Origin of the sequence: Marinomonas algae, from assembly GCF_047525555.1 — a bacterium.
Classification (GTDB): Bacteria; Pseudomonadota; Gammaproteobacteria; order Pseudomonadales; family Marinomonadaceae; genus Marinomonas.
The window spans coordinates 57,672-113,172 of the sequence record NZ_JBLIXK010000006.1 but is presented as its reverse complement, the minus strand read 5'-3'; the positions used below and the strand labels follow the sequence as shown (position 1 = coordinate 113,172).

Below are 55,501 nucleotides of genomic sequence, written 5' to 3'. Positions count from 1 at the left end.
AAATTCTTTCCTAGGAATACTTAAAAACAATCTCCATATAAAGCACCTTAAAAAGATGTTTTGTTATACAATCCGTTGCGAATTTTATTGTCCTTTTCTTAAATATTATAAGTGTAGTAAGTGACCCCTATGGCGACGAAAGCAACTGTCTATAAAGCATCCGTACAAGTTTCTGATATGGACCGACATCATTACCAAGGATACGACCTGACTCTGGCATTACATCCGTCAGAAACAGAAGAGCGCATGATGGTTCGTTTAGCGGCATTTGCCTTGTTGGCTGATGAAAAAGAAGGGGACGAGCAACTGAGTTTCACCAAAGGCATTAGCACAGAAGACGAGCCAGATTTATGGCAAAAGAATTTCTCTGATGAAGTGCTATTGTGGGTAGAGCTTGGCCAACCTGATGAGAAGCGCCTAAGAAAAGCTTGTGGTCGTGGTCAGCAAGTTGTGGTGGTGAACTACAACGATAAATCCGATATTTGGTGGGATCAAAATAAAGGTAAAACCAGCCGTTTTAACAACCTACGTATTTTGCAATTCCCTGAATCTCAAGTGATTGAACTTTCCAAATTATGCGCGCGTTCTATGCAGCTTAATGTCACAATTCAAGACAATGAAATGTGGATTTCTAGTGAGTTGGGCGAATGCCGATTAACACCAATATGGCGAGGAGAGCAGTAAGCTCCCTCGCTTATGTCTTAAATCCTGTATAGGGCTTATGCTCTATGCAGGTTTTTCTGGAACAAGGCCACGGCTTTTGAGTAACACTCAAGGGCCAATGCTGGGTCGTAACGGTCACCTTCATCACGCATAAAAGCATGTTGTCCATTAAACTCATGCCAGCTAAATAAACGCTCTGTATTCAAGAGTTGCTGGTAAATTTTTTGTCGACCTTCTGTTGGCACATGAGGATCTTGTTTCCCCCACACCATGACTAATTCTCCCTGAATCTCATTTGTGCGAGTGAAAGAGTCATTACCTTCCTGACAAGGAATGGTATTCGAGTGAATGTCTGTAGCATACAAACAGAAAGCCGCTTGTATACGAGGATTTAGTGCCGCACGATAAGCCAAATGACCACCTAAACATACCCCCATAGAACCAAATTGCCCTGTACAATAATCGGCTTTTTCAAAATGCTCGATCATAGCAACAGTGTCACTGTCATGAGACTCTAAAGGTTTGGTGAATTTGTCATCATTGCCTTTGTCTTTACCTTCATCATCGTACGCCAATACAGTGCCAATTGGGTTTAGTTCATGGAATACTTCAGGAACAATCACCACAAAACCATGTCCAGCCATCATCATGGCAGAGCGCGCGATAGGTGCCGTTTGTTGGAAAATTTCAGAATAAAAGAAGATACATGGAAAGCGGCCTTCGGCTTGAGGGCGATAAACCGTGCAACGCATTGTGCCTGTTGGCGTGTTAATATCTTCATCGTGATGTTGAATGATCATGGAATTCCTTAAAGAGAAGGTTATTTTTTATCATGATATTCGACCCTTCAAGTTGTGACAAATATTGAATTGAAAAGAAGAGATCCGCAATATGCGCATTTTACTGCTCAGTGCCTATGAAGCCAGCAGTCATAAAGCTTGGGCTGAAACCTTAATGTCGGGTTTGGCTCATCATGATTGGCACTATTTAGCCTTGCCAGCGCGGCACTTTGCTTGGCGCATACGAGGTAATGCAATGAGCTTTGCCTTTGATCCTGCCTTTAAAGAAACCTTAGAAATACCCTTTGATTTAGTTATCGCCACCTCTATGACCGATTGCGCAGGGTTGAAAGCCTTTTGCCCAGATTTACAAAACATTCCTTGGTTGTTGTACTTCCATGAAAATCAGTTCTCTTACCCAAAAAACAGCCAGCAGCAGGGCATCATTGAAATGCAAATGGTGACGCTTTACAGTGCCTTATCTGCTGACCTATGTGTGTTTAATAGTCAATTTAATCGAACGTCTTTTTTTCAAGGGGCGCGAGCCTTACTGAAAAAGCTTCCTGATTATGTGTCTCCAGATTGGCTGGATAAAACAGAAGAAACCTCTCAGGTGTTAGCAGTTCCTCTGTCGAACGATATTTTTAAAATGGGTGATAAACCCATTGAAAATCATGAAAATCATGACGAAAAGCAGGATAAAAAGCTTAAACTGGTTTGGTCTGCTCGCTGGGAATACGACAAAGGGCCAGAGCGATTATTAGCCATTTTAGAAGAAATGGAAGCACGCCAGATAGATTATGAAATAGCGGTTTTGGGTGAACAATTTCGTTCAGTTCCGAAAGAATTTGAACAGATTAAACAAGGTTTCTCTCATCGCATAAGTCAATTTGGTTTTGCTGAATCGAGGCAAGACTACTTAGACATTTTAGCCTCCTCTGACATGGTGTTATCTACTGCCTTGCATGAATTTCAAGGATTGTCTGTGTTGGAGAGCGTTGCTTTAGGTTGTATCCCCATTTTGCCAAATAGACAGGTTTACCCTGAGTTATTTGGTGACGCTTTCCTCTATGAAAGTGACTTAGACAATGTAAAGAAAGAAGCGAGATCTGCTGTTAAATTGATTGAAAAACATCAAAAAATGATGGCATCAGTTATAGATGTTAGTGGTTTTCAAGAAAGCAGTTTGCTGAAAAAGTACAATGTTTTTTTTGGCGAATTAACAAAAAGCACCATCCGCTGAACTTTTGCTCATAAGCTTAATCAAATACCTTTGATAGTGTTCTAATCGGAGGTGTTATGGCGTTTTTATTGGGTGGAATACGCCACCATGAAATAAAGAAAAATAAGACCATTTTTGCACGAATTCATCAAGATGAAAGCGTCATCACTCATCATTATATTCAGTGTGTTGATCATGTTCTTCATTATGTTTCTTCTCCTCAACTTGCTTCTCAACCAGAAATGAAAAGCAGTGTTGTGTTTGTTCATGGAACACCTGGAAGCTGGGTCAGCTTTTCCCGTTATTTCGAAAATGAAGAGGTTACAAATCATTTTTCAATTCATGCGATTGACCGGCCAGGCTGGGGAGAATCCGGTTACGATAAAGGCCACTTTCCTTATTCCTTGAGTGAGCAATCACGGCTAATCGGGCCAATGTTAGAAGCTATCTGGAAAGCCAATAAGCAACAAAAAATCCTCTTGGTTGGTCATTCATTTGGTGGCTCTTTAGTACCAAAGTTGGCGGTGGATTACCCTCAATATGTCAAAGGGATAATTGTGTTAGCAGGGGACTTGGACCCTGAATTATCGGAAGCCCGTTGGTTCAATAAATTAATGGCTCGTTTACCCAATATTTGTTTCCCAAAGCGTTGGGTAAATTCTAATGAGGAAGTACTAGCTATTCGACCAAGCCTGACACATTTACAAACAGAATTTTCTCAAATATCCATGCCCATTTCTGTGTTACAAGGCCGTCAGGATGGCTTAGTGAGACCAGACAATGCTGTTAAAGCGCCAGACATATTCTCATCGGCCGAAGTGGACGTGATTATGCTGGATGGCGCGAGTCACATCATTAATTTAACTCATGTTTTTGATGTTAAAGAGGCCATTGCTAACATGGCTAAAAAGGCTTAATAAATATATTTAACTCATTGTTTTAAAATAGAAAATAAAAGGATTTAGTGGGCTTTTATATTTTTTCTGTATTTTTGTTTAATTTCAAAAGACGGCTTGTAAAGTAAATTTAAGTCTTTTATGCTGTTTGCAAATTGTCCGTCGGGGTGCCTCGTTTTAGTAGGCTGAGAGATGAAATTTCATTAACCCGGTGAACCTGATCCGATTAGTATCGGCGTAGGGAACGGATGCGATGTTATGCAGTCTTCTTATGCATTTTTTCGTGCACTCATTTCCTATGTCGCCTGATAAAACTGGGTGATATACATGTCTCGTCTTCAAGACAAAACAGCATCAAAAGCAACACCAATTGCGTTAACCATTGCGGGCTCTGATAGCGGCGGTGGCGCAGGAATTCAAGCGGATTTAAAAGCCTTTTCTGCCAATGGTGTCTATGGCGCAAGCGTGCTTACTGCCGTCACTGCACAAAATACACAGGCGGTCACCGCCGTTCATCCTATTCCCATTGATATTGTTACCGCTCAAATTGTCGCTGTGCTTGATGATTTAAATGTTCAAGCCATTAAAATCGGTATGTTGTTCTCAAGTGATTTAGTCATTGCTGTGGCGAATGCCTTACAAGACTTCAAGGGCTTGGTGGTGTTAGATCCTGTGATGATTGCCAAATCTGGCGATGCGCTTTTGCAGGAAGCAGCGGTTAACGCACTCAAATCCGAACTGATTCCACGAGTGGATTTGCTCACACCAAATTACCCAGAAGCCAAAGTCTTGTTAGGTTTATCTCCTCAAGATGCTTTCGATGACAGTCGACTTATTCCCCATGCTTTTGAGTTACTCAAGCTCGGTGCAAAGCATGTTTTGTTGAAAGGGGGGCACGGTGAAAGTGACATCTGTACTGATGTGTTGGTGAGTGAAAATCTAGAGCCAATCACATTTCACGCCCCACGAATCAACACAAAAAACACCCACGGAACAGGCTGTACTTACTCTTCCAGCATTGCCGCTTGGTTAGCCAAAGGCGTGACGATGGCCGGAGCAGTTAAGCAATCTCACTCTTATCTTCATCGGGCGATTGAATGCGCAGACCAATTACACATTGGGTCTGGTCATGGGCCTGTTCACCACTTTCATCGTATGTGGGAAACAGAGAGTCAGTGGGGGAAAAAATGAACGCATTTAAAGATCAAGTCATTGTACTAGGCGCAGGTGTGGCGGGCCTTTGTGTGGCGACGGAATTGGTTGAACGAGGCGTCATTCCAACGGTAATTGATCGTCAATTGGAGCCCGGCCCGGAGTCTTGTTCTTGGTGGGCGGGAGGCATGCTCGCGCCATATTGTGAAGTAGAAAGCGCAGAAGATGCGGTGTTGCATTACGGTAAAAAAGCCGCAGGCTGGTGGCAAAAACATACAGACGTGGTGAAGTATCAAGGCTCATTGGTATTGGCGTTACAGCGAGATCAAGCAGACTTACAGCGTTTTGCAAACCGAACTCAAGCTTACGATGTATTGGATGCAGATGGCATTGCTGAACTTGAGCCTGACTTATCAGGTCGATTCTCCCGAGGCTTGTATTATGGCGAAGAAGCCCATTTGTCTCCACGGAATGCATTGCGTGCATTGAAAAGCAAATTGATACAGCAAGGCGTTGAATTCATTTGCCAAGATGTAGAACCAGAAGTCCTAACCAAAGACGGCTTAGTAATTGACTGTCGTGGCATTCAAGCAAAGCCTGATTTAAATAGTTTGCGTGGTGTGAAAGGCGAAATGCTGATTTTACGTTGCCCAGAAGTGCAACTCACTAGACCCGTACGCTTACTTCATCCTCGTATTCCTTTGTATATCGTCCCCCGTGGAGATGGTGTTTACATGCTAGGTGCCACCATGGTGGAAAGTAGTGCGAAAAAACACGCCACAGCGCGCTCTATCATGGAATTATTAAATGCCGCATACGCACTGAACCCTGCCTTTGGCGAAGCAGAAATTCTCGAAATCGGTGTAGACAGCCGTCCAGCCTTTGCAGACAACCTTCCTCGTATACATAGTCAAGGGCAGATCGTCCGAGCCAATGGCTTATATCGCCATGGTTTTCTGCTCGCGCCAACCTTGGCAAAAATGGTGGCTGATTATCTAGACCAAGGCGTGGAATCCGAATGGTTTGACATAAAAGCGTCTGATACTCAAAAGAGGTCATAAATTTATGAAACATATACAGGTAAATAGCGAAACAGTAACGGTGAAATCGGAACAGCTTTCTGACCTTTTGATTGAGTTAGGTTATGGCGATTCTGTGGTTGCGACCGCTGTAAATGGTGATTTTGTTGCCCAAGGCAATCGAGTCAACACACAAATAAAAGAAGGCGACCGCATTGAAGTGCTTGCCCCAATGCAAGGAGGTTGATGATGAGAGATTTTTACGGCGTGCAATTGGAAACGCCTTTTATGCTAGGAACCGCACAATACCCTTCGCCCGCGATTCTGGCAAAAGCCTTTGAGCAAAGTAAAGCCAGCGTAGCAACGGTTTCACTACGCCGTGAAGCCAGTGGCGACAAAGCAGGGCAAGATTTCTGGCGTTTAATTCAGCAGTTAAACGTGCATGTGCTGCCAAATACAGCCGGTTGTCACACAGTAAAGGAAGCTGTGACTACCGCTCATATGGCGCGGGAAGTCTTTGGAACGTCTTGGATTAAGCTGGAAGTGATAGGTGAGGAAGACACCTTGCAACCAGACGTATTTGGCTTGGTGGAAGCAGCCAAAATCCTCACTGAAGAGGGTTTTCAAGTTTTCCCTTACACCACAGAAGATTTAGTTGTCGCGGATAAACTGGTTAACGCCGGTTGTCGTGTATTGATGCCATGGGGCGCACCGATTGGCTCTGGCATGGGACTAAACAACGTGTTTGGTTTGCGGGCGCTACGGGCGCACTTTCCTGATATTCCATTGGTTGTGGACGCTGGGTTGGGTTTGCCAAGCCAAGCCGCACAAGCCATGGAGCTTGGAATGGATGCCATTTTGCTCAACACCGCCGTCTCCAAAGCAGGCGACCCAGCCATGATGGCAGAAGCCTTTGCCAGTGCGATTCGTGCAGGGCAGTTGGCCGCAAAAGCAGACCCTATGGTGCCACGCGATATGGCATCACCTTCTACGCCTGTCTTAGGCAAAGCTTTTTTGGATTGATGTGATGATAAAACTAAGCCGTTTTTACCCCATTTTTGACAGCAGTGAATGGATAAAACGTTTGGTGCCTCTTGGCATTAAGCTGGTTCAACTACGTATGAAAGATGGCACAGAAGCCCATATACGCGAAGAGATACAAAAAGCCAAAGCGGTTTGCGATCAACATGGTTGTGCTCTTGTGATCAACGATTATTGGCAACTGGCCATCGAACTGGATTGTGAATGGATTCACCTTGGCCAAGAAGATTTGGATACTGCCGACATAGAGAAGATCAAACAAGCAGGGCTGAAAATCGGCATCAGCACCCATGATGAAGAAGAGCTAGCAAGAGCGTGCCAATTGTCGCCAGATTACATTGCCCTTGGGCCTGTTTATCCGACCATTTTGAAGAAGATGAAATGGCACCAACAAGGGCTGGAAAAAGTCACTGAATGGAAAGAAAAAATCGGTCAAACCCCCTTGGTAGGAATTGGGGGCATGTCCGTTGAACGAGCCGAAGGTGCATTTGATGCTGGGGCGGATATTGTCGCCGCCGTAACGGACATTACTTTGCATGAGGACCCAGAAGCGCGAATCAAAGCGTGGCTACAGGCCTGTGCCAATGAATCGGACGAGGTGAGTGCATGAGTCGTTATATACGCCAAACATGCTTACCAGAAGTTGGCGAGACAGGGCAGAAGGCGCTTACTTCGGCCCGAGTTCTTGTGGTTGGTGCGGGTGGTTTAGGCTGCGCTGTACTGCCTTATCTTGTGGCGGCGGGTGTTGGTGAAATCACCTTGGTGGATGGCGATGCGGTGTCTCTTTCTAACTTGCATCGACAAGTCTTGTACCGAGAAGCGGACATTGACTCTCCTAAAGTCGAATGCGCCAAACACCACCTTAATGGACTCAATGATGACAGTGTGATTACCACTCACTTTATCGCCTTAACTCCCAGCAATGTAGCCGCCTTGTGCGATGGTATGGATGTGGTCTTAGACTGTGCAGACAACTTCGCAGCGAGCTATATCTTATCGGATTACTGCCATGATCACGCTCTTAAATTGGTCTCTGCCTCTGCTTTGGGGTTTGAAGGCTATGTGGGCGGGTTTTGTGGTGGTAAACAGTCTTTAAGGGCGGTATTTCCTGAGCTTCCACAGCGAGCAAAAAACTGTTCTACAGCTGGAGTTATGGGGCCAGTAGTTGGTGCCATTGGCAGCTTGCAAGCACAATTCACCCTGAATATTTTATTGAATATTGAACCTTCTCCTCTTGGGCAACTGGTCTCTATGGATCTGCGTAGTTTTCGTCAAAGCCATTTTCGTTTTGATGACGCACCGGAACCATCACCTGAGCATTATTTAGGCTTCATCAGTAAAGAACACATGACCTTCCAAGACTGGGTTATGGATTTACGCTCTATCACTTTAGACGAATTTGAACTGCAACAACTCCAACCAAATACGACACAACGAGCTGTGTTGGTCTGCCGTACAGGGCTGACCGCATGGCGCGCGGCACGGAAATTACAAACTTATTGGCAAGGTGAAATAAGACTGATTGCACTGGGTGACGATCCTCTGTAATGGCTTTTTGACCGCTCAATAAAACTCCCTTAAACCTTTATTAAACAGAATAAAGCGATCATAGATTATGACGAATAAAATACCAGATTATGGAAAAACATTTGCGCTTATGCGAGACGGTTGCGGGCCACAATGGCGTGACTACATTGAGCACGATTTTGTAAAAGGCTTGGCGGATGGCTCTTTGCCACAAGCGTCTTTTTTGCAATATATGGTTCAAGATTACGTTTACCTTGTTCATTACGCTCGCGCTTGGGCTTTAGGTGTGGTGAAAGCGGAATCTCCAGAAGAAATGAAACTGTGCGCCGCCACAGTAGATTCATTGATTAACCACGAGTTTTCCCTACACATTCAAACTTGTGCGGCTCAAGGCATTGATGAAGCCTCTTTGTTCAATGCGAAAGAAGAGTTAGAAACCATCGCTTACACCCGTTATGTGTTGGACTCTGGCTTGCAAGGGGACTTCCTCGATTTGATCTTAGCTCTTGCGCCTTGTGCGTTCGGTTATGGTGAAATCGGCTTGCGTTTAAAAGAGAGCGTTTATGAAGGTCACCCTTATGAAAAATGGATTAATACCTACTGCGGTGACGCCTTTCAAGAAGTGTGTGTTGAAGTAGGCCGATTAGTCGATATGGCGATCAGCACTCGCATTGGCGACAACCCAACACAAAGCCCTCGCTGGGCGAAAATGCAAGAGCGTTTTACCAAGGCGGTGGAGCTTGAGGCCGAGTTTTGGGGAATGGGTTTTAGAGCCGGAAACAAAGGAGCAGATAAAAAAGGAGAGAAACATGCTTGATTCACAAACAGCCATTATTTGGCTTGTAATATTTGCAGCGATCTTTGCTGTGGTGGGATTATTATTTGCACGCCGTCATCAAGAAGGTTTGGAAGACTTTATTGTGGCCCGTAATAGCCAAACTAGCCAAGCAACGTTGCTGACCTTGTTGGCAACTACTATGGGGACTTGGGTGTTATTTGGCCCTGCTGAATCGGCGACTTGGGGCGGTGTTGGTGCCATCTTAGGTTATGCACTGGGCGTGCTGATTCCAAGTTTCGTGATGATTCCTCTAGGTGCAAGAATTCGCCAATTGATGCCGAAAGGTCATACATTAACTGAGTTCGTTTATGCTCGTTATGGCCGTAGTGTCTATGTTGTTGTGCTCTTTATCATGCTGTTCTATTTGTTTATCAGCCTTACCGCTGGGCTAACAGGTATTGCTCAAATGGTTGCCTTGTTAGCACCTGTACCGCTTTGGGTGACGGCCAGCATTGTGATGTTGTCTACCTTACTTTATACCTTGTACGGTGGCTTAAAAGTGACTATTTTTACTGACCGTATTCAGATGCTTGTTATCTTGCCTTTTATCTTATTTATTCTGTTTTTAGGTTGGCAAGCAACGGGTGGTATTGCACCTGTGATTGAAGGTTTGCAAGAAAAAGCTCCTCATTTACTGAATCCATTCAATAGTACTGGTATAGAAACGGGTGTGACTTTCTTTTTAGCTGTGTGTTTGACTGGCTTATTTTATCAAGGAACATGGCAGCGTATCTTTGCCGCGAAAGACAATAAAGCGATTCGCAATGGCTTCATTTTTAGTGGCCTAATTAGTTTTCCTATTATTTTAGCGCTGGGCTTATTTGGTTTGGCATTTGTTGGCTTATCTGTACCTGGTACAGGTTCCACTGCTTTATTCAGTGTGATGCTAGGTAATGCGCCTTATTGGTTATTGATTGGTATGATTTTCTTTGGCTTGGCGTTAATTATGAGCAGTGCAGACTCTACTATCAGTGGTTTTCATAGCTTATTTATTATCGATTTAAACCGAATTTTACCTAAGCTTGAGGAAAGTAAGTTGGTTGTAGCATCTCGCTGGCTGATTGTTGTGATTTCGGTTTTGGCGTTGATCGTGGCATCCAAAGGGTTCAGCATTTTGTATCTTTTCTTGCTGGCGGATTTACTCTGCTGCGCCGCGGCGTTCCCTGTGTTTTTCGGGTTCTACAATGCTCGTTACCAAAGCTACCAAGCATTATTGAGTTTGATTGGTGGTTTGGTAGCCGGTTTTATTTACTTCCCATTACCAGGTGAACCGATTGCCTTTTTGTATGAGTCTTTCCTATTGGCGACACTGGTGCCCGTAGCAATATCTCTAGTGTTACTTATATTACCGAGTAGAACAGTGTTCGATTTCTCATTGATCACACAGACAATCAAAAAGCTAAGTAATTAACCTGTGTTGTCTGGTTTGAAAAGCACATTGGCTCTAGAGCTGATGTGCTTTTTTTATAGAAACGGCGTATAAAATAATAGATAGCTCTGATTGAGATAGATTAGACTTTTTATTTGGCGGACATATGAAGATAACAGGTAAATCCAAACTTTTAGCCATTATTGGCGATCCTATTTTTCAGGTGAAAACCCCAATAATGGCCAATGAGCGATTGGCTGAATTAGGGTGTTTGGGGCAATATGTTCTGATGCCAATGGAAGTACACTCATCCGATTTAATTAGGTGTGTTGAAGGATTAAGGAAGATAAAAAACTTCTCGGGGGCCGTGATCACCATGCCTCATAAAAAAGCGATTGTGCCTCTATTGGACGACATCATGCCAGAAGCAGAGATTGTTGGGGCTGTTAATACTGTTTTTTATCATGCGAATGGGCGCTTACAAGGGACTATTTTAGACGGTGAAGGCTTTGTTCACGGCTTGATTAATGAAGGTTATACAGTCTCTGGCAGCCATTGTGTTTTGGCTGACGCAGGAGGTGCCGCTTCTGCTATTGCGTTTTCTCTGCTAAAACAGGGTTGTGACCGTTTGTATGTTCAAAATAGAACCCAAGCAAAAGCCATTGAACTGGTAAAACGGTTAAAGCGAACTTTTCCAGAAAAGAATATTCAAGCTTATGTGCCTGACAACCAGATGTTTGATATAGCCATTAATGGAACCAAACTAGGTATGTCAGAAGAAGATGATTTGCCATTTTCTGAATCCATTATTCAACGAAGTAATCTCATTGCTGAATGTGTTCTTGCACCGGATATGACCAAGTTATTAATGACGGCTAAAGCTTCTGGAAAGCAGATACACAAAGGTAAGCATATGCTTCAAGCTCAATTAGACTTAATGTTACGTTTTATGGGAGTGGATCTATAGGGTTGAGGCTTATCGCACAGAAGATTCATTGATATACCAGGTTTTATCTTTGCAATGAATACCAATGGTGATTAAGGCTTCGCGTTTTTCATAAATTCCTTTCCAAACGAATCGTAAGCTGGTGGCAGCATCATAAATAGGATGACCTTGCAGCATGCCAAAGTATTCGTAACTTAAGTTTGCACCATTTCTGTTTTGCATCTCTTTAATGTCGCTTTCAAATTGTTCTTTGGAAAAGTTGACCAGATGCTTTGCTTCATAGTGTTTGATAAAAAGGGCGTAATTCTCTGTGTCGTCCGCTTCTAGCATTTCTTGCAGGAAGTTTTCAGCGATGGTTTTTTCCTTTAAATATTCAGTCACCATGATTCCTTTAAATGAGTTAAACCATGTGTATTATGCAATAAAAAAGCCCCACTTTAAGCAAAGTGAGGCTTTTAAAGTATTTTAATTAGCACAAGGCTATTTTAAAAACTAAACATTAACCGCAGAAATTAGCTCTGGTGCTGTACTCATTTCTTCAAGTGGTGGCGCGAAGTCCGTCAACTTGATACCTTCTACAGCTGCTTTGTATTCATCCATAGTTGGGAAGCGTCCCAATACAGTTGAAAGAACAACCAAAGGAGTAGAACCTAGTAGAGATTCACCTTTCTTCTCTGCAGAGTCAGCTACTACACGGCCTTGGAACAAGCGAGTAGAAGTCGCTAGAACCGTATCACCTGGTTCTGCTTTCTCTTGGTTACCCATACATAGGTTACAGCCAGGGCGCTCTAGGTACAGAATGTTTTCGTATTTAGTACGAGCTTCGCCTTTTGGTTTAGAATCGTCAAATTCAAAACCTGCGTATTTAGCAAGGATTTCCCAATCGCCTTCCGCTTTTAGCTCATCAACGATGTTGTATGTTGGTGGAGCAACAACCAGTGGCGCTTTGAACGCTACGCTGCCGTTTTGCTTCTCAATGTTGCGTAGCATTTGAGCGATGATTTGCATGTCGCCCTTGTGCACCATACAAGAACCAACGAAGCCTAGATCTACAGGTTTGTTTTCGTAGAAAGAAACTTGGCGGATTACGTCGTGAGTGTAACGCTTAGACACATCGTCATTGTTTACATCTGGATCGGCAATCATTGGCTCAACGATTTCGTCTAGATCAACAACCACTTCTGCGTAGTATTTCGCATTGTTGTCTGGAGAAAGTGCTGGTTGCTCGCCAGATTTGATGCCAGCAATACGTTTATCAGCAAGAGCAATTAGACCATGAAGTGTTTTCGCTTCATTTTCCATGCCTTTGTTGATCATGATTTGAATACGTTTTTTCGCTAACTCAAGAGATTGAATCAAAGTCTCATCTTGGGAAATACAGATAGAAGCTTTCGCTTTCATTTCTGCAGTCCAGTCAGTGAAAGTGAAGGCTTGGTCGGCAAGCAATGTACCGATGTGTACTTCGATAACGCGACCTTGGAAAACGTTTTCGCCGCCAAATTGCTTAAGCATTTGTGCTTGAGTTGCGTGTACAACGTCACGGAAGTCCATGTGATCCTTCATAGTACCTTTAAAGGTAACTTTTACAGAATCAGGGATCGGCATAGTTGCTTCACCTGTTGCTAGTGCTAATGCAACTGTTCCTGAGTCGGCACCGAATGCAACACCTTTAGACATACGAGTATGGGAGTCACCACCAATGATGATCGCAGTATCATCTACAGTAATGTCATTCAATACTTTGTGAATAACGTCTGTCATTGGAGGGTAAACGCCTTTAGGGTCACGCGCAGTGATCAAACCAAACTTATTCATGAAAGACATAAGTTTTGGAATGTTCGCTTGTGCTTTAGAGTCCCAAACAGACGCTGTGTGACAGCCTGACTGATAAGCGCCATCAACACTTGGAGAAATAACGGTTGCAGCCATTGACTCAAGTTCTTGAGAAGTCATCAAACCAGTTGTGTCTTGAGAACCAACAATATTCACTTTAACACGAACGTCAGAACCAGCATGAAGAGGGCGGTCAGAGCTTACGCCAACAGCATTTTTGTTGAAGATTTTCTCAACAGCCGTTAGACCTTGGTCATCATGAGAGATTTCTTTCGCTGGAGCGAAAACAGCTGGAATTGGCATGCCTAGTGTTTCAGCAGCAAACGTTTGTAGTTTCTTACCGAATACAACTGCGTATGAACCACCGGCTTTCATGAACTCAACTTGTTGAGGTGTGAAAGCAGAAGAAACGTCAACTAGCTCTTTGTCGCCGTTGTAAAGTTTCTTTTTCTTCGTGTCGATTGTTAGAACAGTACCTGTTTCTACAGAGTACGCTTGTTCAAGAACCGCATCGCCATTTGCATCAACAACTGTGTTGCCATTTTCGTCTACTTTCTTAACCCAGTTTTTAAGGTCTAAACCGATACCGCCAGTTACACCAACAGTCGTTAAGAAGATAGGAGAGATACCATTTGTACCTGCAACAACAGGCGCAAAGTTAACGAATGGGATGTATGGGCTAGCTTGCTTACCTGCCCAAAGTGCAACGTTGTTCACACCAGACATACGGGAAGAACCTACACCCATTGTGCCTTTTTCTGCGATAAGCATCACTTTCGCGTTAGGGTGTTTCGCTTGCAATGCTTTGATTTCTGCCTGAGCTTCAGGAGTGATCATGCATTTACCATGAAGTTCACGGTCAGAACGAGAGTGAGCTTGGTTGCCAGGAGAAAGTAAGTCAGTAGAGATATCGCCTTCTGCAGCGATGTAGGTAACAACTTCAATTTTCTCATCGATTTCAGGAAGTTTAGTGAAGAACTCAGCTTGCGCGTAGCTTTCAAGAACGTCTTTAGCGATCGCGTTGCCTGCTTTGTAAGCCGCTTCAAGGCGTTCCATATCTGCTTCGTATAGGAATACTTGAGTCTTTAAAACTTCAGCAGATGGTTTAGCAACTGCTGCGTCATCAGACAGTGCAAGGTCAATCAAGGCTTCTACAGAAGGGCCGCCTTTCATGTGAGACAGTTGCTCTAGAGCGAATTCAGGAGTGATTTCAGCAACCGTTTCTTCGCCTAAAATGATTTCTTTAAGGAACTTAGCCTTAACAACAGCGGCACTGGTTGTACCTGGCAAAGTGTTGTAGATAAAGAAGTTAAGAGAATCTTCGCGATATTGATTCCCTGTATCTTTAATTTGCTCAATAATTTCCGCTAAAAGGTCAGCGCCGTCAATTGGTTTAGGATGCAGGTCTTGACCTTTTCGCTCTTCAATTTCTTTTAAGTACTCTAAATACAGGCTCATTTGCACCTCGGAATGATGGTTAATGTTATTTTCTATCAAAAGGGAGAGGAGTTGGTTTTGACTTTTCGACATCTAAGATATCGATCTCCAACCTGTGTCATCCCTTGATTAGCGGTTTTTGTACGAACAATTAGATTTAGTTACTCTGTGTTTGTCTATTGAGACGACTCTAATCTGGCCGCGTCTTTCAGAGCATTAACATTAGCTACTAATGATAGCTGATGTTTAGAAGTCATGATTTTATTCATAAAAAGGCAAATCATATAAAGACTTCATAATTCTATGATTTGCCTATTTTATAGAAAAAAAGAACGAAAGACTTATTAAGCGCCATAACAATTTCGAATAGGTGACATTTAGTGGAATTATTCCGATTTAGCAATATTGTCATTTTCCTGAATGATGCGGACGATTCTAAAACCCCAATTACTGGCTTTTAGATCTGGCTCAGCACGGTATCTTGTTGCACTTCTTCCCACTCTAGGAATGTCGAACCAAGAGCCACCTTTAATAACACGTGTGTCACATTGATTGGCTAACCAGACTTGGTTTTTGGTTGGAGCGCCTTCGTAGCTGTCGTGATAACAGTCTTCAACCCACTCAGCCACATTGCCGTGCATGTCGAACAAACCTAATGGATTGCTGGCTTGGCTGCCTACTGGGCCTGTTGAAATACCGTCCCATTGGCTGCCACAACTGTCACAAACACTGTATCCGGCTCTTACCGTATTGCCGTACCAAAAGGCGGTGTTGGAATCGGCTCTTGCTGAATATTCCCATTCAATCTCGGTAGGCAAGCGATATTCAGCATTGGTTTGGTTCGAGAGCCAAGCAGTATAAGCTTTTGCGTCATACCAGCTGACGTTGATAACAGGGCGTTGGCCACGCCCCCAACCATTGTCTGGCGGTAAATCTCGACCAGTTTCTTTGGCAAACTTATCGTATTGGTCGAAAGTGACTTCATATTTACTGATATAAAAGCCATTAGGAATTTCCACTTCATGAACGGGCTTTTCATTGTCGTCGCCCATTCGGTTCTGATCGCCCATTAAAAAGGTTGAAGGTGGGATTTTCTCGATTTTAGGGGCTGTGCCACCTGAGATGAGTGGCTCTTCTAAAATTTGAGGAAGTGCTTCAAAAGTAGGTTCTTCTGTTTCTTCTACTTTGATTACTACAGGTGCTTCTTCTACGACTTCTTCAGAGTTTGGCCACAAAACCGCCGCTGCGATGGCGCTTGAGATAAGAACTGTGCTGGCAATAATAATTTTAGACTGGTTTCTGCGAACATAGCCTTTTACTGCTTTTTTTGCAGGTGAGTAGCTGCCGCTTTGTGGTTTGTATAAGTCAGCACGAATCATTCGAATGACTTCAATTAAGGATTTGGGTCTGTGTTGTACACCTTCACGGCTCCAATCTAATAGACGATTCCAAACGGCGTCGCTTAATAATGGGTGCGAGTCTGGTAAGCTGGTGGAGAAATCTTTATCCAATATAGATTCACCCAGCAATGTCGCCATAAGCAGCTTCATAAAAGCAAAACGATCGGACGCAATGGTGCGCTGCTGTTTGGTTTTTAAATATTCTGGTGGGAAAAGGCGAGGGTCCATTTCATCTTCACCAATTCGATCCATCCAGTTATGAGCACCAAAGCCAGTCATTAACCCTAAGCCATTAACAACGTGTATTGAGCTTAAATCTAGGTGCCCGTGAAAAAGGTTGTTTTGATGGATTTGGTCTAAGGCTTTGGCAATGTTGTCAAATAAGCTAATGACCACATTTAATGGCGCGCCGTCAGGGTATTTTCCTAAGAAACTGTATAAATTTTCGCCACCACAAACAGCAGAGCATGAAAATACCCAAAGATTCGAATAGAAGGGCGGATAGTTTGGTGTAACGGCTGAATGCTTAACCGTCGCATACTTTCGAGCGTTTTGTAGGAAAGTATCGACTTTGCCTTTATTTGGCTGAAAAAAACGTAACACAAAAGGACGACCGCCTTGATCCGCGACCCAAGTGCTTTTTTTCTCGTCCATTGGGTAGTTTAAAATGTAGGGATCGAGTTCGACACCGACCTGTTGGCCAATTTTTAGTTTGGTATGGTCATAAAAATCATTCATTACGAATTTAATATCCAAATCAAGACGTTGCTGCCTAAGAGTTCATTAGGGAGTATAATCACGTTTTTTAACATAAAAAGGTAGAGTAATGTTATCAGCGTATCCAGAGCTTGTTGAGTTTCTTCCGTGTGAATCACCGAAAACATGGGTGAATTGGGCTCTTGAGAATCAAACCTTGTTATTAATTGACCATGCTCACTGCGAGAAAAAAGCAGCGAGCACTGCAATGAGTCTAATGTATCGTTACGTTGATAGGGATAATTTGTTGCATAAAATGTCTCGTTTGGCCCGTGAAGAGCTTCTGCATTTTGAACAAGTTCACAAAATCATGCGTAAACGTGATGTAGCTTATGAGCATTTAACGGCTTCGCGTTATGCAGACGGCCTGCGTAAACACATCCGAACTCACGAACCAGCACGTCTTGTAGATACCATGATTATAGGAGCTTTTGTGGAAGCTCGCTCTTGTGAGCGCTTTGCTGCTCTTGCACCACATTTGGATGAAGAATTGTCTAAGTTCTATATTTCTTTGTTGAAATCGGAAGCAAGACACTTTGAAGATTACCTAACGCTTGCTCAAGAATACGCGAATGAACCAATTGATGATCGTGTGGCTTTTTTCAGAGAACTAGAAGAAAAGCTAATTACAGAACCAGATACCGAGTTCCGTATGCACAGTGGGCCACCAAAAGCCGCTTAATCTGCAAAATGTTGAGAAGGGTAAATTTTTCTGTGAATTTTTAGCATGCTGCTAAACTCATAATATGTAACAGTCATTCTGGAGGGTATTATGGGAACACAGAAAAGCGAAACACTGCCGGATGTAACCTATTGGCTTCTTTTAGAAATAATGAAGGTTAATCCGGTTGTCGATATCAATGCAATGTACAAAGGTTCGTTAGAACTGGACTTTTTGTATCAGGTGTTGACTGCCAAAGCCAACCTCCACTGGCGCAAAACCTACGGTGTTCAGTTGCCACCAATGATTATGAACAGTGCGTTTTTTCGTGCTATGACCATGGTTCACAATCGCAACATTGAATTTGAACGATCTAGAAACTCTACTGAAACTGAGTGGGTTAAAGATCTGTTAAAGCGCTAAGCTTTTTAGCACAGAAAATCTCATATAAAAATGCCAGCAAAAGCTGGCATTTCATTTCGGACTACTCATCTTTTTTACACTTTGAAGGCTTTAGTAAAGCGCTTCTTCATGACTCGTCTGAAGTGATTTCAAACCATCTTTGTTGAAGTCTTCTGCGGTCGCTTTAGATTGAGAGTAGTGATTCCCTTCGATGCTTGCCAAATAAACGTTGTTATCCCAATCACCTAATACACAGCGTAGTGTGTTTTCAGTGTAGTGTGTACTTGGGCGATGCGTATGACCGTGAATCAGGCTTTTACAATGATGGGCATCAAGTGAGCTTTGGACGGCGGCTTCGGTGACATCCATAATCGACATAGATTTTTCCGATGCCATGGATTGGCTATCGTTACGCAGCTGAGCTGCAAGGGCAATTCGCTGCTCTAGCGGTAAAGCCAGTATTTGAGTTTGCCAAGCGCTTGAACGTACTGTGTGTCTGAACTTCTGATATTCCACATCTTCTAGGCAATATTCATCGCCATGAGTAAGAAGTACAGAGCCTTTTTCCAGCGGTAATAACGTTTGCTCTTGTATAAGTGTGGCACCTACACGAGTTAACCATGCATCACCAATCAAGAAGTCTCTATTGCCATGTAGGAAATACAGATTGATACCGGATTGAGAAAGGTTAAGTAGGGCATTTTCTATGCTGGTGTTCCAATCTGCTTGAAAGTCATCACCGATCCAGGCTTCGTAAAAATCGCCAAGAATATATAGCTCAGCTTTTTCGTTTCGAGCGGTGAGTTCTTCCATCATTAGAACAAACGCCCGGATAAGATCCGGGCGTTTGTCACTAAGATGAAGATCTGAAATAAAATAACGAATCATTATTTTACGAGTTCAGCACTTTCGATAATCACATCTTCCACTGGAACGTCTTGGTGTCCAGCTTTCATTGTTGTTTTCACTTCTTTGATTTTATTAACAACGTCCATTCCCGCTGTTACTTTACCAAAGACAGCGTAGCCCCAACCTTGAGATGTTTTTGCTGTGTGGTTTAGGAAAGCGTTGTCTGCAACGTTGATGAAGAATTGTGCAGAAGCAGAATGTGGGTCCATTGTGCGAGCCATCGCCAATGTGCCTACTTCATTTTTTAGACCGTTGTCCGCTTCGTTTTCAATGCTTGTGCGTGTTTCTTTTTGCGTCATTCCTGCTTCAAAACCACCACCTTGAATCATGAAGTTATTAATGACACGGTGGAAGATTACGCCATCATAAAAGCCAGCAGTAACGTATTCTTCAAAGTTTTTCGCAGTTTTTGGTGCTTTTTCGTAATCTAGTTCTACGTGAATGTCGCCGTGGTTAGTATGTAAAATGATCATTGCATATTCCTTGTTCTAAAAATGGCTAAATGTATTAATGGTTGTCTAATTAATGTTGCGTATTTTATGTGTTTGTAAGCAAAGACGCCACAGTGGATGAGATAAAGCCTAATCTAAAGGCGCTTATGCCTCATAATCCAATGGATCGGCGGTGTTCTGTTCAGCGAAAGCTTCTAGACGTTCATAACATGCACCACATTTGCCACAGGATTTTTCTCGCCCGTTATAGCAAGTCCATGTTTTGCCATAGTCTAGTTGCATATCTAACCCTGCTTTTAGGATTTCTCCTTTAGAAGCGTGTAAGAAAGGTGTGACAATTTCGACCGATTGGTAATTGGCAATTTTCGAGACGGCATTCATTGCTTCAACAAATTCAGGGCGGCAGTCAGGGTAAATGTGATGGTCGCCAGAATGAGCGCCATAATACACTTTACCTGCTTCCAAAGAGACGGCATAAGCAATCGCCATAGACAATAAAACCATGTTGCGATTGGGCACAACCGTTGACTTCATGTTCTCGTCTTCATAGTGGCCTTCTGGAATTTCTGCGTCACCTGTTAAGGAAGAATTCGACATTAAGCTGTTGATGGCAGTGATATCGACTACTTTATGGGAGATACTTAACTCCTTGCACACTAATGCGGCGACTTCTAATTCTTTGCTGTGCTTTTGGCCATAGTTAAAGGATAAAGCGTAAACGTCTAATCCACTTTGGATTGCGGTATTCAAAACAGTAAAAGAGTCCATTCCACCTGAATACACCACGACGGCTTTTTCTGACATGTTTATTTCCCCATGATGGCGTTTATTTGATGTGCGCCTAAATAGAGTAGCGCTGGTGGTGCGGAAGTATAACAGACCTTATGTTTTATCAAATCAATCAATGACGCTTTGAATAAGAAGTGTGTTTTGAAATGAAGGGAAGAGCATTGTAATGAGATCAAATGTAAGATAAATTAAATGTGCGTAACCAGTTACGCACATTTAATTTATCTGTTTTGGAATCAAAGTAATGCAGCAATTTGGTGTGCTGACGCTTGGGAGTCGGCTTAAGCGTTTAAGTGATTATTTGTTTGCGGAAGTGCAAGAAATTTATTTGCAATGTGATGTGCCGATTTCATCTACCTATTTTCCTATTCTTAGGCTCTTGCATGGCACAGGTGGTTTGTCCGTGATGGAAATTGCGGAGAGTTTGCACCTAAGTCATCCGGCTGTTAGCAAGCAAACGGTGAAAATGCTGAAGGAAAATTTGCTTGAGAAAACGACAGACTCGGATGACCAAAGGCGTTCGCTGTTGAGCCTTTCTGAAAAAGGCTTGGATGCTATGAATAAGGTTGAGCCAGTATTGGAAGAAATGAAGGTGGTGATTGAGCAATTCACGGACTTTAGCAGTGATAACTTCATGGCGGGCTTAGCTGTATTAGAAGAAAGGGTTTTGAGCAAGGGTTTGGCAAATAAAGTAATCGACAGACTGTCGCCGTTCAATATTGTTGAGCTTAGTCGTCATCATGAAAAAAGCTTTTATGACCTCAATATGGCTTGGCTGGAGCGATATTTTCCTAGCCAGATTTCAGAACATGATCTGGCGCTTTTAGAGAGTCCTTTAAAATACGCCTCTCAACATGGTGGAAGAGTGTGGGTCGCAACACGAGAAATGAATGAGCAAGATGTGGTGCTCGGCACGATTGTCTTGGTTCCCCATGATGATGGGCAAGCAGGAGAAATTTTGAAATTGTCTGTTGCAGAGCACTGCCAAGGTAAAGGTATTGCTCAGGCTTTGTTGTCTCATGTGATCGATTTTGCACAATCTGTTGGAATGGTGAAGTTAACACTTGAAACGGCTTCTTGCTTAACGGCTGCGAAGCGTCTTTATGATAAGAATGGCTTTGTTGAAATGTCTCCGCCGAAACCTTCTTTGTATGAAAGAGCGGATGTTTACATGGAAAAAATATTAGAGAAAAAGTCGAGAGACTTTGCGGAAAGGAACGAGAATATATGAATACACGACAACACATGCAACGAGGCGCAATGGTTTCCATGCCAATGATTCTCGGTGGTGTTCCTTTTGGTCTTTTGTTTGGCTCATTGGCTTCAAGTTATGGTTTGAGTCCATGGTTTGCTGTCGCTATGTCAGCTATTGTTTTTGCTGGCTCTGCTCAGTTTGTTGCGCTGGGATTGATTGCGATTCATGCGCCGATTTGGGTCATTGTTTCGACTACTTTTATTGTGAATCTTAGACATCTTTTGTATGCCGCTGACATGGTGAAATACGTAAAGCATTTGCCTATGTCTTTGCGTTTTATTATGGGTTTTGGTTTGGTTGATGAAACGTATGCCGCAGTGCGGCCCATGTATCAGATTGGCTCGGTCGATGAAAAAACAGGACATAAAGTGTATTTAGGCTCTTTTGTCGCGTTTTATCTGATGTGGAATACAACAACCATTTTAGGTGTTTTGTCTGGGGAACTGATTCCGGGAATGAGCGAATGGGGGTTGGAGTTTGCGATGGTGGCGACCTTTATTGGCATAATTACCCCGTATTTAAAACACAGTCCTTTTTGGTTTTGTATGTTAACGGCTGGCGTTTCTTCCATTGTGTTGTTTGAGTTACCTAATAACCTTGGTTTGCTGGTGTCTGCTGTGATTGGTGTTGTGGCTGGATATATAGCAGATATAGCCATTGCTTCAGATCAATCGGTTCGCCCTCGTTCGACGACAGATCAAACTGCGCAAGGAGATAAACAATGAGCTTGCTAGAGTCGGTTCTTATTATCTTGGGAATGTTTGTTGTGACCTTTGGTGTGCGATTTGTTTTGTTCGCACGAGCGCACAAGGTGGTTATGCCTGTTTTCGTGGAAAGGGCGCTGAAGTTTGTTCCTGTTGCTGTGTTGACTGCCATTATTACTCCGATGGTTTTTATGACGGAGAGTCAGGTGAATATATCCCTCAATAACCCTTGGCTGGTTGGTGCCTTTGCCGCATTTGCTGTGGGCATTTGGCGACAACATCAATTATTGACCATTTTTGTTGGCGTGGCGGTATTTTTTATTGCGAAATATACGCTTTAGTTTTTCGGCCTAATAATAAAAATTAAGAAAAGAGGCAAAAGATTTAGCGTCTCAATATCCTATGGAAACCTAAATCATATATACTTGTCGGTCAAAGTAATCATTATCGTCAGACGAACATTTATCGGGACTTACATCTAACATGTCAGAAACGTCAAAACCAGGTAACTTCATTACCCAAATCATTGATAAAGATAACGAAGCCGGCAAGCACGGAGGAAAAGTACTTACTCGTTTTCCACCTGAGCCAAACGGCTATTTACATATTGGTCACGCTAAATCCATTTGCCTAAACTTTGGTTTGGCGCAACGTTACAATGGTCAATGTAATCTTCGTTTTGACGACACAAACCCTGAAAAGGAAAGTGTTGAATACATTGAATCTATTAAACGTGATGTTGAGTGGCTTGGCTTTGAATGGAAAGAAGAGCCAAAATTCGCTTCTGACTATTTTGATCAATTATTTGATTTTGCTGTACAGCTTATTCAAGCAGGCAAAGCGTACACTTGTGAACTGAATGCAGAGCAAATGCGTGAATACCGTGGCACCTTGAAAGAGCCAGGGAAAAACAGCCCATACCGCGATCGTAGCGTGGAAGAAAATATGGCTGTATTTATGGATATGAAGGCTGGCAAATACAAAGATGGTGAAGTGGTATTGCGTGCCAAAATTGATATGGCAAGCCCTAACATTAATTTGCGTGATCCTATTATTTATCGTGTGCGCCATGTTCATCACCACCAAACCGGTGATAAATGGTGTGTGTATCCAATGTATGACTTCACTCACGGTTTATCCGATGCTTTAGAGCAAGTGACGCATTCTATTTGTACATTGGAATTCCAAGATCACCGTCCTCTTTATGATTGGATTTTGGAAACGTTGGGAACATTCCACCCTCAACAAATCGAATTTGCTCGTTTGAACCTAAATTACACGGTAACGAGTAAACGTAAATTGAAGCAGCTGGTGGATGAAAACCATGTAAATGGTTGGAATGATCCTCGTATGCCGACCATTTCTGGTTTACGTCGTCGTGGTTACACAGCTAAATCTATCCGTAACTTCTGTGATCGCATTGGCGTGACCAAGTCTGACAGTGTGGTTGATGTTGGTATGTTAGAGCATGCAATTCGTGAAGATTTAGATGCAAATGCGAACCGTGCCATGGTTGTGTTAAATCCAATCAAAGTAACGCTGACAAACTACCCAGAAGATAAAGAAGAAATCTTCACGGTAAATAATCATCCGAAAAACGAAGAAGCGGGCGCGCGTGAAGTGCCATTCAGCAAAAATCTCTACATAGATGCAGCGGATTTTGCTGAAGTTCCTCCACGTAAGTGGAAGCGTTTAACGCTTGAGGGCGCAGTTCGTCTTCGTGGTGGATATGTAATTACTTGTGATGAAGCCATTAAAAACGAAGCGGGTGAAGTGGTTGAGCTACTTTGTCGCTACGATGAAAATACATTGGGTGTGAATCCAGAAGGCTATAAGCCAAAAGGCGTAATTCATTGGGTAAGTGCGAAGCATGCTGTTGATACAAAAGTGAATCTTTACGATCGCTTGTTTGTTAATGAAGCACCAGATGCCAATTACGAAGATAAGAGTTTCTTAGATTTTATTAATCCTGAATCTTTAACCGTGATTACTGCTGCAAAAGCAGAGCCATCATTGGTTGAATCAGAAAAGGGTCAAGGCTTCCAGTTTGAGCGAGAAGGGTACTTCTGTCGTGATTTAGAAGAAGACGGCATGGTATTTAATCGTACGGTAACGTTACGAGATTCTTGGGCAAAAATAGAAGCAAAAGGAAAATAGGCGAATGTTGAAAGTTTACAATACCCTGAGCGGGAAGAAGGAAGAGTTCAAACCCATTGTAGAGGGCAAAGTGAGTATGTATGTCTGTGGTAACACAGTATATGACTTCTGCCATATTGGTCATGCACGGGCGATGATTTCTTTCGATATTATTTCTCGCTTCATTCGTCACCTGGGTTATGAATTGAACTATGTGCGTAACATCACGGATGTTGATGATAAAATCATCAAACGTGCAGAAGAAAACAATGAAACGACTCAATCTTTGACTGAGCGAATGATCGCTGCACAACGAGAAGATGAACTTCGTTTGGGTAATAAAATGCCTGACCGTGAGCCAAAAGCCACCGAATTCATGCAAGAGATCATTGATATGATTCAAACTCTTGTAGAAAAAGGCTTTGCTTATCAGGGTGCGTCTGGTGATGTTTATTACCGTGCAAGCGCCTTTAAAGAATACGGAAAGCTTAATAATCGTAAGCTTGAAGATATGTTGGCAGGCGCACGAATTGATGTAGAAGAAGCGAAAGAGCATCCTGCTGATTTTGTATTGTGGAAACAAACAAAAGAAGGTGAAGTGTTTTGGTCTTCGCCATGGGGAGATGGTCGCCCAGGTTGGCATATTGAATGTTCTGCTATGTCGACAAATTGCCTAGGCAGTCATTTTGATATTCATGGCGGTGGTCCTGATCTTAAGTTCCCTCATCATGAAAATGAAATTGCACAATCCGAAGCTTGCACAGGCGAAAAGTACGTAAATTACTGGATGCACTGTGGCGCTGTTCGTGTGAACAATGAAAAGATGTCTAAGTCCTTAGGTAACTTTTTCACGGTTCGGGATGTCTTGGCGAAGTTTAACCCTGAGGTGGTTCGTTACCTTATGGTGTCTAGCCAGTATCGCAGTGCGATTGATTATTCTGATCAGAGTTTGTTGGAAGCGAAAGTTGCGCTAGAGCGTCTTTATAATGCTTTGCGTGATCAAGAGATTGCCGATACCTATACTCCTAGTGATTTCACAGTTCGCTTTGAAGACGCTATGAGAGATGACTTTAATACGCCTGTTGCGGTTTCTGTTTTGTTTGAATTGGTTCGAGAATTGAACAAGATGAAAACCGAAGATGCTGAAAAGGCGGCTTCTCTTGCTGCTGAATTACGCTTTTTGGCCGAATTGCTTGGTTTGTTGTATCAGGATCCTGAATACTTTTTGCAAAACAGCACAGTGTCAGAAGGCTTGAGTGAAGCAGACATTCAGTCATTAATTGATCAGAGAGCTCAAGCGCGCAAAGACAAAAACTTTGCCCGCAGTGACGAGATTCGTGATGAGCTAGCAAACCAAGGAATTGAGTTACTAGACAGTCGTGAAGGCACAACCTGGACGCGTAGCTAGGTAATAAAAAAGGTGATGCAAGTGCATCACCTTTTTTATTTTGGATAGCTGTTTTGTCTATGTTTAGATGGTTAGTCTTTGCTGACTTTAACGGCTAAGACATCACATGGCGCGCCATGAAGAACGCCATTTGCAGTTGAGCCCAGTAATAAGGCTAAACCGTGGCGGCAGTGGCTTCCAACAATAATGAGATCCACTTGTTTTTCTTCGGCGATGCGGTGAATTTCACTCTCTATACCACCTTGAGTAATGCAGCTTTCTTTAAATGGAATAGGTAATTGAGCTTCCAGAATGGAAATTCGTTCTTTGGCTGTTTCTTGAAGTTGAGATTGGATGTCTGTTATATCAATAGGTACATCGCCACCATACGCGTAGTTAAGTGACTCAATAACGTGAAGCATGATGAGTTCTGCGCCGGTTGCTTGGCACAACGCAACCGCCTTGTTGGCGACTTTGATACTTTCATCTGTTAGATCGACAGCGAGTAGAATTCTGTTATACATCATAGAAAACCTCCAAATTTACAAGATACTATTAATTTTAGTTTAAAACCTGAGAAAAACATTATTTATGACTGCTTTTATCGTTATCTTCATTACCTTGTCTTTAATGGGTTCGGCGCTGTGGGTTCTGCCTTCTAAAAAAGAGCGGCATCGTATGGATTTACGTATGCAGGCTCGAAAACTTGGTCTTGTTGTTCAGCTTACATCAATTGAATTGCCAGACAAGTGGGATAAATCAAAGGAAAGGTATAAAGTTGTTGCTTATTCGTTTTATCGTGTAAAGGCGTTAACTTCTTTGCCTGAGGTTATTTGGCTGTTGCCTTATGAGGTCTGGAAGTATCAGGCTGTTGGTGATGGCTGGTGGTCGAGTGACAGCATACCTCTCTCAGATTCGTCGATTAAGACGTTAGAAAAATATGGCGCAATATTAAAGGCAATTGAAATTACGCCAGAGTCTGTTTCACTTTATTGGAATGAGGCTGCGGATGAGCAGGAATTAGAGGAGCTCGCTAAGATGATTTTCTCATTGACTGAAATTTCCTCTGTTCTAAATAAATAAGTTTTTAACGTTATGCTTTTTAAAGCTCTTGTGTGCTTGTTTTGTTGTGATCAATGTTTTGGATCAAGTCACCAAGTGCTTCTTCTGGGTTGTCGCTGTTTTTAATGGCTTCAATCTGTGGAGAAAGAATGGCCTTCATGCGGTCTGTGACAAAAGTGTTTAATATTTTCTTCTCTGGTCGTTCCACTGTGTCTGATTTGATATGTGAAAGAATAACGCCATAAAGAGTTTGTGCTACGCGCATATCGCCATCATCAAAGTTTTTGTTGGCTTGAACGAGCTGACGATTTAATTGAAGCCATAGGTTTAACCATCTTAGATAATCGTAGCAAGCTTGATAATGAGCGTTGCTGATTCTGCCCTTCCTGCGTAGATAAAGTAGTAACTTAGCAAGTTTGGTTAAGCGCTCTTTATAATTACTCTTTTCTTGAAAATTTAGTATTTCTGGTTCAGGGTTAAACTCAATGGCATCACTGTTTTGTCCTTCTTCTGCTTTGGCAATGCGGATTTCTGTTTTTTCTGGGTCGTCAGAATACTGTAGAAGCTCGCGGAGTGTGTCTAGATAAAAGTCATAAAGAACATCCGTTGCTATGGTATCTGTGTTAATGTCCTTGATGCCTCGGATGTGTTGTTCAATGCGATCGGCTCTATTTGATAGATGTAATTGCTTTACTCGGCGTGCCGTTATCTCTTTTTCTTTCTGATGTGCGCGTGATCCAATGATCACAGATAAGATGACTATGATGATTAAAAAGGCAATTGTTAAAATTTGAAGCGTAGCCATGATTGTCCTTAAGCAATGAATTCAGTATGTTAAATAAGAAATACTAAGTTCAGCAAGATATAATATGAGAAACAATACAGGGATCGCTTGTCATATAAAAGGTGTTTGCTTAATATCAGCGCCCCAAGAGATTAAACTTCGTGCAATGTGGATTTGCAGACCTAATTTATAAAAGGCTTACACAGTTCAATGGGAAAATCACTGGTTATCGTGGAATCGCCAGCTAAGGCGAAAACCATAAACAAATATCTGGGCAATGACTTTATTGTTAAATCGAGTGTAGGACACATTCGAGACCTGCCAACAGGTACTACTTCCTCATCAACGCCTCAGGAGCGTGCGAAGCAGGCTGCGTTGACGCGTAAAATGAGCCCAGAGGAAAAGATTGCATACAAAAGTGCTAAATCTAGAAAGCAGTTGATTGCCAGAATGGGGGTTGATCCAGAAAATAATTGGAAAGCCCATTATGAAGTTCTTCCTGGCAAGGAAAAGGTTGTCGATGAATTAAAGCGCTTAGCCAAAAATGCTGACACCATCTATCTCGCGACCGATTTGGATAGAGAGGGTGAGGCGATTGCTTGGCATTTGCGTGAAGCCATTGGTGGTGATGATAGTCGCTATAAGCGAGTGGTCTTCAACGAAATTACCAAAAAAGCCATTACAGCGGCTTTTGATACGCCTTCCGAATTGGATTTGAACCGTGTTAACGCTCAACAAGCTCGTCGATTCTTGGATCGCGTTGTTGGTTTCATGGTGTCTCCTTTGTTATGGGCGAAAGTGGCTCGTGGTTTGTCTGCTGGTCGAGTTCAATCTGTTGCAGTTCGTTTGATCGTTGAGCGAGAAAAAGAAATTCGAGCTTTTATTCCTGATGAATTTTGGGAATTGGATGCGATGTTGGCAACACCTTCGAAAGAAGTGATCAAGTTTGAAGCGACCAAATACCAGAATAAAGAATATCGCCCTGTTAATCAGGCTCAATCTGATGAGCATGTTGGTCGTTTAGAAAAAGCTAAATACCTAGTTAGTAGCCGAGAAGATAAACCGACGACGAGTAAACCGTCTGCACCATTTATCACCTCAACACTTCAGCAGGCTGCCAGCACGCGTTTAGGTTACGGCGTTAAGAAGACTATGATGTTGGCCCAAAGGCTTTATGAAGCGGGTTACATCACTTATATGCGTACAGACTCGACAAACTTAAGTGCCGACGCGGTTGAAGCATTAAGAGGTTATATCTCAACTCATTTTGGCGAAGCTTATTTGCCAGCAGAACCTATTCGTTACAGCAGCAAAGAAGGGGCGCAAGAAGCCCATGAAGCGATTCGACCTTCTGATGTGAATGTACGAGTGGATGACTTGCTCGGTATGGAGAAAGACTCTCATCGTTTATATGACTTAATTCGCAGTCAATTTATGGCGTGTCAAATGACACCTGCAGAGTACACTTCGACCACAATTACAGTCACCAGTGGCGAATACGAGTTTAAAGCCAAAGGCCGAATTTTACGCTTTGATGGTTACACTCGTGCGATGCAAACCGTTGTTAAAAAAGGTGAAGATAATATCCTGCCTGATGTGGGTAAAGGTGAATATCTTGATCTAAAAGAGCTTTTGCCAGAGCAGCACTTCACTAAGCCAATTGCGCGTTTCAGCGAAGCTAGTTTGGTAAAAGAGCTTGAAAAACGTGGTATTGGCCGACCTTCTACATACGCATCTATTATTTCGACAATTCAAGATCGTGGGTATGTTCGTGTAGAAAATCGTCGTTTTTACGCTGAAAAAATGGGTGATATCGTTACCGAGCGTCTAGTGGATAGCTTTAGTTCATTGATGAATTTCAGTTTTACTGCGCAAATGGAAGAGCAACTCGACGATATTGCAGAAGGTCATAAAGACTGGATTAAAACCCTTAACGCATTTTATAAAGATTTTAGTGGTGTGTTGGCAAAAGCAGAGTCGCCTGAAGGCGGTATGATGCTAAACGAGCCAACGCCGACGGATGTTGAGTGTCCTACTTGTTCTCGTCCTATGCAAATCCGTACAGCCAGCACAGGCGTATTTATGTCTTGTTCTGGTTACGCTTTACCACCAAAAGAGCGCTGTAAGGCAACGATTAACCTAGTTCGTGGTGATGAAGCGGTTGCCGTTGACGACGAAGAAGGTGAATCTAAAGCACTTATTAATAAGCATCGTTGTAAGATTTGTGGCTCTGCAATGGACAGCTATTTGATGGATGAAAAACGCAAGCTTCATGTTTGTGGTAACAATCCATCTTGTTCTGGTTATGAAGTAGAGAAAGGCACATTCAAAATTAAAGGTTACGACGGCCCTGTCATTGAGTGTGATAAGTGTTCCGCTGACATGCAGCTTAAGACAGGTCGATTTGGTAAGTACTTTGGTTGTACCAATGAAGACTGCAAAAACACTCGTAAGCTCTTGAAGAGTGGTGAAGCCGCGCCGCCGAAAATGGATCCTGTGCCAATGCCAGATTTGGCTTGTGTCAAAGTGGAAGACCATTACATATTGCGTGATGGCGCGACTGGTTTATTTCTTGCGGCAAGTCAGTTTCCTCGAAAACGAGAAACGCGTGCGCCATTGGTGAAAGAGTTGCTACCGTACATGGATCAAATTGATCCTAAATACCACTTCTTTGCGAAAGCGCCTGTCGCTGACTCAGAAGGTCGACCAACCATTATTCGTTATAGCCGTAAAACCAAAGAGCAATATGTTATGACGGAAGAAGAAGGGAAACCGACTGGCTGGAAAGCCTTTTATGTTGGCTCTAAATGGGTCATCGAGGAAGGCAAAAAGAAATGAGTGGTGTTAGCTTAGCAAGTTTAACCAATCAGAAAATTGATACAGCAAAACGTTTTATTCAGCAAAGCCAAGATATGGATGAGAAGTGGTTGAGTGTTGGGCTAGAAAGCTCAGCCATTTTTCAATTGAAAAGTGCATTGAATGGCTTGTTGAAGGAGATTTCAACTGCCTACTCGCTGTCAGGCTCTTTGGATGTTTCTGTGCTTATGAAAGAGGCAGAATCAAAACACATGGTAGTGCCGGCATTGAGTGAATTGGCAGATTTATATTCTCGCAAAGATTCTTGGTGTGCCCAATTAGAGCAAGCTTACCTTGCTCAGTTGGAGTGTCGCGCTGCTGTGTCTGTAATGGGCAGCGATAATCTTATTGGTCGCGGTAACGATGCGGGCGCTTCAGTGGGGTTCTATTTGGCGAATTTAGCTGAGTTGGTTTTGCGTTTTAGAGAAGAGTCATCAGAGTATTGAATATGAAAGAGTCCTACCTAGAAATTGTTGAGCTGGAGAATGGCGATATTGTGCTGAGACCAGCCAGTGAAGATGGTGAGGAAACGACACCGCTAGCAACATTGCAAATATCAGACGACACTCGATCTTATTTGAAGGATCGTTACTTCGAACTGGCAAAGTGTATGTTTCATGCAGGTATTGATTATGTTTATTCAGACGAATCTTTTTTTGATGAAGGTGCTGAATATCTTGAGAATGAAGAATTTCGACCAAAAATTCTGCATTAATTGATCGTTATTTGTTATTTAGAAAAGCGAAGCACATGCTTCGCTTTTCTATTGGTGTGGAAAAACTGTTAAAGGCCTTGTCTTATCACGCCGACAGACAGTCCCTCAATGGCAAAGTCTTCGCTTTCGAGATCAACAATGATGTCATTGTATTCTTCGTTTTCAGGAATCAGGCGAACGATGCTGCCTTTTTGCTCAAAGCGTTTTACTGTTACTTCATCGCCGATGCGTGCAACGACCACTTGGCCATTATGTACCGTACTGGTTTTGTGAACAGCGAGAAGGTCGCCTTCCATTATGCCGATGTTTTTCATGCTAGTTCCTGAGACAGATAGGAAGTAATCCGCCTGAGGTGAAAACATATTAGCTGGAATGTTGACATGAGAGTCAATGTTCTCTTGAGCAAGAATAGGGTAGCCGGCGGCAACTTTTCCAATGATTGGTAAGCCTAAATCTTCTGGCTCGTCATTGGAGGCTTCTTCAATGAGACGAATCCCACGAGAGGCGCCAGATAGCATTTCAATCGCCCCTTTTTTGGATAAGGCTTTTAAATGCTCTTCGGCAGCATTGGGTGATTTAAACCCAAGGCGGCGGGCGATTTCTGCTCTAGTAGGTGGAAACCCCGTTTCATTAATAAATTCACGAATGGTTTCTAGTACGTCAGATTGTCTTTTGGTTAATTTAATCATAAGGAGTCTGGTTGTTTATACAGTAACTGTTATTATATACAGCATTCTTAACTAATCTCAATAATATAAATGCTTTCAGACGAACTAAAAAAACAAATTCAACTCGCATATCGAGCTTCTTTGGATGCGAAGTCCCATAAACCAAGGGCTGGACAGCGCCAAATGATAGGCGCTATCGCTCGTACATTGGGAAATATTAAGCAAGGCTCGGAAGGTGAAAGGCTGGATGAAAAGCATGTTGCTGTTATTGAGGCTGGAACAGGAACCGGTAAAACGCTTTCATATTGTCTTGCCGCCATTCCAATTGCGAAAGCGCGTGGTTTAAAGCTGGTTATTTCAACAGCGACGGTTGCGCTGCAAGAGCAGATTCTCCACAAAGAGCTGCCTGATTTACTTGAGCATACCGAATTGAATTTCAAATATACCTTAGCTAAAGGGCGAGGCCGATATTTGTGTTTGAATAATTTAGAGGGCTTTTTAAGCTCAGAAGAGCAAGCAATTGATGATATGTTTGCAGGGCTTTTTGAGCAGCATTTACAGTCGGATGATGTGAATACCGCTTTATATCAAGAAATGGATGCGGCGTTAGAAGAAGGTGGTTGGGACGGCGATAAAGATAATTGGGAAGGCGTTATTCGTGAGCAAGATTGGCGCCGTTTAACTACAGATCATCAGCAGTGTACGAATCGAAATTGTGCTAATTATTCCGCTTGCCCTTTCTTTAAGGCAAGAGCCGAAATTGAAGTGGCTGATGTAATTGTTGCAAACCATGACTTGGTTTTAGCGGATTTATCTCTTGGTGGTGGTGCGATTTTGTCAGCACCGAAAGAAACAATTTATGTGTTTGATGAAGGTCATCATTTACCAGATAAGGCGATTGGTCATTTCCGTCATGAAGTTAGGTTGCAGCAGAGTATTGCTTGGCTTCGTCAATTGGAAAAGAATCTAGTCAATCTCAAGCAAGAGCTGACAGATGACGTCAGTTTAACTGGCCAGCTTTTACTTAAAATTCCTCAGCAAATACAAAGTATCGTTAACTTTATTCAATATGCTCAACAAGGTTTAGCGCCTTATATTCAGGGTTTAGGGTTGGATCAGGAAAACAATCAGCATCGTTTTGAGTTTGGTTTAATACCAGATGAGCTGCGTCAATTGGCTTACAGTTTACAAACCTCTTATCAGAAGCTTTTTAATAACATCGAAAGCATTCAGGATGAATGTAAGAAAACCAAGCAAAATGAAGGCATGGGAATTACGTCGGAAACAGCAGAAACTTGGCAGCCAATATTGGGTGTGATTTTGGGTAGATTGGAGCAGTCGGTCAGCTTGTGGCGATTGTATTCTACGGTTGATGATCAAAATTATCCGCCTAATGCTCGTTGGTTGGTTTTATCTGGGCAAGGAATGGAGCAGGATGTCGAACTTGGTGGTTCTCCTATTTTGGCGGCAAACACATTGAGGCAGCAACTTTGGGATAAGTGCTTTGGCGCCGTGGTGACTTCTGCCACACTGACAGCACTCAACCAGTTTCATCGTTTTAATATGCGCTCTGGTGTCCCGCGTGAAAGTGAATATTTGCGAGTATTGAGTCCATTTGATTTTCAAGAAAACGGCTTGTTGATTGTTCCCGATATGGAGAATGAGCCAAACCGCGTTGAGCAACATACGGCAGAAATTATCGCTTACTTAAATAAATCCGTGGATATTGAAAAAGGCAGTCTAGTGCTGTTTTCTTCGCGCCGACAAATGGAAGAAGTGTCTTTGTCTCTTTCTGATAAGTTGAAAGAAATTTTACTGATGCAGGGAGAGCAATCTAAGCGGGTTATTCTGGATTCCCATAAATCACGAATTGATGACGGCAAAGGCAGTTTGTTATTCGGCTTAGCCAGTTTTGCTGAAGGTGTTGATTTACCCGGTAATTACTTAACAAGAGTTTATATTGCTAAGATTCCGTTTGCGGTTCCGGATGATCCTGTTGAGGCAACGTTGGCGGAATGGATTCAAAAGCGTGGTGGTAATCCATTTATGGAAATCACCATTCCTGATGCATCTTTGAGGTTGGTTCAAGCAACCGGTCGTTTATTGAGAAATGAAAAAGACTCTGGTGAAATCCATATATTGGATAAGCGCTTAAAGACAAAGCGTTATGGGTCTCAATTAATCAGCAGTTTGCCGCCTTATCGATATCAATAAACACGCCAGATAAAAAGCAAAGGGTGATAAAGCCTTGTCAATTAGGTACACTCCTTACACAAATGTTTATCATCAAAAACATATAACCTTAAAACATTATAGAAGCGTATAGATTCCAATATGGAAAACCAAAATCAAGAAGTGTCATCAGAAAAAACAGCAAAGCCTAAGCGTAGCCGCCGCCCAAATAAGCGCCCTAGAAACAACAGTGAAAAGCCAGTAAACGCAAAAAACTCTCAAGCTCCTGATTCTGTTGATGAGGCTCAGAGTGGTTCTAAAAAAGCTCCAATTTGGTCTATTGAAGACTTTCCAGTAGCGGAAGTTGAAGGTAAGTTGCGCTTTCATGATTTAAACCTTCCTGATCGCGTGTTGAAGTCTATTTCTGAAATGGGTTTTGAGTATTGCAGCGAAATTCAAGCGGAAACATTGCCGATGACCTTGCAGGGCTATGACATTATTGGTCAAGCTCAAACTGGTACAGGTAAAACAGCGGCTTTCCTAATCGCCATGATCAGCGACTTCTTAGATTACCCATTAGAAGAAAAACGTGCGAATAACTTGGCACGTGGTTTGATTATTGCTCCGACTCGTGAATTGGCCTTGCAGATTGCCGATGAAGCTGAAAAGCTAACGTCAAACTGCCATTTGAATGTTGTTTCATTAGTGGGTGGCTTGAGTTACGAAAAGCAAAAGATCGCTTTGGAAACAGAGAATGTTGATATCTTAGTGGCGACTCCGGGGCGATTATTGGATTTCGCTCGAAATCGTAAAGTGCTTTTGAATAAAGTGGAATGTCTTGTTTTAGATGAAGCTGACCGTATGTTGTCTATGGGCTTCATTCCAGATGTAAAAAGCATTATTCGCATGACACCACAGAAAGAAACACGACAAACTATGCTGTTCAGTGCGACTTTCCCGAAAGACGTGCAAGCATTGGCTCAACAATGGACTTACTTCCCGAAAGAAGTGTCTGTTGTGCCAAAAGAAGCGACAAACAAAAATATTGAGCAAGTTATCTATACTGTGGAAGCGGATCAGAAATGGCCTGTTTTGAAACAGTTGATTGAAGAAAATGGTGGTCAACGCACTATCATATTTGCGAATCGTCGCGATGAAACTCGTGATCTTTTTGAGCGTTTGCGTAAAGCGAATATTAACTGCGCTATTTTGTCTGGGGAAGTCGCTCAGGATAAGCGAGTCAAAACCCTGAAAAACTTCAAAGAAGGTTCTATTCAAGTGCTTGTTGCGACTGATGTAGCAGGGCGAGGCATTCACGTAGACAACGTTGAGCTGGTTGTGAACTATGCTTTACCAGAAGATCCAGAAGATTATGTTCACCGTATCGGCCGAACCGGCCGTGGCGGTGAATTAGGTAAATCCGTTAGCTTCGCAAGTGAAGATGACGCCTTTATGATTCCGGAAATAGAAAGAGTTGTCGGTGAGAGTATCCGTTGTGAATATATGGTAGATATGTCTCAATAAACATCGCTTACTTTTCAGTGAGATAAGATGAACTTAGAACATCACTTTTCAACGTTGGGCGATATGTTTTCATCGAAAACAGTCGTTCAGCCACTTCTTGAGCAGCGATTGGTTGAATTTAATCAGTCGCTCGCCACGTTTTTATCCATCGATATTAAATCCCCCCAAACTAAGCGTTTATTGAGCGGTGAAGATGCCGCGCCTCATAGTTTAAGTATGGTTTACGCTGGTCATCAGTTTGGTGGTTTTTCTCCTCAGCTCGGTGATGGGCGAGGTGTGTTGCTAGGGGAAGTTCGAGGTCAAGACGGTCTTTTATACGATTTGCATATGAAAGGTGCTGGTCCTACGCCTTATTCTCGTCGCGGTGATGGTCGTGCAGTGCTGCGCTCCTGTATTCGTGAGTATTTGGCGAGTGAAGCGATGGCCGCTTTGTCGATCCCAACTTCTCGTGCTTTGGGGCTTTATGATAGTCGTGAGGCGGTTTATCGTGAGCAGCCAGAAGCTGGCGCTATGTTGTTGAGAGTGGCTCAAGGACACATTCGATTTGGCCACTTTGAATACTTTTTTTATCAGGGAAAGCAGGATCAGCTAAATGAGCTGATTGACTATTGTCTTGAACATTACTATCCAGATTGTCTGAAAACAGACGCTCCATTAGAAAACATGCTCAAAGAGGTGGTGAAGCGAACCGCTCGAATGATGGCTAAATGGCAAGCGGTTGGTTTTCAGCATGGTGTGATGAATACGGATAACTTCTCATTCACTGGTGAGACGATTGATTATGGCCCTTATGGATTCATGGAAGACTATGAGCCAGATTGGGTGTGTAACCACTCAGATTATGAGGGTCGTTATGCTTTTTCTCGGCAGCCGGGTGTTGGGTTGTGGAATTTAAATTGTTTGATGAGATGTTTTTCAAAGCATTTAGAGCGAGATCAATTGGTTGCCATTCTGCAAGGTTATGAGGTTGAATTACAAACCCATTACGATGCATTGATGATGGCGAAGCTTGGGTTAGATTCCTCTAAAGACGTGCATACTTTGTTGCCGCCACTTTTTAGTATTTTAGCCAGTGAAAAGATGGATTACTCTGTGTTTTTTCGCTTGCTTAGTTATTTTGAAAAAGACGGTTTTAGTCTTTTGCTTGATGAAGTAGTGGATCGTCAAAGGCTACAGATCTGGCTGCAAGACTACCAAGCAGCGCGTATTGCTGGATCTTCAGATTGGCAGAGTGTGAGTGAATCAATGACTCAAGTTAATCCGAAATTTATACTAAGAAATTATTTAGCTCACAATGCCATTGTGGCAGCGGAACAGGGCGATTATTTACCTTTTAGGCATTTGTTAAATGTACTGACTTCTCCTTTCGATGAACACCCTGAGTCAAACTTGCTTGCTCAGCGCGCGCCTGAATGGGGTAAGTCATTAGAAGTGAGTTGCTCGTCTTAATTTGGCTTAAGATGATATTAATAGACAAAGAGAAATTATGGTTATGAAGCATTCGGTATGTGTATTAGGTGGCGGCAGTTTTGGTACGGCCTTGGCAAATATTATGGCCAATAATGGTCATCAAGTAAGCCAGTGGATGCGAAATGAAGAGCAGGTTGAAGAAATTAATTTAACTGGGTTGAATAGTCGATATTTACCTAATGCGCCATTGCATCGAGAATTGCTGGCGACGTCGAATTTAGAGCAAGCAATTCGAGAAAGTGATACGGTTTTTGTCTCAATTCCATCGAAATCTTTTGAGCAGGTTGTTCAGCGAATAGAGCCTTTGTTGACAGCGGATAAAATTTTAATCAGCACCACAAAGGGATTTAATCCAAATCGTTTTGAACTAATGAGTGATATTTTGCGTCGAAACCCTGTCACGCAAAAAATTGGTGTATTGAGTGGCCCCAATTTGGCAAAAGAGATTGCAGCAGGTCAAATGACAGGCTCTGTCATTGCGAGCTCTGATGATCAAGTTAGACAAAGAACGATAGAGTTGCTGAAGTCTCCTACGTTTCGTGTTTATGAAAATAAAGACAGTACAGGTGTGGAGCTTGCTGGCGCGCTTAAGAATATTTATGCGATTGTTTGTGGGCTTGCTAAGGCATTAAATGTCGGTGAAAACACCATGTCGATGATTATGACGCGTAGCTTGGCGGAAATGAGTCGTTTTGCTGTGCACTTTGGTGCGAACCCAATGACATTCTTGGGTTTGGCGGGAATGGGAGATTTGATCGCAACCTGTACCTCACCGTTGAGCCGTAACTATCGTGTTGGTTTTGCTATTGGTTCAGGTCAAGATTTAGAAGAAGCAATCGGTTCTATTGGAGAGGTTGCTGAAGGTGTGAATACGTTAAAAATGGTAGTGGAAGAAGCTCATAAGCACGGTTTATACATGCCGTTGGCTGAAGGTTTGTCTAAGCTATTATTTGAGGGTGCTAAGCTTGAGTCATTGATAGGTTCAATGATGACAGGTGAGCAAAAATGGGATGTGGAATTCGCGACAAATGAGGAAAGTAACAATGTCTAAGCCAGGTTATGCTGATCAGGGTTTTTGGTTTCGTTTGATTTTTATGTTGGTTTATTGGGTTGTGCTCAATATTGCGATGAGCGTTTTTGGCATCTTGTTGGTAATAGTGAGCTTGGTGAAACTTGGTTCAAAGCATGAGCCGCAAACACTATCTCTTTGGCTGAAAAGTGTTACAGCTTTTATCCAGCAGATTTTCTTATTTTTGTCTTTCGCTGAAGAGGAAAAACCTTTTCCATTCCAACCTTGGCCGCAAGAAGAGATAGATGAAGACGCTTAAACGCTTATATGTTTTGCGTCATGGTCATGCTGAACCTTATAGCTACAGTCAGGACGCACAACGAAAACTAACAGAAAAAGGTGTTGCGCAAGTTATCTCGACGGCAGAGGCTTTTGTTAAAAAAGCGGAGCATCTTGATGTTGTTTTCGTGAGTCCGTACTTAAGGGCTCAGCAAACGGCAAAAACCTTTCTTGCAACCCTTGGTGAGTCGGTTGAGGTGAAAGATTGTCCAGAAATTACTCCCGATGGTCGAGTGGTGAATGTTGCCGCTTGGCTTGGTGAGCAGGATGACAATGCGATTTTACTGGTAACACATCAGCCTTTTGTCTATCAATTAATTGATTATTTGGTTGATCAGCCCTTGCCTCTAGATCTCTCGATGGAAACCGCGACCATGGTTGCCCTCGAAGGGGAATTATTGGCTGGCGCTTGCTGCCAATATCGTTGGAAAATTTCAGCACTTTAGCCTTTTATTGGTTTGAGCTTAGGTGTTGAATAGCCGAGTCATACTTCATTCATTTATTGGTAAAAAGTACGATGGGAAATGACATAGTTTATAAACTAGGGCATACCGAAATTTCAGGTTTGCAGTGGTTGCCACAAAATACTTCTGCTTTAAAAATCTTGTCATTGCATGGTTGGCTGGATAATGCGGCTAGCTTTTCTAATTTATCTCCCCATTTTTCTGAGTTCTCACATGTTGCTTTAGATCTTGCTGGGCATGGCTTTTCTCAGCATCGGCCCGATGGCAGTTTTTATCATCTATGGGATTATGTGTTGGATGTGGTGTCGATCTTAAATCAATCGAATCAGAGTGTTTGGTTGGTTGGGCATAGCATGGGCGGCGCTGTGGCTATGTTGGTGGCTGCGATTGCGCCAGATAAAGTAAGAGGTCTGGTGATTCTGGATAATATGGGGCCGTTAAGTGGTTCGCCAGAAAACAGAGTCATGACCTTGCAGCGCTCCATTAATAAGATGCTTAAACATCGAAAAGACAGAGGCACGAGCTACAAAACAAAAGAAGCTATGACGCTTGCTCGTATGGATGGTTTTACTAAATTATCAAAAGCGGCATCGAGCTTACTTGTTGAGCGAGGTGCGAAGCAAAATGGAGAAGGCGTTTGGGCATGGCGTCACGATGGCAAGCTAACCTTCCCGTCGCCTTTTAGAATGGATGAAGAGAGCATTGAAGCTTTTATTCAGGAAATTAAGTGTCCTACTTTGGCGTTAATTGCCCGTGACGGTATTTATAAAGACGACCATTTGTTGGTTGAAAAGCGTGCCGCACAGTTTCCGTGGATAAAGCTACAATGGTTAGAAGGTAATCATCACTTTCACCTTGAGCCTGACACTTGTCTTTCTGTAGCGACGGAAATTAAGCGCTTTATTGATCAAAATTAATTTATATAGGCCAGGGAAGGTGCGAACAAGTCCACTGGCTTCAGCGTGTGGATAAACCTTTATTATTCGAGGCAAGCTTCGCAGTCCAATGTGAACATATTGGCAAGAAGCTTTTCCCTCAGTTGAATGTGGGCGATTAGGAAAATATATGGCTAAGTTTCGTGGAATATTATGCTTGTTGGTTTTGTGGTGTTCTTTTGTTTCGGCAGATGTTTCGAAGGTTGATCCGTATCGTGATGCGCAGCTTGTCAAAAGTCAGTCAGATGTTGGTGTTTTGGTTGAGGTGCCTCTTAGTAAAATTCGTCGTGCGGGGAGTGGTTGGGAGCCAGAAGAAGTCATTCGCTTAGAAGGCGATCATTTTACGTCTTTGTATAAAATAAATCGAAACGCGCTTTTGGAAGAGGTTTATTCTCATTACCGAGCAGAATTGCAGAAAAGTGGACAAGAGATTGTATTTGAGTGCGAAAGCCGTAGTTGTGGCAGCAGTAACGCTTGGGCAAATAACTTTTTTAAAGATTATCTTTTGTATGGTGCGGACCAAAGTCAGTTTTTGCTTGTTGTCAAAGACTCCACAGGGGCTTATCAGATTTTATATTTGAATCGTCGTGGTGCGGGCGATGTTATGGTGCGTCTTGATCAAGTGAAGCCGGTTAAGTTGCAAAATACGGAATTTGGTATTGTCGCTCAAATAGATGCGCAAGATATTCCTCGGATTCGTCGCTTTGTTCGAGACTTGTCTGGCGATCAAAGTGTGATCGCATTTGTGACCAGTAGTAGAGAGGGTAATCGTTCTGCTATTGGCTCTGGGGATCAACTTATTGCTGCCATTGAAGCGGGTTTGGGTGATCAGTTGAAAGCGAAGGTTCGCTTTATTAATCTGGCTGACCTTGGTCGCGAATCACTTGGTGTTAATCGTGTTTCCTTTGTTTATGAGCGTCCTTAGGTTTTAGGTATTGATGAATATGAAAAAAACTGTTGCTCTGATTTTAGGTAGTGGTGCAGCTCGTGGTAATGCGCATATTGGTGTTATTCAAGCGTTAGAAGAACGTGGTTATGAAATTATTAGTGTTTCGGGTTGTTCTATTGGTGCCATTATCGGTGGCGTTTTTGCTGCAGGTAAATTAAATGAATATCGTGAATGGGCTGAATCGTTAGATAAGGTTGGCGTGCTGCGCTTGCTCGATGTTTCTCTTTTGAATGGCGGTTACATCAAAGGTGATCGCTTTTTTGAGAAGATTCAGGGCATTATAGGTGATCTAAATATTGAGTCTTTACCTATTGATTATACTTCCGTGGCTGTGGATTTATTGAACCAAAAGGAGTTTTGGTTTCAGCGTGGAAACTTGATCGAAGCTATGCGTGCTTCTTCTGCAATTCCTTCGATTGTTGCACCTGTTTCGGTAGATGGGCAGTTGTACGTTGATGGTGGCGTGTTAAACCCATTGCCAATTACGCCTAGTGTTTCGGCTGCGGCAGATTACATTGTGGCGGTTGATTTAAATGGTCCTGCGAAATGCATACCTGATGAGATAGAGACTGAAGAGCCAGATGATAAAGAAGACGACTCTGCTTGGTGGGGAAGTGTAAAAAAACTCTTTCATAAAGGGCAGGATGATTCGGACGAGGATAAACCAAAATACTCTTCCGATTCCTGGGGGCGATTGCAAACCATCAATATGATGTTTGAAACAATGCAAGAGTCTTTGACGCAATACAAATTGGCGGGCTATCCGCCAGATTTATTGATTTCTATCCCAAAAGATATCTCAGGGTTTTATGAGTTTTGGAAGGCGAAAGAGTTGATTGATTTCGGCTATGATATCACGCTAAAAGCGATTGATGATCTAGAAACTCCTGCAGCCAACTATTACACCTTCCCTAAAGGCTATAAGTCTTAATATAGCCTCTTATTTTGAGCCTGTTTTATATAGAGGAACTGATTGGGTTTACACCTTGCTCTCGTAATAACTGACAGAGAGAAATTAAGGGTAAGCCAATCAGGCTGTTAGGATCATCTCCTTCCATTCTTTCAAATAAACTGACGCCTAATCCTTCACATTTAAAACTGCCAGCACAGTTGAGCGGTTGCTCAATCTGCACGTAATTATCTATTTCTTGTTGTGTTAGCGCTCGAAAGTACACATGGTACTCGTTTAACACATATTGATAAGACTGATCTTCTTGGCTCAATAAACAAAGGCCTGTCAGAAAACTCACTTTTTTGCCGCTAAAACTAGAAAGCTGCTTAACGGCATTTGAATGAGTGTGTGGTTTGCCTAATATTTGTTTGTCTAATACAGCGACTTGGTCAGAGCTAATGATAAGGGCATGAGATTGAGTCGATTCCTTACGGCCTTGATCGACTGCGAACGCTTTTTCTATTGTTAGGCGCTTAACGAGCGTCTCTGGGCTTTCACCGTCAAATGGTGTTTCGTCTATAGACGGTGAATGGCATTCAAAAGGTAGGTTTAAGCGTGATAGTAGCTCTTTTCTATAGGGAGAAGAGGAGCCTAAAATGAGTTTTTTTTGCATTGTTATTCAGGCATTTAATTAGAATGAGGCTGTATTTTACTTTTTTTTGAGTCGAATAGCTTAAAAGAGTGAAAAAAAACGCTTAAACAGCAGTTAGACTTTGACAATTAGAGCCCTTGGCAATATTATCTGCCGCCATGTTGAATGACACATTACCTAAATATTTTGACCCTCGTAAATACGCTAACCATGAGTCAGCGATTGAAGGGTGCATGCCTCTTAATCAATTTAAGGAGCTTTGTGCTATATTAGCCTCAGATGAGGGTGATGTATCCATTCATCTAGACTTTAGAGTTGATGAGGATAGGCGCTACATTGCGACTGGTTCATTAACAACGAAGGTTCACTTGGTGTGCCAACGTTGTATGGGGCCTGTGGCACATGATCTGACGTTAGATTTATCTTTGGCCTTTGTTTATGACGAAGATCATGCGAAAAATATACCGGCTGATTACGACCCTGTTGTCATGACCGATGGTGACGTAATCTTAGCAGATATGGTGGAACAAGAAATTATACTTGCTTTACCTATTGTCGCTTATCACGAAGAAAGTGGTTGCAACCCAACAGCTGTAAAGTATGCCTCGTCTACCGATGACGCACCGGATGACGAAAAACCGAATCCATTTAGTATATTGGCCCAATTAAAGGCCAAGTAAAGTTAGGAGCTCCAAAAATGGCAGTACAAAAAAGTAAAGTAACTCGTTCACGTCGCGGCCAGCGTCGTTCACACGATGCTTTGACAAGCGCAACTCTATCTGTAGAACAGACTACTGGTGAACTTCACCGTCGTCACCACGTTTCTGCTGATGGTTTTTATCGTGGCCGTCAAGTTATTACACCTAAAGGTGAGTAACTAAGATACCCATGATCAGGGTAGCTTTAGACGCTATGGGCGGGGACTTAGGTCCCCGCATTGCATTTGATGGTGCTGAGGAAATTCTCTCGCGCTATTATGATGTAGCCATCACTATTTATTATTCCCCTTATGCCGGATTATCCCTTCCAGTTCCTAATGAACGTTTATCTCTGATAGCTTGCTCTGATGTAATTGATGGAGATGATGAGATCGTTTTATCCTTGTTTCGTCGTCGTAATACTACGCTTTATCAATCCTTGGGTGCTTTAGCAAAAGGCTCTTCTGATGTTGCTGTAACATTGGGGAATACTGGTGCGATGGTGGCACTTGCTCGTCACATTCTTGGCTTATTAAGACCAAAGCTTTATCCTGCTTTGATTAGGGAGTTGTATTCAAACCCTTTGCGTTGTTTGGTTGATTTAGGGGCGAATGTTCACTGTCCTTCATCTATGCTGATTGGTTTTGCAGAATTGGGTGGGGCTTACGTTGAAGCCTTGAGTAATGAAGCGCCTAAAGTGGGTTTGTTGAACGTTGGGGTGGAGAGTACGAAGGGTAGTGTGGTTATTAAAGAGGCTGACTATCTTTTATCTAATAGAGAATGGCCGACTTATCTTGGTTATGCTGAAGGTTCTGAGCTGTTCGAAGGTGAAAAAAATGTCATTGTTTGTGATGGCATGGTAGGTAATGCAGTATTAAAAGCATCGGAAGGGCTTTTGTCTTTTTTGATGGGGAAATTTAAAGGGGTGGATGGTGTCTCCTCTTTGTTCGAGACTTTTTACCAAACTGAGCGTAGGCATGGTGCTTGTTTAGCCGGTGTGCGTGGCAATTTGGTAAAAGGCCATGGTTGTTCTGATGTGCCAGCAATGATTGGTGCAATCGAGTATGGCATTGATATAGCGCGAGCAGATTTATATTCTGCCATGGAAGCGCGACTTTGTGATAAGGCTTCATAGTTAGGAGATTAAATGAGTACTAAATTAGCGTTTGTTTTTCCGGGGCAAGGTTCTCAGCAGTTAGGGATGTTGTCTGATTTGGCTGAAAAGCATGATGTAATAGGGCAGACTTTTGCGGAAGCATCAGCTGTGCTTGGCTACGATTTATGGGATCTTGTGCAAAATGACGCTGAAAAGTTGAGTCAAACAGATAAGACTCAGCCTGCTCTTTTAACGGCAAGTGTTGCTTTGTGGCGCCTTTGGGAGCAACAAGGTGGTGCTAAACCTGATTATGTTGCTGGTCACAGTTTAGGTGAATATTCTGCGTTGGTGTGTTCTGGTGTTGTAGCGTTCAGTGATGCTGTTGAGCTTGTGAAATTGCGTGGCGAATACATGCAACAAGCGGTTCCAGCAGGTGAAGGTGCGATGGCAGCGATCATCGGATTAGATGATGATAAAGTTGTAGCGGCTTGTACTGCAGCAGAAGGTATTGTTAGCGCGGTTAATTTTAACTCTCCTGGCCAGGTGGTTATTGCAGGTCATGTTGCAGCAGTTGAAGCGGCAATGGCGAATGCTAAAGAAGCTGGTGCTAAGCGCGCATTGCCACTTCCTGTTAGTGTTCCTTCTCATTGTGAATTAATGATACCAGCAGGCGAAAAGTTAGCTGAAAAATTGAATTCTATCGAGTTTAAAGCGCCTTCTTGTGTGTTGGTGCAAAATGTGACCGCTCAGGCTGTATCAGACCCAGAAGTTATTAAAGCAAACTTGGTTGCTCAATTAAGTGAGCCTGTATTATGGACTCAGTCTGTAGTCTTACTTTCTGAGCTAGGTGTAACTGAAACCCTAGAATGCGGCCCAGGTAAAGTATTGAGCGGACTGAATAAGCGAATCGTTAAAGGTCTTGCTGCCTCTTCTTTAGGTGATTTATCTGGTTTTGAAGCGGCTCTATCTGCTTAGTTGATATTGATACAATTGTTTGAATTAATTGTTGGAGACAAAAATGAGTCTTGAAGGAAAAATTGCTCTAGTAACTGGAGCTACTCGTGGCATAGGTAAAGCAATTGCAACGGCTTTGGTTGAGCAGGGTGCTACTGTTATTGGTACGGCTACAAGCGAGTCTGGTGCGCAAAGTATTAGCGAATACTTAGGCGACAAAGGCAAAGGCTGGGTTCTAGACGTATCATCAAGTGAATCTGTTGATACTGTTGTAAAAGAAATTACTGCAGAATTTGGTGCGCCAACAATTTTGGTTAATAATGCGGGTATTACTCGTGACAACCTTATGATGCGAATGAAAGAAGATGAGTGGGAACAAGTAGTTAACACGAACCTTACTTCAGTATTTCGTGTTACAAAAGCTTGCCTACGTGGCATGACCAAGGCAAAATTCGGTCGTGTGATTAGTATTAGCTCTGTTGTTGGCTCTATGGGCAATGGCGGACAAACAAATTACTCTGCTGCAAAAGCTGGACTAGAAGGCTTTAGTCGTTCTTTGGCGGCAGAAATTGCATCTCGTGGTATTACAGTAAACTGTGTTGCTCCGGGATTCATTGAAACGGATATGACTAAGGTGCTTCCAGAAGAGCACAAAGCGAAATTGGTTGAAAAAGTACCTTCTTCGCGCCTTGGTCAGCCAGAAGAAATTGCGGCAGCTGTCGCATTTTTAGCGTCGCAAGGCGCTGCTTACATCACTGGTGAGACATTACATGTCAATGGCGGTATGTATATGTCGTAATTTGAGTTGAATTTTATATTTAATTCAACGAAAATACGTCTCCGGTTGATGTATAGAATCATGCCTTTTAGGTTATCGAATATTATAATTGCTCACACTGAGCTGTTAATGAGTAAAGTAGGAACTTCTAATGAGTAGCATTGAAGAACGCGTTAAGAAAATTGTATGTGAACAACTAGGTGTTAAAGAGGAAGACGTTGTCGCTTCTGCATCTTTTGTTGATGATTTGGGTGCAGATTCCCTAGACACTGTAGAGTTGGTTATGGCTCTTGAAGAGGAATTTGATACTGAGATTCCTGATGAAGAAGCTGAAAAAATCACTACTGTACAAGCAGCGAACGACTACATCAACGCTAACTTGTAAGATATTGGTTTACTGAGTTTCCCGAAAAGCCGCTTGTATTCTATTACAGCGGCTTTTCTTATTAATAGCTCTTCAGAATTGAAGGCGAATGGCTGGAGGAGTCTTATGTCTCGTCGTCGGGTTGTAGTCACAGGTATGGGAATGGTGACACCCCTTGGCAATAATGTGAAAGATACGTGGGATAACATATTGGAAGGCAAAAGTGGTGTGTCAGAGATCACCAGTTTTGACGCTAGCCAATTTTCCACTCGTTTTGCAGCTCAAGTGCATGATTTTGATGCCACTCAATATATGAGTGTAAAAGAAGCTCGCAAAATGGATCTTTTTATTCAATATGGTATTGCTGCGTCTGTTCAAGCATTAGAAGACGCTAACCTAAATGCGGACACAACAGATTTAAGTCGTGTTGGCTGTGCGATAGGTTCAGGCATTGGTGGTTTGCCAATGATTGAGAAAAACCTAGAGCTATTGAATGAATCGGGCCCAAAACGTATTTCTCCTTTTTTTGTACCAGGCGCGATTATTAATATGATTTCTGGTCATGTCGCAATACGCTTTGGCTTTAAAGGCCCTAATATTTCTATTGTGACTGCTTGTACAACAGGTACTCATAATATTGGTATGGCTGGACGCATGATTGCGTATGGCGATGCTGATGTCATGATTGCTGGTGGTGCCGAAATGGCGATTACACCGTTAGGTATTGGTGGTTTTGGCGCAGCCAGAGCACTGTCTACTCGCAATGATGATCCTAAAACAGCAAGTCGCCCATGGGATAAAGACCGAGATGGTTTTGTGATGGGAGATGGTGCTGGAATTCTAGTTTTAGAAGAATATGAGCATGCTGTTGCTCGTGGTGCAAAAATATACGCAGAACTCGCCGGCTTCGGTATGAGCGATGATGCACACCACATGACTGCGCCACCAGAAGGTGGTGAAGGTGCAACAGCGGCAATGAGTGCGGCATTAAAAGATGCTGATCTCAAACCTGAGCATATTGATTATATAAACGCTCATGGTACATCGACTCCTGCAGGAGACTTAGCAGAAACTCAGGCGGTGAAGTCTTTGATGGCTGAAGATGCAGCGGACGTTGCAATCAGTTCGACTAAGTCAATGATTGGTCACTTGCTTGGTGCGTCTGGCGCTGTAGAGTCTATTTTCTCGATCTTGGCTATTCGAGATCAGGTGGCTCCGCCGACGATTAATTTAGAAGAGCAAGGCGAAGGCTGCGATTTGAATTATGTGCCAGGAACGCCACAGAAACGCAAAATCGATGTTGTGCTGAATAACTCGTTTGGTTTTGGTGGTACAAACGGAACCTTAGTCTTCAGAAAGGTTGATTGAGGTATAGATGGGCGGATGCAGTCAGCCGCCCATTTAATACATTAATGAACTTGAGTGGGCGTGCCACGCAGAGCATTAATTTCTTCGGAAATATTGTAGCTTTTATTTTGGCTGTCGAGCTCGTATAAACGCTCTTCCATTTCTTGATAAAGCGTGATTTCTTCATCACCTAAGAAATGCAAACATTCACCGCCGGTGAACCATAAAAGCTCTCGCTTAATCAGTGGGACTAAATTGGCGTAGCATCGTATAAAACGTGACAGTATCTCTTGGGCTTGAAAAGTATAATCGTGAGTGTTTGCTTCAATATCTTTGATTAACAGATCCCATTTTTCTAGAAAGTCCAGCTCCTCTTCTGCTAAATCTGTTTGATCAAAAGGAGCGTGCTCTGCAATTCGCTGTCGTAAATCAGCAAAGGCATCAAGTATATATTGTGTGCGTGATTCCACGTAAAACCCTATTAAGTAAATAATTATATTAGTCGGCATCGCCGTACGAGAGTGTTAATTATGACATATGCAATTGAAATTAGTGACCTTAAAAAACGCTATGAAAGTGGATTTGAGGCATTAAAAGGCGTGGACTTAAAAGTTAAGAAAGGCGATTTTTTTGCTTTGCTTGGACCTAATGGTGCAGGTAAATCAACAACGATTGGAATTCTATGTTCTTTGGTGAATAAAACATCGGGCAAGGTTTCTATCTTTGGTACAGATATAGATGAAGATTTTGCGACTGCTAAAAAGCATTTAGGTGTTGTTCCTCAAGAGTTCAACTTTAATGTTTTTGAGACGGTATTCAATGTTGTTGTTACTCAAGCTGGATTTTATGGCATTAGTCGCTCGGTAGCGGTTGAACGTGCTGAAAAGTATTTAAAACAATTGGATTTGTGGGAAAAGAGAAACGTTCAATCTCGTATGTTATCTGGTGGTATGAAGCGTCGCTTGATGATCGCTAGGGCGTTAATACATGAGCCTGAAGTGCTGATTCTTGATGAGCCGACAGCGGGTGTGGATATTGAGCTTCGCCGTTCTATGTGGGAGTTCATTAAGCAACTTAACGAACAAGGTACGACGATTATTTTAACGACTCACTATTTGGAAGAAGCTGAGCAGTTGTGCCGCAATATCGCCATTATTAATGCCGGAGAAATTGTTGAGAATACAAGTGTAAAAGAGTTGCTTAAAACGCTGAATCAAGAAACTTTCATTTTAGATCTTGATGCCAGTTTGCCAGAAAATTGGACATTACCAGGCTTTGCTATTTCAACCTCTAAAGATGCGACTTCTCTGGAGATTGAGGTGGTAAAAGGGCAGTCATTGAACACGATTTTTAACGCATTGGATGAGATGTCGATTAATGTTTTAAGTATGCGTAATAAATCTAACCGACTCGAAGAGCTCTTCGTGAAATTAATCAAAGGCTAATTAGATGAAAAACTCAGAAATTTGGATTGCGTTTTATACTATTTTAATTAAAGAGATTCGTCGCTTCACTCGTATTTGGCCACAAACTTTATTGCCGCCAGCCATTACCATGACATTGTATTTTGCTATTTTTGGCAATTTGATTGGTGACCGAATTGGTCAAATGGGCGGCTTTAGTTATATGGAGTACATAGTTCCAGGTCTGATTATGATGTCGGTGATCACGAACTCTTACTCAAATGTCTCGTCGTCGTTTTTCTCGGCGAAATTTCAGCACAGTGTTCAAGAGCTGCTTGTATCACCAACACCTAATTGGGTGATCTTGGTTGGGTATGTATTGGGTGGTGTCGCGCGTGGTTTACTGGTTGGGTTAGTTGTGACTGTTTTGTCGTTATTTTTCACTCATTTATCGCTAGAAAATGTGTTTATGACGATATTAGTGGTGTGTTTGACAGCGATTATGTTTTCGTTGGGGGGCTTTGTGAATGCAATCTACGCCCAAAGTTTTGATGATGTGTCGATTGTTCCTACTTTTATTTTAACGCCGCTGACTTATCTTGGAGGCGTTTTTTATTCTATTGATCTGCTATCCAATTTTTGGCAGTCGGTCTCTCTTTTGAATCCTGTGCTTTATATGGTTAACGCTTTTCGTTATGGGGTTCTTGGTGTGTCAGATATCAATGTCTATTGGGCATTGATCATTGTTGGTGTATTTATTGCTGTGTTGTTTTGGTATAGCTTGCGTTTACTGAATCAGGGCAAAGGCATTCGTAATTGAGGAAAATATAGTATGGGTTTTTTACCTTTAGGTCAGCAAACTGAGTATGTTTCTGAATATGATGCAAGTTTGCTTTACCCTATTGCAAGGGTGGATAAGTGGCAGGAAATGGATATTGAATCTGAGCGATTGCCTTTTTATGGCGAAGACGTTTGGAATGCTTATGAAGTGTCATGGTTGAATCTAAAAGGCAAACCAGTCGTGGCTTTGGCTGAGTTCCGTTTACCTTGCGATTCGCCAAATATTATTGAGTCTAAGTCTTTTAAGTTGTATTTGAATTCACTCAATCAAATGCGATATGACTCTGTTGAAGAAGTTCAAGTGCTGCTTGAAAAAGATCTTTCAGAGGCTGCTAAAGCTAATGTGACAGTGATTATCAGAGACCTTGATTCTGTCTCGTCTTTGGTTGTACTGACACCGGATTATTGTATTGATGAGCTGGATGTTGAAGTGAATGAATATCATCCGAATGCCGATTTACTAACCGCTGGAGAAGAAGTGGTTGAAGAGCGTTTGGTCAGTCATTTGTTAAAATCTAATTGTCCAGTAACCAATCAACCAGATTGGGGTTCGGTTTTCATCGATTATAAAGGGCCAAAAATTGAGCATGAAAGTTTATTGAAATACATTGTTTCGTTCCGCGAACATACGGACTTTCATGAACAATGTGTTGAGCGAATTTTTATCGACATCATGCGCCAATGTAAACCCGAAAGCTTAACGGTTTATGCTCGTTATGTGAGAAGAGGTGGGTTGGATATTAACCCTTATCGATCTTCTGAGCCTGTGGTTTTGGGCAACGATCGTTTAACGAGACAGTGATCGGTCTTTTAGAATAAGGTAAAGAGAATAAAAAAGGCTCAACCATGGTTGAGCCTTTTCGTTTGGGCGTTTTTGTTGGAAGCTTACTGTTTGAAAGCTATAAGAAAGCTTACTTAAGAATTTGTGCAGCGTGTTCTTTGGTTTTTACTTTGCTGATAATTTCTTCGATTTTACCATCTTCATCAATGATAAAAGTGGTTCTTACTGTTCCCATGGATTCACGTCCCATGAATTTTTTTAGTTGCCATGTGCCATACAGTTCATGAACTTCTTTTTCAGTGTCGGCGATTAATGGAAAAGGTAGATCGTATTTAGCAATAAAGTTTTGGTGCTTCTTTTCTGTGTCTGTACTGATACCAAGAACAATGTAGCCTTGGTCTAGCAAAGTTTGGTAGTGATCACGTAAGTCGCAGGCTTGGGCTGTACAGCCTGGTGTGTTGTCTCTTGGGTAAAAATATAAGACCACTTTTTTGCCTTTGAACTGGCTCAGTGTAATTGTGTCGCCATTTTGATCTTTGGCGGTAAAATCTGGAGCGATTTGTCCTACTTCGATAGTCATAAAATTACTCTTTGTTTAATGAAAATTTTAAAGAAAAACGATTGAAATATTATTAGCTTAGCAAGACATAAGGCAAAAATCTTCTCGATTGAAAAATCTTCCCTATTTACGTTCGCTTTACGCCTCTCAATTATTGTTAAAGCGGAGTCTGGGCGTTACTATAGGCGCGCTTATAATTTTATCGGAGACTCGAAATGATCACAGGTAGTTTAGTTGCGCTTATCACACCCATGTCACCAGATGGCGCTGTAGATACTAAAAAATTAGATGATCTTATAGAGTTTCATATTAACGAAGGTACCCACGGCATCGTTGCAGTAGGTACAACAGGTGAATCTTCAACACTGACTCATGAAGAACACGCCAATGTTATTCGCCAAGTTGTTAAGACAGTAAACGGCCGAGTTCCTGTGATCGCAGGAACAGGTGCCAACGCGACTCACGAAGCAATAGATTTAACTCGAAGTGCCAAAGAAGCCGGCGCGGATGCGTGTTTGCTTGTGACGCCATATTACAACAAGCCAACACAAGAAGGCTTATATCAGCATTTTAAAGCCATCGCTGATGCCGTAGATATTCCTCAAATTCTTTATAATGTTCCAGGCCGTACGGCGTGTGACATGCAAAATGACACAGTTGTCAGATTGTCTGCTATTAAAAATATTGTCGGAGTAAAAGACGCTACTGGAAATCTAGAGCGTGGTGAGGCTTTGATTCACGCTGTACCAGAAGATTTTGCCGTTTATTCTGGCGATGATCCTACCGCTGTTGCACTTATGCTATTAGGCGGTAAAGGTAACATTTCCGTAACGGCCAATGTTGCACCAAAAGTCATCGCAAAAGCGGCAGAGTTTGCATTATCAGGTGATGCAGAGCAGGCGAAAGCAATAGACGCTACGGCTGCTTTATTGCATAAGAACTTATTCTTAGAATCGAATCCTATTCCTGTAAAATGGGCGTGTAGCCAATTGGGCTTGTGTAGTGAAGGCATTCGTTTACCATTAACACCTCTTTCTGAGCAATGTCATTCTGCTGTTAGAGAATCTATGGTCCAAGCTGGAGTTTTGTTAGTATGAAAAAAATCTCATTAATCCTTTCCCAAGTTAGCTTCTTAGTTCTATTGTCTGGCTGTAGCCTTTTCTATACAGACCATTCTAACGATTACCAAAATGAAAGAGCAGTTGAGAATTCGTTGCAGTCGCCAGAAGGTTCTTTGCCGTCCAAAGATGCATTGGTCATTCCGAATGAAGATAAAATTGCTGATTTAGAGTCTGTTACCCCTTTTGAAACACCAAGAGCGCAATTTATTTATTATCCAATGGTTGCTGTTGGTATGACTGAAACAGAACAGTCGATTGAATTGCTGGTTCCTGCATCGAAAGCGCAGACAAAACGCATTGTTTCAGATTTTCTAGCGGCTCTTTATGGCGCAGGCCAATCTATCCGTTCTCAAACAGAAGACGAAATTGTTTCTGTTCCTTTTGATTTTGACCCGCAAGGCTGGTGGGCGTCATTGTGGAGCAAAATAACACGAGTGTATCCTGACCAATCTGTCTTCTCATTTAAGTTTAGCGAAGTAGAAGGTAAAACCCTTGTCACTATGCAGCTTCGTCATGAGCAAGAAGGTGATGCGGAACCAAGTGATTGGATGTCACCAAAAGCAAGTGATGACACATACACAATCGCTGTACGCTTATGGGGGACAATGGGTCGTCAGTTGAATCAATCATCGGCGTATTTGTCCAATCGTGGTGATACATCTGATTTCCCTGTTTGGGTCAACCACCGCGGTATTTTCGCGGTTCGTTTGAACAAAAACCTTTCCGCTGCAGAATTGGAAGCACAACTTCAAACCGCTGGTTTTTACATCATGCCTGACGCGGAAAGCAAAATTGCTCCAGTGAAGCCTGAAGACGTTGCTCGTATTGGTGATATTGTTGACTTTAGTATTCCAACTGGAGATGGCGAGAAGCAAAAGCTCTTCAATGTATATCGTCGTAATTTAGACGATGTAACTTGGGACAAGCGTGAATATTCTTATGAAATCACACACCAAAAAGCAGGTGATTTCTTAGTGATTGATGTTTCTTCAATGGATTTTCCTGAAGTGACTTCGTTCCATTTGGTACAACGTTTTTTAAAGTAAAATAGATTAACCCCTCATAATCGGAGATTTTCCAATGGAAAAACGACAAGAGCTGTATGCAGGTAAGGCAAAATCTGTATTTCGTACAGATGATCCTGACAAAATGGTTCTAGTGTTTCGTGATGACACTTCTGCGTTTGACGGTAAGCGCATTGAGCAGCTTGACCGTAAAGGCATGGTAAATAACAAGTTTAATGCTTTTATCATGACAAAGTTGCAGGAAGCAGGCATTCCTACACACTTTGAAAAACTGTTGAGTGATACAGAATCATTGGTTAAGTGCTTAGACATGATGCCAGTTGAATGTGTTGTCCGAAATGTTGCCGCAGGCAGCTTATGTCGTCGTTTAGGTGTTGAAGAAGGCATTGCTTTAACACCACCAACGTTTGAATTATTCCTTAAGAATGATGCATTAGGCGACCCAATGATCAACGAATCTCATGTTGAGTCATTCGGTTGGGCGAAAGCTGACGATCTTGCTAAAGCAAAAGAGCTTACATACAAGGTGAATGATGTATTAAAAGCGATTTTTGCTGAAGGCGGCATGATTCTGGTTGATTACAAGTTAGAATTTGGCCTATATAAAGGTGAGGTTGTACTTGGAGATGAATTTTCTCCTGATGGCTGCCGCTTATGGGATGCCGAAACGAAAGAGAAACTGGACAAAGACCGCTTCCGTCAAGGTTTAGGTGGCGTGATTGAAGCCTATGAAGATGTTGGTCGTCGTATAGGCATCGATTTCGACGCTTAAGTTTTAGATTGGCGATTTTGTCTATAAGGGAGGAAAGGTTATTTCCTCCCTTTTTTGTCAAACAAATGCCATGCAAGGATATACATTGATTAATTTCCTACCTATCGCGATTGGTTTGCGCTATGCGCGAGCAAAACGCTCAAATCATTTTATTTCGTTTATTAGCTTTTCTTCTATCGCGGGTCTGGCACTGGGTGTAATGGTGCTGATTACCGTTTTATCTGTAATGAATGGGTTTGATCGAGAATTACGTCAGCGGGTTTTAGGTATGGTGCCTCACGCTACTTTGTGGGGAAATCCAGAATTGGAAGATTGGCGATCAACGGCAGAACTTGTCAGTAACATGCCAGACGTTGTTGGTGTTGCGCCAAATATTCAAGCACAAGTTATGTTTCAATCAGGTGCCAGTGTTCATGGCGCCATTCTTAATGGCATCAATCCAGAAATGGAAAAGAAGGTTTCAATTGTTGATGAGAACATGGCTTCTGGGTCGTTAGATGCACTTAATGACACTCGGTTTGGCATAGTGCTTGGTGCTCAATTGGCAAAAATGCTCAGAGTTCAGATTGGCGATAAAGTCACGGCGATTTTGCCTAAAGCGAATGTTTCTATTGTTGGTGTTGCACCTGTTTTAAAGCGCTTCACATTGGTGGGAACATTCGAAGTGGGCGCTGAATTAGACAGCAGTTTGGCTTATATCAATATTCAAGATGCAGCGAAGTTAAAGCGTTACGATGAGGATTCAGTCGAAGCGCTGCGTATTTCGTTTGATGATTTGTTTGTGGCTTCTTCCCGTATTTGGGACATTGCTAGAGAAGTACCTGGTCAGAATCGAGTCAGTGATTGGACTCGAACTCATGGCAATTTATTTCAAGCCATTCAAATGGAAAAAACCATGATTGGTTTGTTATTGTTGCTGATCGTTGCTGTTGCCGCTTTTAATATCGTTTCTACCTTGGTAATGGTGGTAACGGATAAACGTAACGACATAGCCATTCTTAGAACCATGGGGCTTACATCCAGCCAAGTTATGATGATATTTATTGTTCAGGGCATCTTCATTGGCATGCTTGGAACATTAATTGGTGTGATTTTAGGCGTTACGCTTGCTTTAAATGTCAGCGAGATGATTGCGGGTCTTCAAACCTTGCTGGGCGTTCAATTCTTAAGTTCAGATGTGTACTTTATTAATTACCTTCCTTCTCAGCTTGAGTGGTCAGACGTAGAATTGATTGTAACATCGGCCTTTATTATGACAGTCGCTGCAACCATATATCCGGCTTGGCGAGCATCAAAAGTAGAACCCGCGGAGGCATTGCGTTATGAATAATGACATCGTCTTAGAATGCCAATCGCTTTCTAAACAGTATCAAGATGGTAAGCAAACCATTGATGTGTTTACATCCATTGATTTTGAGCTGCACAAAGGTCAAGCCTGCGCCATTGTTGGTGCGTCTGGTTCTGGTAAAACTACACTTTTGAATTTGTTGGCAGGATTAGATTTAGCTACAACAGGGGATGTGAAGCTAGCGCAAGTTTCTTGGTCTAGTATGAGAGACGCTAAACGCTCTAAAATGCGAAACTCTGAAATGGGCTTTGTTTATCAGTTCCATCATTTACTGCCAGAGTTTTCAGCTTTAGAGAATGTCCTAATGCCCATGTGGATTGCAGGGGTAAAGAAGAGTGAAGCAAAGAAACG

General features: G+C 42.4%; 60 protein-coding genes and 1 riboswitch (1 of these 61 running past the window's edge). Of the genes, 47 read left to right on the top strand and 13 right to left on the bottom strand.

The genetic code is table 11. From position 1 onward, the window contains the following. The first annotated feature begins 129 nt into the window (after nt 1–129). The gene (locus tag ACMUMQ_RS10295; RefSeq protein WP_414681902.1) at nt 130–684 is read left to right on the top strand and encodes a YaeQ family protein; all 555 of its coding nucleotides are present in this window, start codon (nt 130–132) and stop codon (nt 682–684) included. Nucleotides 685–719: 35 nt separating this feature from the next. Here ACMUMQ_RS10295 and ACMUMQ_RS10290 read toward each other — a convergent pair whose 3' ends face one another. After that, nucleotides 720–1,463 carry a dienelactone hydrolase family protein gene (locus ACMUMQ_RS10290; protein WP_414681901.1) on the bottom strand — a complete coding sequence of 248 codons (744 nt, stop codon included), beginning with the start codon at nt 1,461–1,463 and terminating at the stop codon, nt 720–722. Nucleotides 1,464–1,554: 91 nt separating this feature from the next. Here ACMUMQ_RS10290 and ACMUMQ_RS10285 point away from each other — a divergent pair, with 91 nt between their 5' ends. The 11 genes from ACMUMQ_RS10285 to ACMUMQ_RS10235 all read left to right on the top strand — a co-directional run bounded on the left by ACMUMQ_RS10285 (nt 1,555) and on the right by ACMUMQ_RS10235 (nt 11,473). Next, nucleotides 1,555–2,685, top strand: a complete 1,131-nt coding sequence (locus tag ACMUMQ_RS10285) for a tRNA-queuosine alpha-mannosyltransferase domain-containing protein (RefSeq protein ID WP_414681900.1) — start codon at nt 1,555–1,557, stop codon at nt 2,683–2,685. A 56-nt stretch (nt 2,686–2,741) separates the two neighbouring features. Further along, nucleotides 2,742–3,581 (top strand): alpha/beta fold hydrolase, encoded by an 840-nt coding sequence (locus ACMUMQ_RS10280; RefSeq protein ID WP_414681899.1) that lies wholly within the window; start codon nt 2,742–2,744, stop codon nt 3,579–3,581. Between the two features lie 132 nt (nt 3,582–3,713). After that, a riboswitch (TPP riboswitch) is annotated at nt 3,714–3,821 on the top strand. A 66-nt stretch (nt 3,822–3,887) separates the two neighbouring features. Next, nucleotides 3,888–4,751, top strand: a complete 864-nt coding sequence (gene thiD, locus ACMUMQ_RS10275) for a bifunctional hydroxymethylpyrimidine kinase/phosphomethylpyrimidine kinase (RefSeq protein WP_414681898.1) — start codon at nt 3,888–3,890, stop codon at nt 4,749–4,751. Next, nucleotides 4,748–5,773 (top strand): glycine oxidase ThiO, encoded by a 1,026-nt coding sequence (gene thiO / locus ACMUMQ_RS10270; RefSeq protein ID WP_414681897.1) that lies wholly within the window; start codon nt 4,748–4,750, stop codon nt 5,771–5,773. The genes thiD and thiO overlap by 4 nt, the downstream gene beginning before the upstream one ends. Nucleotides 5,774–5,777: 4 nt before the next feature. Next, the gene (gene thiS / locus ACMUMQ_RS10265) at nt 5,778–5,978 is read left to right on the top strand and encodes a sulfur carrier protein ThiS (RefSeq protein WP_414681896.1); all 201 of its coding nucleotides are present in this window, start codon (nt 5,778–5,780) and stop codon (nt 5,976–5,978) included. Continuing rightward, nucleotides 5,978–6,754: a thiazole synthase gene (locus ACMUMQ_RS10260; RefSeq protein WP_414681895.1), complete on the top strand. Its 777-nt coding sequence runs from the start codon at nt 5,978–5,980 to the stop codon at nt 6,752–6,754. The genes thiS and ACMUMQ_RS10260 overlap by 1 nt, the downstream gene beginning before the upstream one ends. A gap of 4 nt (nt 6,755–6,758) precedes the next feature. Beyond that, a complete protein-coding gene (locus ACMUMQ_RS10255) occupies nt 6,759–7,382 on the top strand; it encodes a thiamine phosphate synthase (RefSeq protein ID WP_414681894.1) in 624 nt (207 codons plus the stop codon). Then, entirely contained in the window at nt 7,379–8,320 is a 942-nt protein-coding gene (locus tag ACMUMQ_RS10250) for a HesA/MoeB/ThiF family protein (RefSeq protein ID WP_414681893.1), read from the top strand. The genes ACMUMQ_RS10255 and ACMUMQ_RS10250 overlap by 4 nt, the downstream gene beginning before the upstream one ends. A 67-nt stretch (nt 8,321–8,387) precedes the next feature. Beyond that, nucleotides 8,388–9,116: a thiaminase II gene (gene tenA, locus ACMUMQ_RS10245; RefSeq protein ID WP_414681892.1), complete on the top strand. Its 729-nt coding sequence runs from the start codon at nt 8,388–8,390 to the stop codon at nt 9,114–9,116. Then, complete coding sequence (locus tag ACMUMQ_RS10240; RefSeq protein ID WP_414681891.1) at nt 9,109–10,548, top strand: sodium:solute symporter family transporter; 1,440 nt, start codon at nt 9,109–9,111, stop codon at nt 10,546–10,548. The genes tenA and ACMUMQ_RS10240 overlap by 8 nt, the downstream gene beginning before the upstream one ends. A gap of 124 nt (nt 10,549–10,672) precedes the next feature. Continuing rightward, a complete protein-coding gene (locus ACMUMQ_RS10235) occupies nt 10,673–11,473 on the top strand; it encodes a shikimate dehydrogenase family protein (RefSeq protein ID WP_414681890.1) in 801 nt (266 codons plus the stop codon). 9 nt (nt 11,474–11,482) lie between these two features. Here ACMUMQ_RS10235 and ACMUMQ_RS10230 read toward each other — a convergent pair whose 3' ends face one another. The 3 genes from ACMUMQ_RS10230 to ACMUMQ_RS10220 form a co-directional block, all read right to left on the bottom strand. Next, nucleotides 11,483–11,833, bottom strand: a complete 351-nt coding sequence (locus ACMUMQ_RS10230) for a hypothetical protein (protein WP_414681889.1) — start codon at nt 11,831–11,833, stop codon at nt 11,483–11,485. 111 nt (nt 11,834–11,944) lie between these two features. Further along, on the bottom strand, nt 11,945–14,743 hold the full coding sequence (locus tag ACMUMQ_RS10225; protein ID WP_414681888.1) for a bifunctional aconitate hydratase 2/2-methylisocitrate dehydratase: 2,799 nt from the start codon (nt 14,741–14,743) through the stop codon (nt 11,945–11,947). Nucleotides 14,744–15,108: 365 nt separating this feature from the next. Next, entirely contained in the window at nt 15,109–16,860 is a 1,752-nt protein-coding gene (locus tag ACMUMQ_RS10220) for an SUMF1/EgtB/PvdO family nonheme iron enzyme (RefSeq protein WP_414681887.1), read from the bottom strand. Nucleotides 16,861–16,948: 88 nt separating this feature from the next. Here ACMUMQ_RS10220 and ACMUMQ_RS10215 point away from each other — a divergent pair, with 88 nt between their 5' ends. Both ACMUMQ_RS10215 and ACMUMQ_RS10210 read left to right on the top strand, forming a co-directional pair. Further along, nucleotides 16,949–17,560, top strand: a complete 612-nt coding sequence (locus tag ACMUMQ_RS10215) for a MiaE family protein (RefSeq protein WP_414681886.1) — start codon at nt 16,949–16,951, stop codon at nt 17,558–17,560. 90 nt (nt 17,561–17,650) lie between these two features. Next, nucleotides 17,651–17,962: a hypothetical protein gene (locus ACMUMQ_RS10210; protein WP_414681885.1), complete on the top strand. Its 312-nt coding sequence runs from the start codon at nt 17,651–17,653 to the stop codon at nt 17,960–17,962. Between the two features lie 90 nt (nt 17,963–18,052). Here ACMUMQ_RS10210 and ACMUMQ_RS10205 read toward each other — a convergent pair whose 3' ends face one another. From ACMUMQ_RS10205 to queC, 3 genes are all read right to left on the bottom strand, one after another. Then, entirely contained in the window at nt 18,053–18,829 is a 777-nt protein-coding gene (locus tag ACMUMQ_RS10205) for a UDP-2,3-diacylglucosamine diphosphatase (protein ID WP_414681884.1), read from the bottom strand. Further along, complete coding sequence (locus ACMUMQ_RS10200; RefSeq protein WP_414681883.1) at nt 18,829–19,323, bottom strand: peptidylprolyl isomerase; 495 nt, start codon at nt 19,321–19,323, stop codon at nt 18,829–18,831. Before ACMUMQ_RS10200 ends, ACMUMQ_RS10205 begins: the two co-directional genes overlap by 1 nt. A gap of 123 nt (nt 19,324–19,446) precedes the next feature. After that, entirely contained in the window at nt 19,447–20,106 is a 660-nt protein-coding gene (queC, locus tag ACMUMQ_RS10195; RefSeq protein ID WP_414681882.1) for a 7-cyano-7-deazaguanine synthase QueC, read from the bottom strand. Between the two features lie 229 nt (nt 20,107–20,335). Here queC and ACMUMQ_RS10190 point away from each other — a divergent pair, with 229 nt between their 5' ends. The 5 genes from ACMUMQ_RS10190 to cysS all read left to right on the top strand — a co-directional run bounded on the left by ACMUMQ_RS10190 (nt 20,336) and on the right by cysS (nt 25,594). Further along, the gene (locus ACMUMQ_RS10190) at nt 20,336–21,322 is read left to right on the top strand and encodes a bifunctional helix-turn-helix transcriptional regulator/GNAT family N-acetyltransferase (RefSeq protein WP_414681881.1); all 987 of its coding nucleotides are present in this window, start codon (nt 20,336–20,338) and stop codon (nt 21,320–21,322) included. After that, complete coding sequence (locus ACMUMQ_RS10185) at nt 21,319–22,071, top strand: AzlC family ABC transporter permease (RefSeq protein WP_414681880.1); 753 nt, start codon at nt 21,319–21,321, stop codon at nt 22,069–22,071. Before ACMUMQ_RS10190 ends, ACMUMQ_RS10185 begins: the two co-directional genes overlap by 4 nt. After that, entirely contained in the window at nt 22,068–22,391 is a 324-nt protein-coding gene (locus ACMUMQ_RS10180; RefSeq protein WP_317003703.1) for a branched-chain amino acid transport AzlD family protein, read from the top strand. Before ACMUMQ_RS10185 ends, ACMUMQ_RS10180 begins: the two co-directional genes overlap by 4 nt. Before the next feature lie 142 nt (nt 22,392–22,533). Continuing rightward, nucleotides 22,534–24,207: a glutamine--tRNA ligase/YqeY domain fusion protein gene (locus tag ACMUMQ_RS10175; RefSeq protein ID WP_414681878.1), complete on the top strand. Its 1,674-nt coding sequence runs from the start codon at nt 22,534–22,536 to the stop codon at nt 24,205–24,207. A 4-nt stretch (nt 24,208–24,211) separates the two neighbouring features. Further along, nucleotides 24,212–25,594, top strand: coding sequence for a cysteine--tRNA ligase (cysS, locus tag ACMUMQ_RS10170; RefSeq protein ID WP_414681877.1), 1,383 nt, complete (start codon nt 24,212–24,214; stop codon nt 25,592–25,594). Nucleotides 25,595–25,665: 71 nt separating this feature from the next. Here cysS and ACMUMQ_RS10165 read toward each other — a convergent pair whose 3' ends face one another. Next, complete coding sequence (locus ACMUMQ_RS10165) at nt 25,666–26,100, bottom strand: universal stress protein (RefSeq protein ID WP_414681876.1); 435 nt, start codon at nt 26,098–26,100, stop codon at nt 25,666–25,668. 64 nt (nt 26,101–26,164) lie between these two features. Here ACMUMQ_RS10165 and ACMUMQ_RS10160 point away from each other — a divergent pair, with 64 nt between their 5' ends. Then, complete coding sequence (locus tag ACMUMQ_RS10160; protein WP_414681875.1) at nt 26,165–26,656, top strand: hypothetical protein; 492 nt, start codon at nt 26,165–26,167, stop codon at nt 26,654–26,656. A gap of 19 nt (nt 26,657–26,675) precedes the next feature. On the opposite strand, the gene ACMUMQ_RS10155 is transcribed toward ACMUMQ_RS10160, so the two are convergent. Further along, nucleotides 26,676–27,440, bottom strand: a complete 765-nt coding sequence (locus ACMUMQ_RS10155; RefSeq protein ID WP_414681874.1) for a DNA topoisomerase I — start codon at nt 27,438–27,440, stop codon at nt 26,676–26,678. Between the two features lie 189 nt (nt 27,441–27,629). On the opposite strand from ACMUMQ_RS10155, the gene topA reads away from it, so the two are divergent. Genes topA through ACMUMQ_RS10140 form a run of 3 tightly spaced genes read left to right on the top strand, consistent with a single transcriptional unit; the run spans nt 27,630 to nt 30,990 of the window. Further along, the gene (gene topA / locus ACMUMQ_RS10150; RefSeq protein ID WP_414681873.1) at nt 27,630–30,257 is read left to right on the top strand and encodes a type I DNA topoisomerase; all 2,628 of its coding nucleotides are present in this window, start codon (nt 27,630–27,632) and stop codon (nt 30,255–30,257) included. Then, entirely contained in the window at nt 30,254–30,721 is a 468-nt protein-coding gene (locus ACMUMQ_RS10145) for a DUF6586 family protein (protein ID WP_414681871.1), read from the top strand. Before topA ends, ACMUMQ_RS10145 begins: the two co-directional genes overlap by 4 nt. 2 nt (nt 30,722–30,723) lie before the next feature. Beyond that, nucleotides 30,724–30,990, top strand: a complete 267-nt coding sequence (locus ACMUMQ_RS10140) for a hypothetical protein (RefSeq protein ID WP_414681870.1) — start codon at nt 30,724–30,726, stop codon at nt 30,988–30,990. A 68-nt stretch (nt 30,991–31,058) separates the two neighbouring features. Here ACMUMQ_RS10140 and lexA read toward each other — a convergent pair whose 3' ends face one another. Beyond that, nucleotides 31,059–31,679: a transcriptional repressor LexA gene (lexA, locus tag ACMUMQ_RS10135; protein ID WP_414681869.1), complete on the bottom strand. Its 621-nt coding sequence runs from the start codon at nt 31,677–31,679 to the stop codon at nt 31,059–31,061. Nucleotides 31,680–31,748: 69 nt separating this feature from the next. On the opposite strand from lexA, the gene dinG reads away from it, so the two are divergent. From dinG to ACMUMQ_RS10090, 9 genes are all read left to right on the top strand, one after another. Further along, a complete protein-coding gene (dinG, locus tag ACMUMQ_RS10130; RefSeq protein WP_414681868.1) occupies nt 31,749–33,872 on the top strand; it encodes an ATP-dependent DNA helicase DinG in 2,124 nt (707 codons plus the stop codon). A 120-nt stretch (nt 33,873–33,992) separates the two neighbouring features. Then, complete coding sequence (locus tag ACMUMQ_RS10125; RefSeq protein WP_414681867.1) at nt 33,993–35,354, top strand: DEAD/DEAH box helicase; 1,362 nt, start codon at nt 33,993–33,995, stop codon at nt 35,352–35,354. A gap of 27 nt (nt 35,355–35,381) precedes the next feature. Beyond that, nucleotides 35,382–36,803, top strand: a complete 1,422-nt coding sequence (locus ACMUMQ_RS10120; protein WP_414681866.1) for a protein adenylyltransferase SelO — start codon at nt 35,382–35,384, stop codon at nt 36,801–36,803. Nucleotides 36,804–36,846: 43 nt separating this feature from the next. Then, nucleotides 36,847–37,875: an NAD(P)H-dependent glycerol-3-phosphate dehydrogenase gene (locus ACMUMQ_RS10115; protein WP_414681865.1), complete on the top strand. Its 1,029-nt coding sequence runs from the start codon at nt 36,847–36,849 to the stop codon at nt 37,873–37,875. Next, nucleotides 37,868–38,152, top strand: coding sequence for a DUF4389 domain-containing protein (locus ACMUMQ_RS10110; RefSeq protein ID WP_317003711.1), 285 nt, complete (start codon nt 37,868–37,870; stop codon nt 38,150–38,152). The genes ACMUMQ_RS10115 and ACMUMQ_RS10110 overlap by 8 nt, the downstream gene beginning before the upstream one ends. Further along, nucleotides 38,139–38,618 (top strand): phosphohistidine phosphatase SixA, encoded by a 480-nt coding sequence (gene sixA / locus ACMUMQ_RS10105; RefSeq protein WP_414681864.1) that lies wholly within the window; start codon nt 38,139–38,141, stop codon nt 38,616–38,618. The genes ACMUMQ_RS10110 and sixA overlap by 14 nt, the downstream gene beginning before the upstream one ends. 71 nt (nt 38,619–38,689) lie before the next feature. Further along, on the top strand, nt 38,690–39,553 hold the full coding sequence (locus tag ACMUMQ_RS10100; protein WP_414681863.1) for an alpha/beta fold hydrolase: 864 nt from the start codon (nt 38,690–38,692) through the stop codon (nt 39,551–39,553). A 148-nt stretch (nt 39,554–39,701) separates the two neighbouring features. After that, a complete protein-coding gene (locus ACMUMQ_RS10095) occupies nt 39,702–40,496 on the top strand; it encodes a DUF4892 domain-containing protein (RefSeq protein WP_414681862.1) in 795 nt (264 codons plus the stop codon). Nucleotides 40,497–40,515: 19 nt separating this feature from the next. After that, nucleotides 40,516–41,451: a patatin-like phospholipase family protein gene (locus ACMUMQ_RS10090; protein ID WP_414681861.1), complete on the top strand. Its 936-nt coding sequence runs from the start codon at nt 40,516–40,518 to the stop codon at nt 41,449–41,451. A 25-nt stretch (nt 41,452–41,476) separates the two neighbouring features. On the opposite strand, the gene ACMUMQ_RS10085 is transcribed toward ACMUMQ_RS10090, so the two are convergent. Next, nucleotides 41,477–42,085 carry a Maf family protein gene (locus ACMUMQ_RS10085; RefSeq protein ID WP_414681860.1) on the bottom strand — a complete coding sequence of 203 codons (609 nt, stop codon included), beginning with the start codon at nt 42,083–42,085 and terminating at the stop codon, nt 41,477–41,479. Between the two features lie 116 nt (nt 42,086–42,201). On the opposite strand from ACMUMQ_RS10085, the gene ACMUMQ_RS10080 reads away from it, so the two are divergent. The 7 genes from ACMUMQ_RS10080 to fabF all read left to right on the top strand — a co-directional run bounded on the left by ACMUMQ_RS10080 (nt 42,202) and on the right by fabF (nt 47,322). Beyond that, nucleotides 42,202–42,744, top strand: a complete 543-nt coding sequence (locus tag ACMUMQ_RS10080; RefSeq protein ID WP_414681859.1) for a YceD family protein — start codon at nt 42,202–42,204, stop codon at nt 42,742–42,744. 17 nt (nt 42,745–42,761) lie between these two features. After that, nucleotides 42,762–42,941, top strand: coding sequence for a 50S ribosomal protein L32 (rpmF, locus tag ACMUMQ_RS10075; RefSeq protein ID WP_013661159.1), 180 nt, complete (start codon nt 42,762–42,764; stop codon nt 42,939–42,941). A gap of 11 nt (nt 42,942–42,952) precedes the next feature. Next, a complete protein-coding gene (locus ACMUMQ_RS10070; protein ID WP_414681858.1) occupies nt 42,953–43,897 on the top strand; it encodes a fatty acid synthesis protein in 945 nt (314 codons plus the stop codon). A 12-nt stretch (nt 43,898–43,909) separates the two neighbouring features. After that, nucleotides 43,910–44,833 (top strand): ACP S-malonyltransferase, encoded by a 924-nt coding sequence (gene fabD, locus ACMUMQ_RS10065; RefSeq protein WP_414681857.1) that lies wholly within the window; start codon nt 43,910–43,912, stop codon nt 44,831–44,833. Between the two features lie 43 nt (nt 44,834–44,876). After that, nucleotides 44,877–45,611, top strand: coding sequence for a 3-oxoacyl-ACP reductase FabG (fabG, locus tag ACMUMQ_RS10060; RefSeq protein ID WP_414681856.1), 735 nt, complete (start codon nt 44,877–44,879; stop codon nt 45,609–45,611). A 130-nt stretch (nt 45,612–45,741) separates the two neighbouring features. Continuing rightward, on the top strand, nt 45,742–45,975 hold the full coding sequence (gene acpP, locus ACMUMQ_RS10055) for an acyl carrier protein (protein ID WP_012069834.1): 234 nt from the start codon (nt 45,742–45,744) through the stop codon (nt 45,973–45,975). Nucleotides 45,976–46,080: 105 nt separating this feature from the next. Continuing rightward, nucleotides 46,081–47,322, top strand: a complete 1,242-nt coding sequence (fabF, locus tag ACMUMQ_RS10050; protein ID WP_414681855.1) for a beta-ketoacyl-ACP synthase II — start codon at nt 46,081–46,083, stop codon at nt 47,320–47,322. A 41-nt stretch (nt 47,323–47,363) separates the two neighbouring features. Here fabF and ACMUMQ_RS10045 read toward each other — a convergent pair whose 3' ends face one another. Continuing rightward, on the bottom strand, nt 47,364–47,771 hold the full coding sequence (locus ACMUMQ_RS10045) for a PA2817 family protein (protein ID WP_414681854.1): 408 nt from the start codon (nt 47,769–47,771) through the stop codon (nt 47,364–47,366). A gap of 60 nt (nt 47,772–47,831) precedes the next feature. Here ACMUMQ_RS10045 and ACMUMQ_RS10040 point away from each other — a divergent pair, with 60 nt between their 5' ends. The 3 genes from ACMUMQ_RS10040 to queF are packed head-to-tail and all read left to right on the top strand — an operon-like array spanning nt 47,832 to nt 50,346. Beyond that, a complete protein-coding gene (locus ACMUMQ_RS10040) occupies nt 47,832–48,746 on the top strand; it encodes an ABC transporter ATP-binding protein (protein ID WP_414681853.1) in 915 nt (304 codons plus the stop codon). A 4-nt stretch (nt 48,747–48,750) separates the two neighbouring features. Further along, on the top strand, nt 48,751–49,524 hold the full coding sequence (locus ACMUMQ_RS10035) for an ABC transporter permease (protein ID WP_317003739.1): 774 nt from the start codon (nt 48,751–48,753) through the stop codon (nt 49,522–49,524). A 12-nt stretch (nt 49,525–49,536) separates the two neighbouring features. After that, the gene (gene queF / locus ACMUMQ_RS10030; protein WP_414681852.1) at nt 49,537–50,346 is read left to right on the top strand and encodes an NADPH-dependent 7-cyano-7-deazaguanine reductase QueF; all 810 of its coding nucleotides are present in this window, start codon (nt 49,537–49,539) and stop codon (nt 50,344–50,346) included. A gap of 109 nt (nt 50,347–50,455) precedes the next feature. Here queF and bcp read toward each other — a convergent pair whose 3' ends face one another. Continuing rightward, entirely contained in the window at nt 50,456–50,905 is a 450-nt protein-coding gene (gene bcp, locus ACMUMQ_RS10025; RefSeq protein ID WP_414681851.1) for a thioredoxin-dependent thiol peroxidase, read from the bottom strand. A gap of 194 nt (nt 50,906–51,099) precedes the next feature. Here bcp and dapA point away from each other — a divergent pair, with 194 nt between their 5' ends. From dapA to ACMUMQ_RS10000, 5 genes are all read left to right on the top strand, one after another. Continuing rightward, nucleotides 51,100–51,981: a 4-hydroxy-tetrahydrodipicolinate synthase gene (gene dapA / locus ACMUMQ_RS10020; protein ID WP_414681850.1), complete on the top strand. Its 882-nt coding sequence runs from the start codon at nt 51,100–51,102 to the stop codon at nt 51,979–51,981. Beyond that, nucleotides 51,978–53,051, top strand: coding sequence for a hypothetical protein (locus ACMUMQ_RS10015; RefSeq protein WP_414681849.1), 1,074 nt, complete (start codon nt 51,978–51,980; stop codon nt 53,049–53,051). Before dapA ends, ACMUMQ_RS10015 begins: the two co-directional genes overlap by 4 nt. 34 nt (nt 53,052–53,085) lie before the next feature. Beyond that, nucleotides 53,086–53,802, top strand: a complete 717-nt coding sequence (purC, locus tag ACMUMQ_RS10010) for a phosphoribosylaminoimidazolesuccinocarboxamide synthase (RefSeq protein WP_414681848.1) — start codon at nt 53,086–53,088, stop codon at nt 53,800–53,802. A gap of 85 nt (nt 53,803–53,887) precedes the next feature. Continuing rightward, a complete protein-coding gene (locus ACMUMQ_RS10005; RefSeq protein WP_414681847.1) occupies nt 53,888–55,132 on the top strand; it encodes a lipoprotein-releasing ABC transporter permease subunit in 1,245 nt (414 codons plus the stop codon). Continuing rightward, nucleotides 55,125–55,501: the 5' portion of an ABC transporter ATP-binding protein gene (locus ACMUMQ_RS10000; RefSeq protein ID WP_414681846.1), read on the top strand. It continues 310 nt past the right edge of the window; only the first 377 of its 687 coding nucleotides appear in the window; its start codon is at nt 55,125–55,127; the stop codon falls past the right edge of the window. Before ACMUMQ_RS10005 ends, ACMUMQ_RS10000 begins: the two co-directional genes overlap by 8 nt.

Bases quoted from the DNA above. Each gene is read 5' to 3' on its own strand.
- thiS (WP_414681896.1), top strand. From the start codon at position 5,778: ATGAAACATATACAGGTAAATAGCGAAACAGTAACGGTGAAATCGGAA.
- ACMUMQ_RS10145 (WP_414681871.1), top strand. From the start codon at position 30,254: ATGAGTGGTGTTAGCTTAGCAAGTTTAACCAATCAGAAAATTGATACA.
- lexA (WP_414681869.1), bottom strand. From the start codon at position 31,679: ATGATTAAATTAACCAAAAGACAATCTGACGTACTAGAAACCATTCGT.
- queF (WP_414681852.1), top strand. From the start codon at position 49,537: ATGGGTTTTTTACCTTTAGGTCAGCAAACTGAGTATGTTTCTGAATAT.
- ACMUMQ_RS10260 (WP_414681895.1), top strand. From the start codon at position 5,978: ATGATGAGAGATTTTTACGGCGTGCAATTGGAAACGCCTTTTATGCTA.
- sixA (WP_414681864.1), top strand. From the start codon at position 38,139: ATGAAGACGCTTAAACGCTTATATGTTTTGCGTCATGGTCATGCTGAA.
- ACMUMQ_RS10035 (WP_317003739.1), top strand. From the start codon at position 48,751: ATGAAAAACTCAGAAATTTGGATTGCGTTTTATACTATTTTAATTAAA.
- ACMUMQ_RS10120 (WP_414681866.1), top strand. From the start codon at position 35,382: ATGAACTTAGAACATCACTTTTCAACGTTGGGCGATATGTTTTCATCG.
- ACMUMQ_RS10295 (WP_414681902.1), top strand. From the start codon at position 130: ATGGCGACGAAAGCAACTGTCTATAAAGCATCCGTACAAGTTTCTGAT.
- ACMUMQ_RS10090 (WP_414681861.1), top strand. From the start codon at position 40,516: ATGAAAAAAACTGTTGCTCTGATTTTAGGTAGTGGTGCAGCTCGTGGT.
- queC (WP_414681882.1), bottom strand. From the start codon at position 20,106: ATGTCAGAAAAAGCCGTCGTGGTGTATTCAGGTGGAATGGACTCTTTT.
- ACMUMQ_RS10290 (WP_414681901.1), bottom strand. From the start codon at position 1,463: ATGATCATTCAACATCACGATGAAGATATTAACACGCCAACAGGCACA.
- ACMUMQ_RS10225 (WP_414681888.1), bottom strand. From the start codon at position 14,743: ATGAGCCTGTATTTAGAGTACTTAAAAGAAATTGAAGAGCGAAAAGGT.
- rpmF (WP_013661159.1), top strand. From the start codon at position 42,762: ATGGCAGTACAAAAAAGTAAAGTAACTCGTTCACGTCGCGGCCAGCGT.
- ACMUMQ_RS10110 (WP_317003711.1), top strand. From the start codon at position 37,868: ATGTCTAAGCCAGGTTATGCTGATCAGGGTTTTTGGTTTCGTTTGATT.
- topA (WP_414681873.1), top strand. From the start codon at position 27,630: ATGGGAAAATCACTGGTTATCGTGGAATCGCCAGCTAAGGCGAAAACC.
- ACMUMQ_RS10185 (WP_414681880.1), top strand. From the start codon at position 21,319: ATGAATACACGACAACACATGCAACGAGGCGCAATGGTTTCCATGCCA.
- thiD (WP_414681898.1), top strand. From the start codon at position 3,888: ATGTCTCGTCTTCAAGACAAAACAGCATCAAAAGCAACACCAATTGCG.
- ACMUMQ_RS10100 (WP_414681863.1), top strand. From the start codon at position 38,690: ATGGGAAATGACATAGTTTATAAACTAGGGCATACCGAAATTTCAGGT.
- ACMUMQ_RS10200 (WP_414681883.1), bottom strand. From the start codon at position 19,323: ATGATCATTTTACATACTAACCACGGCGACATTCACGTAGAACTAGAT.
- ACMUMQ_RS10085 (WP_414681860.1), bottom strand. From the start codon at position 42,085: ATGCAAAAAAAACTCATTTTAGGCTCCTCTTCTCCCTATAGAAAAGAG.
- ACMUMQ_RS10095 (WP_414681862.1), top strand. From the start codon at position 39,702: ATGGCTAAGTTTCGTGGAATATTATGCTTGTTGGTTTTGTGGTGTTCT.
- ACMUMQ_RS10015 (WP_414681849.1), top strand. From the start codon at position 51,978: ATGAAAAAAATCTCATTAATCCTTTCCCAAGTTAGCTTCTTAGTTCTA.
- ACMUMQ_RS10155 (WP_414681874.1), bottom strand. From the start codon at position 27,440: ATGGCTACGCTTCAAATTTTAACAATTGCCTTTTTAATCATCATAGTC.
- ACMUMQ_RS10115 (WP_414681865.1), top strand. From the start codon at position 36,847: ATGAAGCATTCGGTATGTGTATTAGGTGGCGGCAGTTTTGGTACGGCC.
- ACMUMQ_RS10220 (WP_414681887.1), bottom strand. From the start codon at position 16,860: ATGAATGATTTTTATGACCATACCAAACTAAAAATTGGCCAACAGGTC.
- ACMUMQ_RS10280 (WP_414681899.1), top strand. From the start codon at position 2,742: ATGGCGTTTTTATTGGGTGGAATACGCCACCATGAAATAAAGAAAAAT.
- ACMUMQ_RS10125 (WP_414681867.1), top strand. From the start codon at position 33,993: ATGGAAAACCAAAATCAAGAAGTGTCATCAGAAAAAACAGCAAAGCCT.
- ACMUMQ_RS10070 (WP_414681858.1), top strand. From the start codon at position 42,953: ATGATCAGGGTAGCTTTAGACGCTATGGGCGGGGACTTAGGTCCCCGC.
- ACMUMQ_RS10180 (WP_317003703.1), top strand. From the start codon at position 22,068: ATGAGCTTGCTAGAGTCGGTTCTTATTATCTTGGGAATGTTTGTTGTG.
- ACMUMQ_RS10165 (WP_414681876.1), bottom strand. From the start codon at position 26,100: ATGATGTATAACAGAATTCTACTCGCTGTCGATCTAACAGATGAAAGT.
- cysS (WP_414681877.1), top strand. From the start codon at position 24,212: ATGTTGAAAGTTTACAATACCCTGAGCGGGAAGAAGGAAGAGTTCAAA.
- dinG (WP_414681868.1), top strand. From the start codon at position 31,749: ATGCTTTCAGACGAACTAAAAAAACAAATTCAACTCGCATATCGAGCT.
- acpP (WP_012069834.1), top strand. From the start codon at position 45,742: ATGAGTAGCATTGAAGAACGCGTTAAGAAAATTGTATGTGAACAACTA.
- ACMUMQ_RS10040 (WP_414681853.1), top strand. From the start codon at position 47,832: ATGACATATGCAATTGAAATTAGTGACCTTAAAAAACGCTATGAAAGT.
- tenA (WP_414681892.1), top strand. From the start codon at position 8,388: ATGACGAATAAAATACCAGATTATGGAAAAACATTTGCGCTTATGCGA.
- ACMUMQ_RS10255 (WP_414681894.1), top strand. From the start codon at position 6,759: ATGATAAAACTAAGCCGTTTTTACCCCATTTTTGACAGCAGTGAATGG.
- ACMUMQ_RS10140 (WP_414681870.1), top strand. From the start codon at position 30,724: ATGAAAGAGTCCTACCTAGAAATTGTTGAGCTGGAGAATGGCGATATT.
- ACMUMQ_RS10160 (WP_414681875.1), top strand. From the start codon at position 26,165: ATGACTGCTTTTATCGTTATCTTCATTACCTTGTCTTTAATGGGTTCG.
- ACMUMQ_RS10250 (WP_414681893.1), top strand. From the start codon at position 7,379: ATGAGTCGTTATATACGCCAAACATGCTTACCAGAAGTTGGCGAGACA.
- fabF (WP_414681855.1), top strand. From the start codon at position 46,081: ATGTCTCGTCGTCGGGTTGTAGTCACAGGTATGGGAATGGTGACACCC.
- bcp (WP_414681851.1), bottom strand. From the start codon at position 50,905: ATGACTATCGAAGTAGGACAAATCGCTCCAGATTTTACCGCCAAAGAT.
- purC (WP_414681848.1), top strand. From the start codon at position 53,086: ATGGAAAAACGACAAGAGCTGTATGCAGGTAAGGCAAAATCTGTATTT.
- ACMUMQ_RS10175 (WP_414681878.1), top strand. From the start codon at position 22,534: ATGTCAGAAACGTCAAAACCAGGTAACTTCATTACCCAAATCATTGAT.
- ACMUMQ_RS10210 (WP_414681885.1), top strand. From the start codon at position 17,651: ATGGGAACACAGAAAAGCGAAACACTGCCGGATGTAACCTATTGGCTT.
- fabD (WP_414681857.1), top strand. From the start codon at position 43,910: ATGAGTACTAAATTAGCGTTTGTTTTTCCGGGGCAAGGTTCTCAGCAG.
- fabG (WP_414681856.1), top strand. From the start codon at position 44,877: ATGAGTCTTGAAGGAAAAATTGCTCTAGTAACTGGAGCTACTCGTGGC.
- dapA (WP_414681850.1), top strand. From the start codon at position 51,100: ATGATCACAGGTAGTTTAGTTGCGCTTATCACACCCATGTCACCAGAT.
- thiO (WP_414681897.1), top strand. From the start codon at position 4,748: ATGAACGCATTTAAAGATCAAGTCATTGTACTAGGCGCAGGTGTGGCG.
- ACMUMQ_RS10235 (WP_414681890.1), top strand. From the start codon at position 10,673: ATGAAGATAACAGGTAAATCCAAACTTTTAGCCATTATTGGCGATCCT.
- ACMUMQ_RS10205 (WP_414681884.1), bottom strand. From the start codon at position 18,829: ATGATTCGTTATTTTATTTCAGATCTTCATCTTAGTGACAAACGCCCG.
- ACMUMQ_RS10240 (WP_414681891.1), top strand. From the start codon at position 9,109: ATGCTTGATTCACAAACAGCCATTATTTGGCTTGTAATATTTGCAGCG.
- ACMUMQ_RS10285 (WP_414681900.1), top strand. From the start codon at position 1,555: ATGCGCATTTTACTGCTCAGTGCCTATGAAGCCAGCAGTCATAAAGCT.
- ACMUMQ_RS10190 (WP_414681881.1), top strand. From the start codon at position 20,336: ATGCAGCAATTTGGTGTGCTGACGCTTGGGAGTCGGCTTAAGCGTTTA.
- ACMUMQ_RS10215 (WP_414681886.1), top strand. From the start codon at position 16,949: ATGTTATCAGCGTATCCAGAGCTTGTTGAGTTTCTTCCGTGTGAATCA.